Source organism: Dapis purpurea BLCC-M126 (genome assembly GCF_050015975.1).
GTDB lineage: Bacteria > Cyanobacteriota > Cyanobacteriia > Cyanobacteriales > Microcoleaceae > Trichodesmium.
The window spans coordinates 1-55,615 of sequence record NZ_JBNHER010000276.1; the positions used below are offsets into that span (position 1 = coordinate 1).

General features: G+C 33.4%; 27 protein-coding genes and 1 pseudogene. 13 read left to right on the forward strand and 15 right to left on the reverse strand.

Going from position 1 to position 55,615, the window contains the following annotated elements; translation table 11 throughout:
• Nucleotides 1–500 precede the first annotated feature (500 nt).
• The 3 genes and pseudogenes from ACP6PL_RS25450 to ACP6PL_RS25460 all read left to right on the forward strand — a co-directional run.
• Complete coding sequence (locus ACP6PL_RS25450; protein ID WP_426548128.1) at nucleotides 501–1,112, forward strand: cysteine dioxygenase family protein; 612 nt, start codon at nucleotides 501–503, stop codon at nucleotides 1,110–1,112.
• A 260-nt stretch (nucleotides 1,113–1,372) separates the two neighbouring features.
• Nucleotides 1,373–2,773, forward strand: coding sequence for a protein adenylyltransferase SelO (locus ACP6PL_RS25455; RefSeq protein WP_426548129.1), 1,401 nt, complete (start codon nucleotides 1,373–1,375; stop codon nucleotides 2,771–2,773).
• A 541-nt stretch (nucleotides 2,774–3,314) separates the two neighbouring features.
• Nucleotides 3,315–3,491: pseudogene (locus tag ACP6PL_RS25460) on the forward strand (IS1 family transposase); the annotation flags it as partial.
• A gap of 52 nt (nucleotides 3,492–3,543) precedes the next feature.
• Here the strand turns inward: ACP6PL_RS25460 and ACP6PL_RS25465 are convergent.
• The 11 genes from ACP6PL_RS25465 to ACP6PL_RS25515 form a co-directional block, all read right to left on the reverse strand.
• Nucleotides 3,544–4,806, reverse strand: a complete 1,263-nt coding sequence (locus tag ACP6PL_RS25465) for a hypothetical protein (protein ID WP_426548130.1) — start codon at nucleotides 4,804–4,806, stop codon at nucleotides 3,544–3,546.
• 1,034 nt (nucleotides 4,807–5,840) lie between these two features.
• A complete protein-coding gene (locus ACP6PL_RS25470) occupies nucleotides 5,841–7,487 on the reverse strand; it encodes a response regulator (protein WP_426548131.1) in 1,647 nt (548 codons plus the stop codon).
• Between the two features lie 53 nt (nucleotides 7,488–7,540).
• Nucleotides 7,541–8,968, reverse strand: a complete 1,428-nt coding sequence (locus ACP6PL_RS25475; protein ID WP_426548132.1) for a diguanylate cyclase domain-containing protein — start codon at nucleotides 8,966–8,968, stop codon at nucleotides 7,541–7,543.
• Between the two features lie 33 nt (nucleotides 8,969–9,001).
• Nucleotides 9,002–11,374: an ATP-binding protein gene (locus ACP6PL_RS25480; RefSeq protein WP_426548133.1), complete on the reverse strand. Its 2,373-nt coding sequence runs from the start codon at nucleotides 11,372–11,374 to the stop codon at nucleotides 9,002–9,004.
• A gap of 192 nt (nucleotides 11,375–11,566) precedes the next feature.
• A complete protein-coding gene (locus ACP6PL_RS25485) occupies nucleotides 11,567–14,332 on the reverse strand; it encodes an ATP-binding protein (protein ID WP_426548134.1) in 2,766 nt (921 codons plus the stop codon).
• Nucleotides 14,333–15,070: 738 nt separating this feature from the next.
• On the reverse strand, nucleotides 15,071–19,864 hold the full coding sequence (locus ACP6PL_RS25490) for a glycosyltransferase (protein WP_426548135.1): 4,794 nt from the start codon (nucleotides 19,862–19,864) through the stop codon (nucleotides 15,071–15,073).
• A gap of 117 nt (nucleotides 19,865–19,981) precedes the next feature.
• Nucleotides 19,982–21,826 carry a sulfotransferase family 2 domain-containing protein gene (locus tag ACP6PL_RS25495; protein ID WP_426548136.1) on the reverse strand — a complete coding sequence of 615 codons (1,845 nt, stop codon included), beginning with the start codon at nucleotides 21,824–21,826 and terminating at the stop codon, nucleotides 19,982–19,984.
• A gap of 349 nt (nucleotides 21,827–22,175) precedes the next feature.
• The gene (locus ACP6PL_RS25500; RefSeq protein ID WP_426548137.1) at nucleotides 22,176–24,203 is read right to left on the reverse strand and encodes a glycosyltransferase family 92 protein; all 2,028 of its coding nucleotides are present in this window, start codon (nucleotides 24,201–24,203) and stop codon (nucleotides 22,176–22,178) included.
• A 489-nt stretch (nucleotides 24,204–24,692) separates the two neighbouring features.
• Nucleotides 24,693–24,827 (reverse strand): hypothetical protein, encoded by a 135-nt coding sequence (locus ACP6PL_RS25505; protein WP_426548138.1) that lies wholly within the window; start codon nucleotides 24,825–24,827, stop codon nucleotides 24,693–24,695.
• A gap of 30 nt (nucleotides 24,828–24,857) precedes the next feature.
• On the reverse strand, nucleotides 24,858–25,073 hold the full coding sequence (locus tag ACP6PL_RS25510) for a hypothetical protein (protein ID WP_426548139.1): 216 nt from the start codon (nucleotides 25,071–25,073) through the stop codon (nucleotides 24,858–24,860).
• A gap of 124 nt (nucleotides 25,074–25,197) precedes the next feature.
• Nucleotides 25,198–27,291, reverse strand: a complete 2,094-nt coding sequence (locus ACP6PL_RS25515) for a hypothetical protein (protein WP_426548140.1) — start codon at nucleotides 27,289–27,291, stop codon at nucleotides 25,198–25,200.
• A 724-nt stretch (nucleotides 27,292–28,015) separates the two neighbouring features.
• Here ACP6PL_RS25515 and ACP6PL_RS25520 point away from each other — a divergent pair.
• The 5 genes from ACP6PL_RS25520 to ACP6PL_RS25540 all read left to right on the forward strand — a co-directional run bounded on the left by ACP6PL_RS25520 (nucleotide 28,016) and on the right by ACP6PL_RS25540 (nucleotide 39,555).
• Entirely contained in the window at nucleotides 28,016–31,249 is a 3,234-nt protein-coding gene (locus tag ACP6PL_RS25520) for a tetratricopeptide repeat protein (protein WP_426548141.1), read from the forward strand.
• Between the two features lie 89 nt (nucleotides 31,250–31,338).
• Nucleotides 31,339–32,355, forward strand: coding sequence for an STELLO glycosyltransferase family protein (locus ACP6PL_RS25525; protein WP_426548142.1), 1,017 nt, complete (start codon nucleotides 31,339–31,341; stop codon nucleotides 32,353–32,355).
• Between the two features lie 61 nt (nucleotides 32,356–32,416).
• On the forward strand, nucleotides 32,417–37,891 hold the full coding sequence (locus ACP6PL_RS25530) for a tetratricopeptide repeat protein (RefSeq protein WP_426548143.1): 5,475 nt from the start codon (nucleotides 32,417–32,419) through the stop codon (nucleotides 37,889–37,891).
• A gap of 383 nt (nucleotides 37,892–38,274) precedes the next feature.
• The gene (locus ACP6PL_RS25535) at nucleotides 38,275–38,844 is read left to right on the forward strand and encodes a Uma2 family endonuclease (protein WP_426548144.1); all 570 of its coding nucleotides are present in this window, start codon (nucleotides 38,275–38,277) and stop codon (nucleotides 38,842–38,844) included.
• A gap of 36 nt (nucleotides 38,845–38,880) precedes the next feature.
• The gene (locus ACP6PL_RS25540) at nucleotides 38,881–39,555 is read left to right on the forward strand and encodes a class I SAM-dependent methyltransferase (RefSeq protein WP_426548145.1); all 675 of its coding nucleotides are present in this window, start codon (nucleotides 38,881–38,883) and stop codon (nucleotides 39,553–39,555) included.
• 22 nt (nucleotides 39,556–39,577) lie between these two features.
• On the opposite strand, the gene ACP6PL_RS25545 is transcribed toward ACP6PL_RS25540, so the two are convergent.
• Complete coding sequence (locus ACP6PL_RS25545; RefSeq protein WP_426548146.1) at nucleotides 39,578–40,507, reverse strand: class I SAM-dependent methyltransferase; 930 nt, start codon at nucleotides 40,505–40,507, stop codon at nucleotides 39,578–39,580.
• Nucleotides 40,508–40,768: 261 nt separating this feature from the next.
• Here ACP6PL_RS25545 and ACP6PL_RS25550 point away from each other — a divergent pair, with 261 nt between their 5' ends.
• Genes ACP6PL_RS25550 through ACP6PL_RS25565 form a run of 4 tightly spaced genes read left to right on the forward strand, consistent with a single transcriptional unit; the run spans nucleotide 40,769 to nucleotide 47,229 of the window.
• Entirely contained in the window at nucleotides 40,769–42,046 is a 1,278-nt protein-coding gene (locus ACP6PL_RS25550) for a class I SAM-dependent methyltransferase (protein ID WP_426548147.1), read from the forward strand.
• A gap of 16 nt (nucleotides 42,047–42,062) precedes the next feature.
• A complete protein-coding gene (locus ACP6PL_RS25555) occupies nucleotides 42,063–44,441 on the forward strand; it encodes a tetratricopeptide repeat protein (RefSeq protein WP_426548148.1) in 2,379 nt (792 codons plus the stop codon).
• A 4-nt stretch (nucleotides 44,442–44,445) separates the two neighbouring features.
• On the forward strand, nucleotides 44,446–45,462 hold the full coding sequence (locus tag ACP6PL_RS25560; protein ID WP_426548149.1) for an STELLO glycosyltransferase family protein: 1,017 nt from the start codon (nucleotides 44,446–44,448) through the stop codon (nucleotides 45,460–45,462).
• A 36-nt stretch (nucleotides 45,463–45,498) separates the two neighbouring features.
• On the forward strand, nucleotides 45,499–47,229 hold the full coding sequence (locus ACP6PL_RS25565; RefSeq protein WP_426548150.1) for a glycosyltransferase 61 family protein: 1,731 nt from the start codon (nucleotides 45,499–45,501) through the stop codon (nucleotides 47,227–47,229).
• 56 nt (nucleotides 47,230–47,285) lie between these two features.
• Here the strand turns inward: ACP6PL_RS25565 and ACP6PL_RS25570 are convergent, their stop codons facing one another.
• Both ACP6PL_RS25570 and ACP6PL_RS25575 read right to left on the reverse strand, forming a co-directional pair.
• Nucleotides 47,286–48,575, reverse strand: coding sequence for a class I SAM-dependent methyltransferase (locus tag ACP6PL_RS25570; RefSeq protein ID WP_426548151.1), 1,290 nt, complete (start codon nucleotides 48,573–48,575; stop codon nucleotides 47,286–47,288).
• Nucleotides 48,576–48,697: 122 nt separating this feature from the next.
• On the reverse strand, nucleotides 48,698–51,178 hold the full coding sequence (locus ACP6PL_RS25575; protein ID WP_426548152.1) for a sulfotransferase: 2,481 nt from the start codon (nucleotides 51,176–51,178) through the stop codon (nucleotides 48,698–48,700).
• Nucleotides 51,179–52,281: 1,103 nt separating this feature from the next.
• Here ACP6PL_RS25575 and ACP6PL_RS25580 point away from each other — a divergent pair.
• Entirely contained in the window at nucleotides 52,282–53,742 is a 1,461-nt protein-coding gene (locus ACP6PL_RS25580; RefSeq protein WP_426548153.1) for a tetratricopeptide repeat protein, read from the forward strand.
• 535 nt (nucleotides 53,743–54,277) lie between these two features.
• On the opposite strand, the gene ACP6PL_RS25585 is transcribed toward ACP6PL_RS25580, so the two are convergent.
• Nucleotides 54,278–55,030, reverse strand: coding sequence for a hypothetical protein (locus tag ACP6PL_RS25585; protein ID WP_426548154.1), 753 nt, complete (start codon nucleotides 55,028–55,030; stop codon nucleotides 54,278–54,280).
• Nucleotides 55,031–55,615 lie beyond the last annotated feature (585 nt).

Consider the following 55,615-nt stretch of genomic DNA (forward strand, 5'->3'; position numbering starts at 1 on the left):
AATCCAATATCAAGATAAAAGCTGTTTCATTTTTCTACAGTTTTTTTCGTACGGTTCGCGAATATCTAGAAGAAGACAAACAAGAAATCGGTGAGTTAAAATTCTTACATGATGGTAAGGAAGATAAAAAGAAGAAAAAGAAGAAGAAAAAGAAAAAATAGTAGTTTTTTACTTAGATTATATGATGTTTATGACACAGAATACTATATAAAAATATGGTAGGAATAATTAAATTGAGTAGATATTCCCCAACGATTTACACAAACAAATAAATTACATGGACATCATATTCAATAATTTATGCAGAATATTTGTCAAGTAGAACACATAAAAATATGTATTATATTTGTATGAACTTATAATTTAATACACCTGAAAAATTTTATATTTTTATTATTTTTCAAGTAGCAACTTTGACTATATAATGTATAAATATTTGGAGTCAATTGTTACAAGTTGTCATTAACCAAAGCATAATTACTACCAGGGGAGAAATAAACATGAAGCATCAAGATTGGTTTTTGACTGGAGACGGTCAATGTCAACCTTGTGAAACTGTTAATGAATGGAAATTATTAAGAGAAAATTATCGGTTTTATCGATTTTTAACAGAACTTGAAGATACGTTAAAAGATACTATAGATGAAGCTAGTTGTTTGCCAAAAATTAGATTTTTAGTCAGACAATTTATGACTAATTCATACTGGCTGCAAACTCAAGAACCAGAACCTTGTGAAAAAACAGGAATATCTGTTACTTTATTGTATGATGAGTTAGGATTTCCCCTGACAGTACAAACAGTAAAATTTATGCCAGGAGCAATTTCAACAATTCATAATCATGGTACTTGGGGAATAGTAGCAGTATTAAAAGGTCAGGAAAAAAATACTTTCTGGAAACCTAGTCCTGACCCAGAAAATAAATATAAAATTGAAGTAGCTGGAGAGCAAATATTACAGCCTGGAGATTTAATTAGTTTCACTTCTGATGCTATTCATAATATAGAAGTAGTTGGAGATGAACCTACATTAACTTTTAATATTTATGGTGAAACAAAATCTTCTGAAAGGTTTGAATTTGACCCAGTTGCTCAAACTGCGAAAAAATTCTGAAGAAGGAAGAAGGATTCAATAATTAATAATTAACAATTAATAATTATCTCTTTTGATAAGGAAGAGGATTGGCTAAAAGGAATTTTTTTATTTTTTCTCCATGAATTGAGAGGCTTTGTATCTTAAATTTTAAGGAGGAAGAAGAAAGACAACTGCAACTCAGTAATATCATGTCCGGATAATTAGTGATAGTTTTCATTATCCATTATCCATTATCCATTATCCATTATCCATTATCCATTATCCATTATCCATTAATAATGTCTAATCCTTTACTTTCTCTCAACTATGAACCTGCCATTGAAGCTTTAGGCGGTGACTATTATGATGAGGTACTTGCTGCTGAATTTCCCCAACATATTTTGCGATTTCGTAACGATAAATTACTCCCGAAAATAGGACTAAATTCTCAAGATGTTAAGAATGAGCATTTTATTGAAGCTTTTGGTAAATTTCATTGTGTCGGACCTTTTTTAGCCCTACGTTATCACGGTTATCAATTTGGTGAATATAACCCTTACTTAGGAGATGGTAGGGGTTTTCTTTATGGTCAAGTGCGTGGCATAAATGGTGAATTATATGATTTTGGCACTAAGGGTTCGGGTAGAACGCCTTATTCTCGCAGTGCTGATGGTAGACTTACTCTCAAAGGCGGGGTGCGCGAGGTCTTGGCTGCTGAAATGTTGCACCGTCATGGGGTTCGTACTTCCCGATGTCTGAGTTTGATTGAAACTGGGGAAGGATTATGGCGTGGGGATGAACCTTCTCCTACTCGCTCGTCGGTGATGGTGCGTTTTAGTCGTTCTCATATTCGGTTTGGTACTTTTGAAAGATTGCATTTTTTTAAGCGCCCGGATTTAACGAAAAAGTTATTAGACCATGTAATTGATTGTTATTATTCTCATCTGAAGGAAGAGAGCGACTGCTACCTTTTATTCTACTCGGAGTTAGTAGAAAGAGTTGCTAAATTAGTTGCTCAATGGATGGCTGCAGGATTTTGTCATGGTGTATTAAATACAGATAATATGTCAATTACTGGGGAAAGTTTTGATTATGGTCCATACTCTTTTATTCCCACTTATGATCCTAAATTTACAGCAGCTTATTTTGATTATTCTGGTCTTTACCGTTACAGTCATCAACCATTAGTTTGTAAGTCAAATTTACACCTACTTCAAGAAGCATTAGCTGCGGTTATTGAGCGAAAGAATATGAGGTCAGCTTTAGACGAATTTGATGATTGTTATCTGCATAAATATAGGGAATTAATGATGAGAAGATTAGGGTTTGAACAGTTACCTGAAGCAGATGCAGAAAAGTTACTTCAGCTAACTATAAAAATGCTGACAGATTCTCAGGTTGGATACCACGATTTCTTTTGTGAATTGAGACAAAAATTTTCTCCCCAATGGCGTGATGATATTAGTCAGATTTTTGCTGATTTTGAACAGCCAGAGTTAATAGAGCAGTGGCGACAATATTATTATCATCTTTTGCAGATTTATTCTGATAATGAATTAAAGGAAATGACGGAAAGGTTACAACAATATAATCCGCAACAAAGTTTAATTAGACCTGTAATTGAGTCAGTATGGGAACTAATTACATTAGAGGATAATTGGCAGCCATTTTATGATTTATTACAGCAAATATATGATTGAAGAAGAAATAATATCATGTTCAGATAATCAGCGATAAAACTACGTTTCGCTTTGCGTTTCATGTCGCGAAAGCGAAACAAAAAGTTTTTGTTTGTAGTAGGGCTTAAGCCCTAAGTATATATCGGGCTGAAGCCCTACTACGAACTTTAATTATAACTATTCAACCGGACATGATATAAGGAAGAAACTAAAGAGTAAGAAGTGAAAATTAAATGGGGATACTTTTACCGAAGAATTAAGGTATAAAGCATCTCCTTTAAAGGAGAAACAAGCGGTCGTTTCGGCTCAGAGCCGACATGAATGCGGAGCATTCCGAAGGATGGGATGGCGAGGTTTCCCGCTCTTACAGAGCCGCGAACGCTTTTCATGTCGTGCAGCGAAACGCCATATCCAATCGACCAAGAGAGAAAAAATTTTCCCTACCGCGTCAATCCTCTTCCTTTTAGGGAGAGGTAATTATCAATTATTCATTATCAATTATCAATTATTGAACAAGCTATAAACCCCAACCAATTGTAAACACCGTGTATACGCTATATATTTCTGGTCAACTTACGATCATATTTTTCCCAATTTTAGGCATAAATCAGTGGGAAAAGAAACTGGTTTAACCGCCTATATAAAAAGGTTAAATAATACTTTACCTCAAAGAATTTCTCGGTTGGGCAGGAAGACTTTATCTTTTTCTACAAAAACTAGAAAATTCTTGGGTGCTATAAGGCAGAGCCTAGTGGCAGCTATATTGCATCTTCATAATTTTATAACTACATCTACACGGCTACCATTAATTCATATAATTCATCATAGGTCAAGAGATTATTTTCATTACCAAAAATGAATTCTTCAAAGTTAGTTGTAGTCATGGTAATACCATCTCGTTCAAACATAACCTTATTGTTATTAGCACCGAAACTGATATTGTCAAATTCCTCTATGTTATAAGAGCCAAGGCTGAATATATCATCACCATCACCACCATTTATTTTAGCGTCACCGAAACCTTCAACAAAGTCTTTCCCATTGCCCATTCTTATATTGACGCCACCTCCAAAACTGGAGGCTTCTACTGTATCAGCTCCATCACCCATATAAATGTCGCCGCCAAAAATACCGTAAGAATCGCTTCCACTTGCCTCACCAGTTAGAATATCCTTTCCAGCTCCGGTACGAATCTCACCGTTGGTGTTGTCAATAGCGATCGCCTTGTCCTTAACCTTGGCAAAAGCATCGGCAACAGACTGAGCCAAAGCTTGATTTCCCGGAGTACCACTCAACAAAGCCAAAGCTGCAGATTGTGACAAGCCCTCAGCACTGGAAGTAGCCGTAGCATGGATAGTATCCCTACCTTTAACTGTAGTAATTTTGCCATTTTTATTATTAATACCTCTGGCAATGATGGTTGCCTTAGCTAAACTTTGAGCAAATGCTCCAGCGAAAGCCGTGAGACCATCTGAAACAGGGGCTTTGGCAACAGCCTCGACGATAGCGGAGGCATCTGCTGTAGCTGTTGCGACTGCTGCCACAGAACCTTCCGTATCGCCATAAATACCATCCTGACCCTGACCGTTGTTAATTTCGCCACCGGAGTTATCAATACCATCGGCAGTAGACCTAACTTTTATGGAGGCAAAAGCATTAGTAATCACACCAGTATCAGCAGTATCAGCAATAGCTATAGCTTGAGATACGGTTTGTGCTACAGCAGAGATGTTGGCTGTTGCAGTACCTTCTACTAGATCGCGTCCTCTTCCTGTCTTGAGAATCCCTTTGTTCTTAATACCATTGGCAGCAACATTATTCCCACTAAATTCCGCAGAGGCAATAACAGAGTTGATGTTTTGGGCGTTTTGGGCTGCTGCTCCAACAAGCACTCCCATACCAAAGTCACCATTTACAGAGTCAGTACCAATTAGCTTATCACCTCCTCTACGTGTTTTGATAATGGAGGACTTGGGGTTGAAGAGTGCAATCCCCAGATCGATTACATTAGAGGTTGAATCAAACTTTACTTGACTCAAGTCCAAACCTGTCATAAACAATACCTCTTAAAACGATAAATTAAAAACTACAAGCAGTCCATACCGGACATCTTATTGGTACTTAAAAATTTTCTGGTTGAAAAAATGCCTGTTTGCATAGCATGACCTAGGAAAAGTGAGTCTAGACAAGAAAATAGCCTCGATGCCTTCAACAAGGATATTTTGGCAGCACTCGGCAGGAAAAACATCGCCAGAAAAGGATTTATACCTTTTTGACGTAAAAACCTATACCTATCTATATTTGACTCTATTTATCTAAGTCCTAGGATGCTTTGAACAAGTTAACTTTAACTTTGTTTTGTTTTAATCCTTTAACATAATTTAATCTTATCCAGAATAATTCGGAAGTAGTTGCCAATTTGGCAGATTTATTCGGGAAGTCGGCATTGCTGAGTGGTGGGATGAATATTAAGTAGGACAGGCATCTTGCCTGTTCCTGCCTGTCCGAAAATATAAGGAACGGGCAAGATGCCCCCAAACACAAAACTATTACAGTGCTTTTCAGTTGAGTAGACCACAAAAATGTTGTAGGAGTAAGGAGTAAGGAGTAATGAGTCAGTAGTATGATTGTGGTTTATTCATATGAAAACCGCTGTAAAATCCCAAGCGCATTTATGCGATGCCGGGAAGTGATATCGAATCCGGTAGCATCGGTATAATACCATTTTGATAAATGTTTGTTACAAATAGTAGAAGTAAGGAAGAAGGAAGAAGGAAGAAGAGGTAAATATAAAAAAAAAGGGGAAAATGATAGAGATAGCTATCTAAAATTAATTGGGGCAGCTATTTTTCAACATATCCGATAAAGATTGACCTTTTTGTAGCATTCTTTTTTCAAAGTGGTATAATTAGATAAACAGGGTGGGGAGGATGGGAAGTGTAGGGAGATGTGGATATCTAGAAAGATTTAGCAATAGCTGAAGATGGAACATTTTTTTATACCGAATTAAGAGGATTTGATATCAAGTAGGGGAGCTGTCAGATTGGCGATGTACAGGAGTCAGGAGAGTACAACGTATTTTCGTTATTCAAGCCGCAAAGTCATTTAGAGTAAAATAAAAAGTTGTTCCTTCTCCTACTTGAGAATCACAGCAAATTAAGCCTTGATGACGATTAATAATTCTTTTGACAATTGACAAACCAATACCAATTCCTTGAAACTCATTATCTGAATGGAAGCGCTTAAAAGGAGTAAATAATTCTTCAAAATTTTCTATATTAAAACCTGCTCCATGATCTTTAATAAAATAAATTCGATCTAATTTTTGTTCACATAAGTTTTTGTTTTGATAACATAAATAGCATTGATTAATAATTGAATCTAAATTTTGTTTTTCTGAATATAAAACTCCAAATTCAATATAAGTAACATCTTTTTTAGATGAATACTTCCAAGCATTACTAATTAAATTTTCTAAAGCAATTGTTAAAAAGTTTTGATCTGCTTTAGCTATAACATTGGGATGAATTACTAATTCTAATTTTCTTTGTGGTTCCTTTCTTTGGAATTTTATCAGTATTGATTCAACTATATTACTTAAATCCATTAATTCAAGGTTTATGGCACTTTTTTTAACCTTTGACAACAGCAGTAAATCTTTAATAATTTGCTGCATCCGAGCAGTTGATTCAGAAATAACATGAAAAAATTCTTGAGAGTTTTGAGTGGGATGATTATGATTTTTATATTCTTCTTGGAGAAAATCAATTAATGATTCAATATTCCCTAATGGATTCCGTAAATCATGAGCTACACTATAACTAAAAGCTTCTAATTCTTTGTTAGTTTCTTCCAGGGTTAATTCTAAGTTTTTCCTTTCTGTAATATCTCGGACTGTAATCGCAACACCATCTCCTAATTTAACAGCGATGAAATGATACCATTTTCCTTCTACTTGGTCATTATAATAAACATCTTTCTCTAAATATTTTGCAGTTTCTACTACATTAACAAAATTATCAAATAAGTCATAATCAATTCTATCTAAAAATTTTTTCAGCACTAATTTACCAATTAAATCTTGTGGTTCTCGATTAAAAGCTCTAGCTATAACTGGATTAACAACTAAACAAGAAAAATCAATAATATTTCCCGTTCTCCTATCCCTTAATGCTGACATAGCTGCAATCCCATCAAGAGAAGAATTTAAAATACTAGAAATTAAAGCCCTAGATTGATATAAAATAGCTTCTGCTTCTTGGCGTTGTCTAATTTCTTCTTTAAGATTATTTTGTTCTATTTTTAATAATTGTCTTTCTTCTTCTAATAGTCGTTTTTGTTTTTGAATTGTTAACTGACTTTTGATTCTTGCTAAAACTTCTTCTTCTTGAAAAGGCTTAGTTATATAGTCTATTCCTCCTACTTCAAAAGCTTTTACTTTATCAAAAACTTCATTTAAAGCACTAATAAAAATTATAGGAATTTCCTGGGTTTTAGAATTCGCTTTTAAGGATTCACAAACTTGATAGCCATCAAGTTCAGGCATTTTAATATCTAATAAAATTAAATCAGGAATATCAGTTTCTATAGAAACCAAGGCGCTTTCGCCATCAATGGCTTTTTTTACTTGATAATTATGATTTTTTAAAAGAGTAGCTAAAACTTTTAAATTTTGCAGGTTATCATCAACTATTAAAATAATTCCTTCACAATTTTTCTGTGATATAGTATTCATCGTTTTATAGTTTATCCTAACTCATAGCTTTAATTTTTCTTCCTCTTCATTTTTTATGGAGTATAAGCGATCGCTCGATCGCGCCCTTCTTGTTTCGCTATATACAGAGCTTTATCCGCCATTTTAATCAAAGCATCCGGTGAACTTTCTGAACTAGGAATGATACTGGCAATACCCAGACTAGCAGAGAGAATTGAACTTACCTTTGATTCTTTGTGAGGAACTGCTATTTTACGAACAGCTTGTTGGATAAGTTCAGTGATCGAACTCGCCCCTTGCAGATTTGTATTAGGCAAAATAATCACAAATTCTTCACCTCCATAACGAGCAATCAGATCGTAAGGACGATTTAAGACATTCTTTACAGCTTGGGCAACTTGCTTTAAACAATTATCTCCAGCTTGATGTCCGTAAAAATCATTATATAATTTAAAATAATCCAGATCGAATAATATCAGAGATAAAGGTTGCTTTTCTCTTTGACAACGTTGCCATTCTTTCAATATAGTTTTCTCAAAAATACGACGATTACCAATTCCTGTTAATTCGTCTGTGGTTGCGAGATAATTTAGTTCTAATTCTAGCTTTTTCCTGGCCGTAATATCTCTTACAGTAATGGCAAAACCATCAGCTAATTTAACGGCAATAAAATGATACCATTTTTGCTCTTGTTTATATTCATAAGTAAAGTCTTTTTCTAAAGGTATTCCTGTTTCTACGACTTCAACAAAGGCGGGAAATAAATCAGGATCAATTTTATGAATAAATTTTTTAAACACCAATTTACCGATTAAATGTTCTGTTTCTTGATTAAAAACTTCTGCAATAAGAGGATTAACTACTAAACAGCGAAACTCCTCAATATTTCCAGTTTTTGGATTTCTGACTGCTTCTAAAGCGGCAATCCCATCAAGGGAACTATTGACAATACTAGAAATCATTGCCCTAGATTGATATAAAATTTCTTCTATTTCTTTCCTGTATTTAATTTCTTGCTTAAGTTTTTCTTGTTCTTTTTCTAATGATTCTTGTTTTATCTTTAATAATTTTTGTTCTTCTTCTAAGAGTTTTGACTGTCTTCTAATAATTAACTGACTACTGATTCTTGCTAAAACTTCTTCTTCCTGAAAAGGTTTAGTAATATAGTCTATTCCTCCCAATTGAAATGCTTTAACTTTATCCAATACTTCGCTCAAAGCACTAATAAAAATTACTGGAATATCTTGAGTTTGAGGATTAGATTTTAATTTTTGACAAACTTCATAACCATCCATTATGGGCATTTTTATATCTAATAAAATTAAATCCGGCATATCAGTTTCTACAGCAATCAGAGCATTTTCTCCATTAATAGCTTTTTTGACTTTATAATTGTTGTTTTTTAATAAATTTGCTAAAACTTTTAAATTTGAAATTTGATCGTCAACAATGAGAATTGTAGCTTCTAAATTTTGTTTTTGTAAATGATTAGGTTGAATCATAATTATATTTTGAATCTTTTCAATAATAATTAGTCATAAAATAGATTCAAGAAGTTGTCGAATTCTCTGAAATTGGAAATCATCAACTAAAGTCTTTAACTGCTGCCCTAATAAAGATTGAGCTACAGGAATCTCATCAATTAATTCTTCCATCATATCATCATCTAGAGCTTTACTAGCAAAATAGACTTTTTCCAACCATTCAGTGGGCATTGTCTGTAAATCTTCTACTGTTAAACTCGATAATTCAGTAATTGTTTGAAATTGAGTATTTTCTTCGTAAATATATTCAACTCCTAAATGCTTTTGCATCGTTTCAAAAATTATTGATTCTCGGAAAGGTTTTCTGACAAAATCATCACATCCTGCTGATAAAATAATTGCTTTTTGTTCTTCTAATACACTCGCTGTTAAGGCTATAACTGCTGTTGCATTTCCTTTAGTTGTGCCTTTAATCTGTTGAGTGGCTTCATAACCATCCATTACTGGCATTCTCATATCCATCCAAATTAAATGAGGTTGCCATTTTTCCCAGATTTCAATTCCTTCTTTTCCATTTGTGGCTTCTTTTAATTCAAATCCTAATGGTTGTAATAGCTTAATCAATAATAAACGATTAGTCGGGCGGTCATCTACAATTAAGATTTTATAACGGATTTGATTGGGTTGTAAGCCAATTACATGACGTGGTTTTTCTTGAGTTTCTATATCTGTTTTGTTGACAACTTCTACTTCAATATCAAATCTAAAAGTTGTACCTATTCCTACTTGACTTTTAACAGTAATATCTCCTCCCATTAATTGCACAAATTTACGACTAATGGGTAATCCTAATCCTGTGCCTTCTTGACTATTTTTACCTGTTTCAGTTTGAGCAAATGGTTCAAATAATTTACTCATTTCATCTTCAGCTATTCCTGTTCCTGTATCTCTGACTTCAAAAATAATAGTTGCTTTTTCATTATTACCTTTCCCCCTTTCAAAGGCTTTTCCAAAATTTTTATCCCTTTGAAAGGGAAGATTAAGGCGGGATTGTTTTTGACTAATAACTGTGACACTCACACCCCCTTCTGAGGTAAATTTAATTCCATTATTGATTAAGTTAATTAAGACTTGCCGGAGTTTAGTTTCATCGGTATAGATATATTGAGGTACACAATCTTGATAATCAAATATTAATGTTAATCCTTTATTTTCTGCTGTAATATGTAATAAGTCTTCCAGTTCGTTCAACAAGGAATAAAAATCAAATTTATTGGCATTCAGATTCATTTTCCCGGCTTCAATTTTAGATAAGTCTAAAATATTATTAATCAAGGTTAATAAATAGCTACCACTATTATTAATAATAGTTGTATTTTCCTTGTCTTCTTTTGATAAACTCCCAGAACGGAGCATAATTTGCGAAAAGCCTAAAATAGCATTTAAAGGAGTGCGTAATTCATGACTCATATTGGCGATAAAAGTGCTTTTTGCTTGGTTTGCTACCTCTGCTTTTTCTTTCGAGGTTTGAAGTTGTAATTCTAATACCTTGCGTCGTTCAATTTCCTGCTCTAGTGTTTGATTCCAAAAGAAGATAACTATCGTTCCACCAATTCCTCCAATTAATAAAATAATCAGCCACTTAGGTATGGTTTCTTTTACATATTCTTTACCACCATACCAATGGTTATAGGCTTCGTAATAGATGGATTGTCGATCTTGCTTCCATTGTTTGAGATATGTATCAATGGTTTGACGGATATCATCATGTTTACCTTCTGGGGTAGCAAATGTTGATTGAGTTGGGTGAAAAACAATTGAGCTTCTTTCAACTTGATAGTTTTCTTCTTGGAGATATCCAAAAGTACTGTTGACAACACCAGCATCAACTTTTCCACTTTCAACTAATTCAAAGACTTTCGACTCTGTTAAAACTTTAATAACTTGTGGCTGAATGTCAAAATCACGAGTAACTGCCATAAAATTAGATGTGTGGATACTACCCTTAAGTACAGCAACTTTTTTTTGATCTAAATCCGGTAAAATTTTAATTTTGCTGTTGGGTTTTAGGTAAACAGTTCCCCACTTGATGGCTACAGGTTCATCCACAAAATCAGCAAATCTATCTCGCTCTTCTGAATAGGATATAGAAGTAAGTAAATCAATTTCACTGTCTTTCAGTTTTTGAAGGTTAGCATTCCAGTCGTCATATACATATTCAAGTGTCCATTGTTTGCGTTTAGCAATCTCCTCTAACAAATCAATAAATAATCCTTGAGGAATACCCTTATCATCAACAAAAACACCTGGTGGATTATTTTGAACACCAACTTTGATTGATTTTTCAGCTTTAGCTACACAATCAGAAAATATGCTCAACAACCCGATTACGAATACTAAAAAGATACGAATTTGGAGCTGCATAGACTTTGTAATGGAAATGGTATTTTACTTAAGTATTTTACCAAAAAGATAACTAAATATTATATAAATATTCTTTGATTGATAGGCATTGTCTGAAAATTATCTACTTGAAAAGAAAATTAGATATCAGCAGTAAAAAAAGGAGAATTTTATGGTTTTTATGCTTAATAATTTTAATTGAATATTCAAGGATTATTCTAATAATTGTCTAATAGTCTGAAATTGAAATTCATTCACTAAAGTAGTTAACTTTTCCGCTAATAAAGATTGGTCAACAGGAATTTGTACAATTAGTTCTTCCATCATATCATCATCTAAAGCTTTGGCAGCATAATACACTTTTTCTAACCATTCAGTGGGCATTCTTTGTAAATCTTCTACTGTTAAACTTGATAATTCAGTGCCAGTTTGAGATTGACTTTCCTCTTCGTAAATATATTCCACTCCTAAATGCTTTTTCATCGTTTCAAAAATTATTGATTCTCGGAAAGGTTTTCTGACAAAATCGTCACATCCTGCTGATAAAATAATTGCTTTCTGTTCTTCTAACACACTTGCTGTTAAGGCGATAATTGCCGTGGCATTTCCTTTGATTGTACCTTTAATCTGTTGAGTTGCTTCGTAACCATCCATTACTGGCATTCTCATATCCATCCAAATTAAATGAGGTTGCCATTTTTCCCAGATTTCAATTCCTTCTTTTCCATTTGTGGCTTCTTTTAATTCAAATCCTAATGGTTGTAATAGCTTAATCAATAATAAACGATTAGTCGGGCGGTCATCTACAATTAAGATTTTATAACGGATTTGATTGGGTTGTAAGCCAATTACATGACGTGGTTTTTCTTGAGTTTCTATATCTGTTTTGTTGACAACTTCTACTTCAATATCAAATCTAAAAGTTGTACCTATTCCTACTTGACTTTTAACAGTAATATCTCCTCCCATTAATTGCACAAATTTACGACTAATGGGTAATCCTAATCCTGTGCCTTCTTGACTATTTTTACCTGTTTCAGTTTGAGCAAATGGTTCAAATAATTTGGGCATTTCATCTTGAGTTATTCCAGCTCCTGTATCTCTAACTTCAAAAATAATAGTTGCTTTTTCATGACTTTCCCTTCTTTGAAAACTTTCCCTGCTTTCAAAGGGGGGATTAAGGGAGGATTCCTTTTGAGTACCAACTGTTACACTTACACCACCTTCAGATGTAAATTTAATCCCATTATTGATTAAATTAATTAAGACTTGGCGGAGTTTAGTTTCATCGGTATAGATATATTGAGGTACATGATCTTCATGGTCAAAGATTAATGTTAAACCTTGATTTTCTGCTGTCAGATGCAATAGGTCTTCAATTTCGTTCAAGAAGGAATAAAAATCAAATTTATTGGCATTCAGAGTCATTTTGCCGGCTTCAATTTTAGATAAGTCTAAAATATTATTAATCAAGGTTAATAAATAGCTACCACTGTTATTAATAATTGTTGTATTTTCTTGATGTTCTTGTGATAAACTCCGAGAACGAGTCATAATTTGCGAAAAGCCTAAAATGGCATTTAAAGGAGTGCGTAATTCATGGCTCATATTAGCAATGAAAGTGCTTTTTGCTTGGTTTGCTACTTCCGCTTTTTGTTTAGCAATCGATAATTGTTGATTCGACTCCGTGAGTTCAACAGTTCGCTCTGCTACTCGTTGTTCGAGAGTTTCAAATGACACTTGTAATTCCCTTGCCATAAGGTTGAAAGACTGAGCTAATTCCCCAATTTCATCACTACGATCGCTCTCCACTATTGTCTTTTGATGCCATTCTCCTTGAGTCATACTTTTTGCCCCTTGGTTTAATTTCAAAATTGGTCGCGTAATCCAACCTGCGGTAAAAATACCTAAGATGATAGCGATAACCAAGGCCAAAATACAAAGGGCGATCGTGATTCTGGTATTGGCATGAATCTGTGCCATAAATTCTGACTGCGGGACAATAATGGCGATCGTCCAATCAGGATGAGATATTTCTATGTCTAAAGGGGTAAGTTGTAACCAATATTGCTCTTGCTCCCAACGAAATTGCGATCGCGTCACTGTATTTCTGTCTCTTGCTAAAGTTTGCCAATGAACTGCTGCTGCTGCAATGGCATGATCTTTGCTCTCGCTTGGTTTCAATCGTTGAAAAGACCCATGATAGTTACCAACATTATCAGTTTTCTCCCTAATTTCCGGTGTAATAAATGGACTTTCATCAATAGAAGTTGCCAGCATCCAACCATCCTCATCGACGATCGCGATACGACAACCATGACAAATATCTAGGGATTTCAAAAAATCTTGTATCAATGTCAAACCCACATTGACTGCAAAAATTCCTTGCAACTGAGCTTGGGAATCAAAAAACGGCGCATAAGTGTTAACCGCGAGAATAGGAAGTTTACCGACTTGAAAGGATTTTGTCCAACCAGGAGCGCCATCTCTGACTGCACCTTGATACCAAAGGGTATCTTGGATAATGAATGGATCAAGAGAAAAAAGCTCTTGGGTACGATTTCCTCTTTCATCCAAAAGATACATAGTCAAACGCTCTGGGCGTTCAGAATCAGAAATCATCCCTTCAATGCGTTCTTTATTTCTGCGATGAGTCACTCGAAACGTTCCGTCAGGGAAACCCAAGAAAATACCAGTGACGGTTTCAAATTGTTTGATGCGCACCCATAAGAGTTGCTCGACTTCAGCTAAATTGTTTAAATTGACTGTTTGACTTCGGACTGCTTCAATATTCATTTTGTTAATTTGCATTGCCGTCTGGAGATTCTGCTGAATATACAAATTAACTCGCTCTACCACTTCTGTCATCAAGCGTTCTGAGAGATTTTGTACTGCCTCCTGACCACTTCGATAAGACAAATAACCTACCAGTCCAACGCTTATCAGCAGTTGCATCACAAAAGGGACTATCAATACCATCCGCAGAGAAAGTTTATGGAACAATGAACTCAAGTACCTGTTTGGCATTTTTTAGTTACCATCCTTCCCATTTATAGCGCGTAGCGCAAGTCAAAAGTCAAAACTAATCTCTGACTGAGTTCTCGCGCGTCTCAAATTTATTATCTGCTACAAGTTTAACTTCTGAATTCTCAATTCTGACTTCGCGATCGCTACACAATCATAGAATAATACCAATTTTATAAATGTTTGCTACAAATGGTAGAAATAAGGAAGAAGGAAGAAGCAAGAAGCAAGAAGGGATAAACATTCAAAAAAAAAGGGAAAACGATAGATATAACTATCTAAAATGAATTGGAGTAGCTATTTTTCAGCACATCCGATCAAGAGCTACCTTTTCGTAGCATTCTTTTTTCAAACTGGTATAATTATTATGTTGAATATCAAAATTAGGATTTTCATTACAGCGGTTTTCATTTCAGTAGACTACAGTAGGGGCGAATGGCCATTCGCCCCTACAGAGTTTTGGTTATGACTATGTGGTTTATCCATCTGAAAAGCACTGTAATGGATAATGAACAATGAATAATGGAGAGTGGCTCATAAAAACTCTCTTCTTATATCAATTATCAATTATCCATTGAAACGGAGAGGCAATAAAGCCGAATTGATTAATTATCAATTATCCATTATCCATTATCAATTATCCATTATCAATTATCCATTATCAATTATCCATTATCCATTATCCATTATCCATTATCCATTATCCATTATCCATTGGTAATATGGATCGCCCAGATCCATATCAATTTGCCATTGATCTAACAGCAACATATAATCAACCACATCATAATTTTGTTGTCTATGTTTTTCTGATTCATGGTTAATTAAAACACTGCGAGGAGTAAACAAAATTCGTTTACCTTTCTTTCTCAATTTCAAACACAAATCAACATCCTGATAATCATAGAAAAAATGTTCATTAAAACCACCTACCGACTCAAAATTTTCCCGACTCACCATCAAACAATCTCTACTCACAGCAGACACCTCTCTTGCACAAACCAAAGAACCTGCATAACCATCATGATTAGTAGGATAACCTCGCATTACATAATTAACTTTTCCCAACTTTTCTAACACAATACCTGCGTGTTCAACAGTTCCATTAGGGAAAAGCAAAAATCCTCCTACAGCACCAACATCAGATTGTTCAGCATAATATAAAAGATGTCTTTGCCAATCATTAACCGCAAGTTCTAAATTAGTATTCACAAAAACAAAATATTCACCTTGGGCAGTTTTAGCACCCAAGTTATAAGCACGAGAATAATTAAAATTACCCGATAAACTTAAAACCTTAACAGCAGGATTTTGAATTAAATTATCTGTTCCATTTTCACCAATTAAAATTACTTCATTTTTAGGATAAGTAGAAACAGACAATAAATTTTCCACCCATTGAATGAGACTTTCCGAAATATTAGGAGTAGCAATAATTAAACTAATCAAAGGATAATTATTTCTCGGCAAAGGATTAATATTTACCCGATGTCTACCCAAACCAGGTTCAGCTTTTGCTGCCAAACCAATTCTTTCTAAATGAGCATTAACAGCAGCTTGTTGTACTACTTCAATACCAGCTTTAGCATCAGCATCTCCCGAAATACTTCCCTGAACTTGTCGCCAATGATAAAGATGTTGAGAAATATGAGCAATTTTATTAGTTTGCTCGGAAACTCGTAACATAAACTCATAATCTTGTACCCCATCAAATTCACTCTTAAAACCACCAGCAGCTAAAGCTATTTCTCGACGAACACATAATAAATGACCGACATACATTACGCCACGAAAATATTCAGGAGACCAGTCAGGTTTAAAGAATGGATGAATATAATTTAAGCCAGAAAAATCAATTTTATCTTCATCAGAATAAACCACATCAAATCCTTCTGCCAGTTTATGCAAACTATTTTCTAAAGCTGTCGGTGCGAGAGTATCATCATGGTCTAATAAACAAATAAATTCTCCTTTAGCCATTTTTAGTGCTTTATTTGTCGCAGCACTAATACCCCCATTATCTTCTGAAAATAGAACTTTAATTCTCAATTCTTTTTCTGCCAAATCTGCAAGAACATTTCTAATTTCTGGCTGTTTTGACCCATCATCAACAATACACCATTCCCAATCAGGAATAGATTGGTTAAGAACACTCAAAACTGTTTCCACAAACCAATCTAAAGAAGAATTCCAAGTAGGAGTTAGGATACTAATAGAAGGTTGAGAAAAATCTCTTTTTCCTGCCATTAAAATTACTGGGTTAATAATTTCCCAGAACTTTTCAACCGTTACTCCTGATAAACCTAATAATTCCTGTTTTTTTTCTGTAGAGGTTTGGTCTCCCAATCCAGAAAAATTATTAACTTCTTCTACTGATTTAGTAGGAGTTTGTTCTCCCAAACCAGGCAAATGAGTATCTACTTCTATCTGGTTAGTTATAATTTTTTTTTTAGTAGGAGTTTCTTCCCCCAACTCAGACAAATTTTTATCTGGTTCGACAGGAAATAAACTTTTAGCTGGAGTATTTATCTTTTTAGATTTGAACTTTTCTAAATCAGCTTTAATTTCTTGAATCTCTGTTTGCGATTTTTCCAAATCTGCCATTATTTCTGTCAGTAAAGGAGAAATAGAAGAGGTAGCTGTATAAATTATTTCCGCAATTTCTTCTTGCTTTTCAATATCAACTTCCAACTTCTGATTTCTGACTTCTGAGTTCCTGTATTCTTCTTGCTTCTCAATATCAATTTCGTACTTCGTGCTTCGGACTTCCTTCCTTCTTTCTTCTTCCTTCTTTCTTCTTCCTTCTTCCTTCCCAAGAATCAACATATCTGGATAACTTTTACAACCCACTCTGCCACACCAAGAACCGTAGAATTTTTCTAACACATCAAAACCAGAATTATTCACCCACTCCAACAATAAAGACTCTAGAAAACCCATACCTTTTTCTGGAGCATTAGGGTCTTTAGTAAAACCTTCTTGAAGTCGATGAATAAGAGGTTGAGAACTTTTACCTTCAGAAATTAATTGTTCTGACTCATGGTTAACCAAGAAACAATTAAATAATAGACGACCGCCTGGTTTTAAAACTCGATAAACTTCATCTAAATAATTACGAATCTCACTTCCACCGACTTGAGTAAATCTAGAACTAATAAAGACAAAATCAAAACTTTTTTCATCGTAGGGAAGTTGAAAATCTGAGTCTATCTGACGAAAGCTGAAATGAGGTTTTTGAGTTGTAATATTTTCCTGTGCCCAAGATATTAATTCCTCAGAAAAGTCAAATCCTTCATAACGCCCTGGAGATTGTAAATAATAGGAAAGACCATAAGCAATATTCCCAATTCCACAACCAATTTCTAAAACTTCAGCAGTGGGTTTAAGACCTACCCTTTGGATAAAGTCACCTAAAAATTTGAAACTTCTGGGAATAAAATTACTTACCCCCCCATCTATATATTTATCATCAGGAATAGGCAGGGAAGGTTTAAATAATTGAAACAGAATATTTCCCTCTTGCCCTTGAAATATTGGAGTTAGAGCAATCAGAGAATTTTGACAGTTTTGAAGTTCTGTTTGAGAGAGGAAAATTTCCAGGCGAAACCTAGAATTTTCAGCATTATTAAGTTTAGGGCGAACTTTTGCTATATCTGGACTAGGTAGACCTAATTCTTGTGCAAAAGAAGTAAATTGTTTACCTCCAATAACAACTTTAAAACCCTCTACAGAACCAAAATTTTCCGAACCTACCCAACCATATATGACTAATTTTTGATCGGAAATTCCTACCTTATCTAAATAACCAAAAGAATCAACCACTATCGAACTAATAGATTTATCAATCCCAGAATATTGTTGATTTTCAACTTTTAAATCTTGAGTTTTACTAAGTGTTATACTGGTTGTTGTAATTGGTTCAATTGCTGGAATAAATTTGGGTTGTTCTGAAACTATGGGTGCTTCAGGAAAAGTAATTTTTTGAGGATTACCTAATACTTTGGATAAAACCCTACCTTCACCATCTTTAAAGATGGGAGTTAAAACAATCTGAGCATTTTGGAATTGTGAGATTTGTTCTGGGTTAAGAGGTACTTTAAGGCGGAATCTTGCTTTACCAGAAGTATTAAGATTACGGTGCAATTTTTCCACATCTGGACTTGGTAAATTCAAAGCAGCTTCAAACTTCTCTATTCTCGTATCTGCAATAGTTAATTTGAAACCTTTTACTTCCCCCGAATTAGGAGAAACCACCCAACCTGTAAGTAGTAATTCTTGATTATCAAATTCTGCCTTGTCTAGAGAACCTAATATTGGTAATAATTCTGTTTTCTCTGTCACCGGATATTGCTGTAAATTAACTACATTTTTTTCTGGTAAATTAATATCACTGCTAACTTCTTCTCCACTTCTGAATTCTGAATTCTGAATTCTAAATTTTTGACTTCTTCCTTCTGCTAATTTTAAAGCTGCTGCATAAAGTTCCATATCTTCACTATTAGCAGCAGCTAAATCAGCCATTAATTTTTTATCTGATAAGACTTCCTTTTGAAATTCAACATATTCTGGATAAGGATTTCTATTTTGATAAATCACCTCATAATCAGACCAACCTAAAGTATTTTTCAGTTCCAGTAAATCTTCAGCAAAATATTCTGTAATTCCCACAAAATCAAAATAATCTAGAGACTTACCATTGACACAATAAGTCATTAGATTACTATTACTTTGAGCAAACTTTAACAAACCTTCTTTATTGAGATAGTCTTTTGTAGGATTAGATATGTGACGAAAACAATAATCAGAAATCAACCGCCGAATCGGTTCTCTTAACCATGTAATTCTCTGAGCATTAGGAAATAATTTATCATACTTACCAGCCCGAAAATGACCCTCAATAACTTTAGTCTGCCAATGAATAGTAGCTGGCATATTATCTTCAAACATATTAGTTTTATCCGTCAGAACTCCTTGAGTTCCATAAACCTGTAATAAAACCTGTCTAAAAGCAGTTCCAGCAGCTTTTGGCACATGAACAGAAATCAATTCTACCTGCGGAGTTTGGATTGGTAAATTATTTGCTTCCGGTGTTTTTACTAAAGAAGATAAAGCAGGAGTAACCGCATTTAACAGAGGTTCTCCTTCACAATTTTCTACTAAAGGAATTAAAATAATCAGAGCATCTTTAAATTCTTGTTGCTGCTGTTTATTCATCGGCAACCTAATAATAAACCGAGCATTATTAGCAGCCGAAATATTTGGATGTGCCCTGCTTACTCCAGGACTAGGAAGATTTTGAGTTAAGGCAAATCCTGTTAATTGCTGACTGCCAAATAAAACTTTAAAATTAGTCACCTCTTCAGACTCAAATGACAGAACCCATCCACTTAAACAAACAGTTTCATTTTCTATTGCTACTTGGTCTAAAAATCCAGTAGTTGCGGCTAGTTGTTTAGATTGTTTATTTGTTTTTTCAACTTTTTCCATATTAGTAATATTTTGCTAAATTACTTGCTAGTAAATTATGATAATAAACTAGGTATTGCCACGATTTATAAGTTAATTTATATATTTTAACTCTGTGCGGGCATGGTTACTAAGCCCTTAAAGATTTTTTTCCAAAACTAACAAATCTTCTTTAATAGATGAAGTCCGACCACACCAAGAACCATAAGATTTTTCTAGAATCTTAAAACCTCGTTCTTCTATCCATTTTAATAATATATTCTCACTAAATCCAATCCCTTTCTCTGGCAAATTAATATCTATAGTAAAACCATCTTCTATTTCATAAATAAGCTGTTGGGAACTTTTACCTTTACCTATCAACTCTTCTGATTCCGAATTGACTAAAAAGCAAATTAATAAACATCTCCCTCCAGATTGTAAAACTCTATATATTTCATCCAAATAATGACAAATTTCATAACCTTGTAAATGAGTGAATAAGTGAGAAATACAAACACAATTAAAGCTAGCATCAGGATAAGGGAAAATAAAATTATTTGCAGATATTTTTCCTGTAGGATTATAAAGAGGGTGATGAATATTATGCCAGTTAAAATTAAAGTTAGGTTTGCGATTTGTAATTTCTTTTTTTGTCCAGATAATAAAGTTTTCTACTACATCAAAACCTTCATAACGACCAGAAGGTTGTAGGTAATGAACTAAGCCATAAGCAACTGTACCAATATTACAACCAACATCAAGAATATGGTCTGTTGGTTGTAAACCTAATCTCTGAATTAAATCTCCTAATAATTTGAAGGAAGTACGAAAAAATTGACCACTTCCATCAGAATTAGTTGTTTTTATATACTTCTCTTCAGGTGGTGGTAAAAGAGGTGCTAATACTTTCAATATTACTATACCTTCACCGTCTTGAAATTGAGGAATCAAAGCAATTAATGAATGTTGTAATTGATTAATTTGTTGTTGATTTAAAAGCACTTTGATACGGAATCTAGCATTACCAGAACCGGATAAACTAGGGTGAACTTTTTCTACATCTGGACTAGGTATATTCAGAGTTTTGTCAAAGAAACTAAACTGTTGATTCCCAATAGAAACTTTAAATCCTTCTAATATACCAGCATCAAGTGAAGCAACCCAACCAGATAAGCGTAAAACTTGATTTTTAATTATTATTCGATCAATAGAACCCCAAGTAAGTAAAGGATTAATTTTTCGTTTTTTCTGGATACTTTTTTGTTTCCTAGAATAATCTTGAGTATAGTATTGTATCTGGGATATTTTTCTCCGCTTCTCCCGTATACTTAAGGCTTCTTGATAAAGTTCTATATCTTTATAATTTATCGCCGATACTTGATTAAGTATTTGTTGATTAGATAATACTTCTTCTAGTAATAACTGATATTCTGGATAGGGATTAGTATTTTGAGTTTCTAATTCATATTCTGGCCAATTTAGCATTACTTTGAGTTCATGTAAATCCTGACTAAAAAATTCTTGAATACCTACAAAATAAAAATCTGTTAATTTCTGTCCTTGCACAAATTTTGATTTGATTAGATTTTGCATCTCCGGCTTTTCAGCAAATTCTCTAAATGTCAAATTTGATTCTTTTACAGGTGCTAAATTTTCTGCATCACTTTCTACTAATATTTGCCAAGTTTTCCAAAAAAAGTAAAGAGAAATTAACCGTTTTATCGGGTCTCTTAGCCAAATAATTTTTCTATACTCTGGAAATTTATTATCATATTTATCCCCAGGAAAATGACCATGAATTACTTTGACTCCAGGCTTGGGATTAGTTAACATTTTATGGCGTAAATCACCTCGATGTGGATAATCAAAGAAAATCTCTTCTGGATGATATATTTGTCTCAAAACTTTTTTAAATGTTGTACCAGCAGTTTTTGGTACATGAATTGAAATAACTTTTGCGTTTACTTCTTCTGTTCCGTAAGGTTGATTTATCTGGCTCATTTTTTGATTAAATTTTTACAATAATATTGTGCTTAATTCGTAAGTATTCAGCTATTAACAGTCAGCTCATCCTGCGGAATGCTACGCAAATAGCTTTTTAATGAACTATGTGGTTGGATAAACTATTAAGGTTGACTAATAGACATCTCCAATAATAAAAAATCAAATCAATTATCACACATAAATCATCAATTATTTTACCCTACTACCTACTACCTAATCCCTCTTTTTTGGAGATGTATAATGGAATTTTACAAATACTTTTAATTCTTTGAAATCTCTCAATTACTTTTTCCTCCCTTAATAGTAATAAAGCTAATAGCTGATAGCTAATAGCTGACCGCTTACATTAATTCTGGTTTTTTTGAGATTTTGAAGCATCAATTTTAACCTGAATTTTTTCTAGTTTAGACTTGTATCTTTCTAAAATTATCTGGTAGTTAGATAACTTTGAGTTAAGTTCAGTTTTTTTTTCTACAATTAGTAAATCTTGATAAGTAAAAGATTTGCGACCACACCATGAACCATAATATTTACCTACAATAGTTAAGCCACTTTCTTTTATCCAATCAATTATTAGGGATTCTTGAAAACCCACAGTCTTTTCTGGCAGTTCTGGATCTAAACAGAAACCACCTTCTATTTCATAAACTAAAGGCTGAGAACTTTTATCATCAGCAATTAATTTTTCAGTTTCATAGTTAATTAAAAAACAGGCAAATAAACACTTTCCTCCTATTTTTAAAACTCGCTGAATTTGATGGAGATAATGACGCAGATCAATACTAGACAAATGATAAAAAAGATTACTAATACAAATCACATCAAAACTTGCTTCTGGATAGGGCAATATAAATTCTGTCATAGGCATAGTTCCCTTGGTATTACAAAGAGGATGATAAATATTGTGCCATTGAAAGTTAAAGTTTGGCTTTCTAGAAGTAATTTCTTGTTTTGCCCAATCAATTACTTTTTCTGAAAATTCAATACCTTCATAACGCGCTCTAGGTGTTAAGTAATAAGTCAAACCATAGGCAATTTCTCCTATTCCACAGCCTATATCAAGAATACTATTTGTAGGTTTGATACCTGTTCTTTGAATTAAATATCCTAACCACTTGAAAGCATTAGAGTGAAAGTTAAAAGCACTATTTCTATTAACTCGCTCTATGTATTCTTTGGTAGGAAGCATAAAAGAAGGATTAAAGACATTAACCAAAATACAACCCTCAAAGTTTTCCGCAATAGGGGTTAAAACAATTAGGAGGTTTTGATAGTTTTCTCTGTGTGTTTTATTCAAAGGTATTTCTAGATAAAATCTCGCTTTTCCTGATCCTTTGAATCTAGGGTGAGCTTTTTTTATTCTCGGACTTTTTATTCCTACAGTTTGTTTAAAGTCTCTATATTCTTCACCTCCAATCCAAAGTTTAAACTCACTAATAGGAAGCATATTTAAAGAAACTATCCAACCTGTTAATTTTAGGTATTGATCCTCAATTACTACTTTACCTATATTGCCAATAGTTAGTAATAAGTTAGACTTTTCTAAATAGGAAGAGACATTACTATTATCTTTGGTAATTATGCCTAATGATTTCTTGAGTTGAGGAATATATCTGTGAATAGTTAAATCTTCTACTTCATTAAATATCACATCTTTCGATTCAAAATGCGACCAAGGTCTTTGTTCATTTTTAGTTGCCCTACCTCGCATCATTTTTTTCATACTTTCTTCTTTTGAGCGAGTAGTATAATGATTTATTCTTAGTTTTTTAATGGAATGTGTTGATGAAAAAGGTCCGTTAATTCTTTGTTTATTTTCTGTTACTGCCCGACCTTCAGAAAATACAAATTGATGAGGATTCAGTGGGCGAACTGTTTTTTCTGGTTGTACAATACATTTGATATGTTTATTAGGACCAAAACTTGTCTTAGCACGTTTAATAAAGTTTTCTATTTGTAATCCTTCGGGCTTTTTTTCATGTCCTGATGTACCAAAATTTAGCCAGTTAACTCCTAATGCTGAAACGTCATAAAATTCATCTATTATGTCTGTTATTTTATCTGCTACCGTGGGAAATAAAAATTCATCTAAATCGATAAATGCTATCCATTCTGAGTCATATCTGTGATTCTTTACACAATGGGTATAAGCCGAGATTTGTCCTGGTTTGTCAGACCAATAATAATATATTACTTCTCCATTTTGAATATATAATTGCAAAATTTCCTGAGTATTATCTGTACTGTTGTTGTCATATAAATAGAATTTTTCTACACCAACTAATTTATGAAATTCTAACCATTCTTCTAAATAAGGACTTTCATCTTTCATTATGGCGCATATACTGAGTTTTGTTTTAGTATTTGTATTCATTGCATTTTGTACCTCACCTGTATTGAAATTTCTATACTAATCATTTCTACTACCTAAAATTTACTTGTAATCTCAATAAAAGAATAATTTCAAAAATAAGCTGCAGTAACCAAAGAACTTTATTTTCAAGTCTCTTTGACTAAAAATAAAGAGTGGTGGTCAATTATAATTATTTTGGTTAAGGAAAAGTAGAAGCATCTTGCTCCCTTGCTAGGTATTATTTGAGCAAAACTAGCAATTCTATTAATGGGAACTTTTTCAATAACTTTTCCTTCATTTATTACTTCTACTGTGACTGCGGTCGAACTTTTACCCACAACTAAACCTAAAAATTGAATCTCATTGTTTAATATATTTATTAATTTTGTTTGTTCGATCTAGAAATCATATCCACAAATGTTGAGAATTAATTTTCGATAACCTAACATCTATTAAACTTAAAATTTTCTATCATCTCATTGTCATTTTAATTATTTTTAAACTGTTGATTTATTTTTTCATTATAGCTAATGGTTTTTGCCACCAATATGTATTTCGAGCTTTACTAAAAGTTTCTGTAACTTGCCAATTTTTTAATAAATTATGACTAGGCTTATATTTTTGTCTTTGTGCATCATCCAACATTAAAATTCCTCCTGGTTTTAAAACTCTAATTTACGCTTCTAGACATTTCATTCGATCGCGACCATTAACAATAATTAAATCGAAAAATTCTGGAGCAAACTCTTTACATAATCCATGATATGGTCTAGACAAAAGTCTTAAATCTACAGAATTACAATTTGCATTTTGATCGAGGTAATTTTTCACCCTTTCATACCACTTAATATCATGTTCAATAGAAATAAGTTTTTTAGTTAGTTTAGACATCCATATCGTAGAATAACCACTGTCAAATTATAATACATTAGCATCTGGTTTTTGTTTGAGGAAGTTCTCTAAAAAATCAGTAGCTTCTGGAGTTAATAAGGGAGTATTTCTGATACTTAGTGGTTTATTTTTTTTTTGATTTTTTTTTTGATTTGACGTTATTTTTGGTATCTTCTGTTTGAGGATTATCTAACTGATTATGACTAGAGCTTGGCAATGAGGTATTAGTTACTTCAGTAGATTGCTTTAGTGTTTTTTTTCCCAGATGTTTAAATTCTTCGGGATTGATAAATCGCAAACCTTTTGCTGAATTGATTTTATCAGCTACTAATGGTAAATTTTTGTGCCTTCCATGTAATACTTTGACAGTTCCAGAAACTACTCCGAAAAAAGGAAATCTACAATTATATTCTGGAGCTAGGGTAACAATTCTCAGTTGACTGCTATACAAAACTTCTCTAAAAGTAGGTTGATCGGCATTAGGTGATTTGTATAATTCTAACCATTTAGCAAAAAACTTTTCTACTTGAGGAGATTTTTTATATAAGATTACTCCTGTATTTAACTGTTGAAAACTTTCTGGTACACGATTAACAAAACCTCTAATATTATTAGGAGCATGGGCTACTCCCATGTCAAATTTATCTAAGAGTGTAAATATTTCTGAAAAGTCAGCAGATATATAGGTGTCTGTATCAATAAATAATGTGTAATCATAAGGAGATTCATACATATATTTGATTTTATCTACATGATTGTAATCTGGTTTTTCTATTACTATCACTTCGTCAAAATTAGAATTTTTGATATCTTCGCTAGTAAAAATCGTTACTGGTATATTTGGCATTTTAGCTTTTAAACTAGCTACCGATTGACAAGCTTCACCAATAAATTTTTCTCCAGTAGCAATATAAATTACTCCTACTGATTTGTAAGATTTATAGTTTAATTTTAAGGAGCCAAGAGGTACACGACTTTGATCTTTGAGTATGGCTTGTAATGTTAATTCAGATTCTTTTGGTAAACTAATTAATTGTATTTCTGTGGAAAAACCACTTTTTTTTGCGCTAGTAACTTGAGGATAAGCTCTTGCTACACCAGGACGTTGTTTGTTGATAGGTACTTTGTTAATTACTTGACCATTACTAATAATTTCTACTGCTACAGCAGGAGAATTTTTACCAACTACCCACCCGACTAATTTAATTGTATTTCGTTGAAAAATTTCTCCTGTTTTTGGTCTATCTAAATAACATCCATGTAATAGATTTGAAACTGGCTTTAATAATTTAACACTATCAATTTCTACTTGAATATTTTCTGACTGATGTTGTGTTTGATTTGTATTTTGTTGAGATTCTTGATGTAATAAATTTCCTGTACCAGTAATTTTATAATGTCTCAATCTCCGAATTTCAGTAACTAAGTTTTCTTGATGGAAAAAATAGCTACTATAAATATTTTCTACTTGGCGATCGCAATCATGTACAAAAACATCTGTACTTCCAGTTTCAAAAGCTAGTTTGGCAGCTATATATATACTCTTCATTCTGCCTGGCAATTCTTCTGAGTATCCAGCGGGTGCATCAATAAAAATCAAATCCCATTTTGTTTGTACAATCTCCTCTGGAAGCACCATTGACAAACATTCTTTACCCTGACTATATTCAGTTAGTAAATTTAACCAATCTTTGCTTTTTGTACCATAATCAACTAAATAAGCTACAATATCTGGATAAGTTTCTTTTGCCCAGTTAAACCATTCTTGATTATCTTCTATAAATATAGTTCTACCTTCTTTATTAATCTCCATCCAAATACTACTGTCTCTACCAACACCAAATATCAAGAAGTTACTGGGCTTTTTCGGACTAATTGTATTGATGATATATGAATATTCATCAATATAACAACCAGATAATTTAGCTAATTTATTTTTATATTTTTCGCTTGGTAAAGTGTTAGTTTTACCATCACTAGTTAATTTATGAACAGGAGCAGTATTTGTGATTGAATCATCACTAGATTTAATTGATTTAGGTTGACTAGCAGTTGATTTGAGCTTTTCTGAAGTAGTTTCATGCTGTAGAGTTTGGTATTTGTCCAAGCCAGTTTTAGCCAAGCTCAATTTAGATTTGTATTCTGATAGTAGTTTCATTCTTTCGCCAAGTCGCTCTAGTGATTTTTGTGATTGTTTCTGTGTTTCTATATCGGACATAATTGAAAACTCCGTGGTTGTTAAACAATAGAATTTAGCTCAGTGTTTGTTGAGATTTATCTCTAACTACAAGCCAATAAAATATTACTATTTTTTATTAATTAGAATAGATATTTACTAGACTTCAATCAAGTTAAAATTGTTGCTAATTATCTCAAACTTTGGTGCATTTAAACAAGAAGTAATTGTAATTTGTGGTCATTGGGTTGGACAGTCTTGTTGGGTGCATCTCAATTAGGCGATGGGCAAAAATACTTAGAGAAATTAAGCGGTAAGAGCCCCATGGAGATAAGCACAACAATATCTGAGAAGATTAGGGGTATTACTTGGTAACTATTGCGCTCCCGGCAACTACTGCCTGTCATGCCTGATGGTTTTGATTGAGTATTTCTACTCATCGCATATCTGAGATGCACCCGTCTTGTTTACTATAAATTTATACCTAAATATCATAATGAGAAAATACAACAACTTAGACTTTTCCTAGGTTGTCATCTGCCATCAAGATATAGTTTTCAAACTAAGGACAAATCCATAAGTAACTTATCTTTCTTAAATTCCACAACTACTTTGATTCCAATACTATTAAAATTAATCGTAATTTCTCAGGATTCTACAATAGTTTAGGAACAGCTTTGGTTGAGAAAGAATTCTATATTAATCCCAGACAGATCTTTAGCTCATTTATGAGTGACAAAAACTGAATTATACCAAAAATAAGAATATGCACTCCCAGTTAAATCTAGAAACAACAGTAGTTGAAAATCTGCAACAAGCAGAAACTTATTTGGCCAAAGGAAAATTAGATAAAGCGCAGGCAGCTTGTCAAAAAGTCTTAGCAGCACTACCAGAGTTTGCCCCTGGGTACAAGATACAAGGAAACATTAGCCTGGCTATAGGCCAAGTAGAAGAAGCTATGGGTTGGTACAAAAAAGCCCTTACTGCTCAACCCGATTGGGCAGAAGTCCATGCTAATATGGGTAGTCTATATGCTATGCAAAAGCAGTGGGAGCTGGCTATAGCCTCTTATCAAAAAGCGATCGCCCTCAAACCAAATATTGCTGGATTTTACCGCAACTTGTCCAAAATTTGGCATTTGCTAGGTAAACCAAAGTTAGCTGCTGAGTATTCTTATCAAGAATTAACTTTAGAGCCAGAGTCCGCAACAGCATTAGAATGTTTAAGTCTAGGTAAAACTCTTTTTGACCATCAGAAGTTGACTGAAGCGATCGCTTGTTATGGCCGAGCAATTGAGTTAAATCCTAATTTATTTAAAGCTTATCATTTATTAGGAGATGCTTTGATAATTCAAGGTAGTTTGGATGAAGCAATAAACTCTTATCAAAAGGCGATAATACTTCAACCGAATACATGGATAGCTTACCAAAAACTAGGAAAAGCTTTAATAGAAAAAGGTGAATTTGATGAAGCAGTCACTACTTTTGAGAAAGCCATAGAAATTAACCCTAATGCTATTTGGTCTTACCAAAAATTAGGGGCAGTTTTGATGAATTTAAATAATTGGGATGCAGCAATTGATGCTTTCCGTAAGGCTATAGAACTTAATTCTCAAAATGCTTCTTTTTACAACAATTTGGGATTGGCTTTAGCTAAAAAAAAGCAATACTCAGAAGCAGTTGAATATTACAAAATAGCCATTGATTTGAAGCCAAATAGTCAGGGATTTTATCGTAATTTAGCTAAGGCTTTATCAAAGAAAGGAAAAACTGAGGAAGCACTCGTCTGCTACTCAAAAGTAATTGAATTAAATCCAACTAAGGGCGATGCTTACTATTTATGGGGACAAATATTACGAGAAACAGGGAGGTTTGCTGAAGCTTTAGAAATTTACCAAAAAGGGCTAGAAAATTTACCGAAAGAATCTCAATTTTTTCCCAAACTTGAGTCTCTACTGACACAGCAGAAGCAAAGTCTAATAGAAGATTATCGTAGTTGTGCAAAAGACCACAAACAAACTGGAAATTTAACAGAAGCAATTCAGGCTTATCAGAAAGTTACTGAACTTCAGCCTCAAAGTTCAGACTATTATGAACTAGGGATATTGTGGATGGAAAAACAAGATTGGGAGGCAACACTTTTATGCTATGAAAAAATTTTATTTTTAGAGAAAAAGTCTGGCAAAGACAGTCAAATCTCCAAATACCTCTTGTTAGGAGTGTCTTTGGTAAAAAATGGAAAAATCAAACAGGTTATTGATTGTTATCATCGAGTTTTCCAGAAAGATTTGCAGAATTTATGGTGGTATTATTGGTTAAGTATTAGTTTGTCAGAAGTAGGGTTAATTCCAGAAGCAGTTAGTTTGTTTAAGGAATGGCCTAAGCCACAGTCTTACTCATTACCAGGGCAAAAAATCAATAATAATTCTCCCAAATCAATCTACGATAAAATATGGAATTGGTTTAATCAAAAAAATACCAAAGAATTTGATTTAGATATAGAGAATATAAATTCTGATCATTGGGAAACAGAAGCAAATCAAATTAAAAATTATTTTGCGAAAAATAAAATTGTAATATTTAATATCAAAAAACTCACAGAATCGGAGCAAGAGCATCTTCAAACATTAGGAATATATTTAGAATATCTACAAATCATTGCTCTGGAAAATAATGAACTAGAAAATATTTATATCAATTATTTTCATCAAGAATTACCAACTAATCCTCTCAAAAGAACACAACATTATCCCCATAGAAAACTATCTACTCCCGATCGCCGTCTCAATAGTGGAGTAGAATTTAGCCAGACCATAGCAGAATTCCAATATATGTATGCTTTAGATCCAATCACTGGTAATCTGATCGGGTCAAATGAATCTTTTTATCACCAAGACCTGACAATTATTTATCGTTTTGTGGGTGCTGAAGTATTTTATATATTAGCAGGGGATTTTGGTGGCTGGAAACTATCTTTATATATTCCTAAATTTGAGATAGCTATAATATTATCAAATAAAGCTCCCCACACTATTAAACATACTCAGGGTGATTATAATTCCTTAAAGGCTTATTTTGTTACTTATTTTAGAGAAGTTAAACAATATATTCATTCCCAGCAGCCAAGATTGTTAACATCAATTGTTGGCTTTCGACGCAATCTGGGACACTTTTTTTGGCAAGAACTTAATGGAATATATTATTTATACAAAAATCTTTTGTTAGACCAGATAGATTGTTTGGCAGTAGGAAACTCTCAACACCTAGAAGTTACAGAAATTTTCCCAGAACTCAAAAATAAAAAACAGTTAATTCTGGAAGATTTACCAGAAATTCAAAAGTTCAAGTTATTGTTGAAAAATAACTGTTTATGTTTGAGGGTGGCTGAACATTTTATTACTCAAGAATATGTTTCTAAAATATATGATGTTGCTTGGCATAAATGCAGTGAAAATTTCAGAGAAGTATTACCAAATAGAGAAAATAATCAAGAGTGTTTCCCTCTACTATGGGTAAATATTCGGGCGCACAATAAAAGTTGGGTATCACAGGAGCAAGGATATGCAAATATTATTAACAAATTAAGTGAAGATTTTCCCAATATCGGGATAGTGTTTGATGGCTGGATTGATTGTAATGAAATAGTAGAAAATATTTTTAAAATGCTAAAGCAAGATATAAAAATATATAATACATTGGGTTGTCCTTTAGATGAAAGTATAGTTTGGGCACACAAAATTGATGCTTATATTTGTGTACTTGGTTCGGGATTAGTGATTACATCATGGTTAAGTGATAAACCTGGTGTAGCTTATGCTAATCAAGGTCATCTGAAACAACAAAACTTTTGGTCTCGTGTGAAAGAAAATGCTATAGCTCCCTCCTTTTTGAGATATCAAGATATTAAAGAACTAGGGAAAGGAGCTTATGGAAATTATCAAATTAATTGGCAAACTATATATCAAAGAATATTTAAGATTCTCAAAAAAATTGAAAAGTAAAAGCTAATGGCTGAAGATAAAAAATAAAAATAAGTACAAGAGATGATGGTCATTGTTCACGAACTTTGAAGAAATAAAAATATAGATAAATGGAATCTAAAACGATATTAGTTGTTACAACAATTTCAGCACCCAATAAAGTTTTACGAGAATTAGCAGTAGGCTGTCAGTTATCCCAGTGGGATTTCATAATTATTGGTGATACAAAAACACCAAGTGAATTTTTTTTAGCAGGTTCTGAATACTATGATATTAATGCTCAAATAGCCACAGGATTAGAATATGCTAAACTATGCCCCACTAAACATTACGCTAGAAAAAATATAGGTTATTTACTAGCAATACAAAAAGGAGCAGAACAAATAGTAGAGACTGATGATGATAATCTGCCTTTAGATAGTTTTTGGCAAGAAAAATCTTTAGAGATTCAATGTAAAATTATCGACAATGGAGGCTGGGTAAATGTTTATAAATACTTTTCAGAAGCACCAATATGGCCGAGAGGATTACCATTAGACAAAATTAACGACCCTATAATTCCTTATCAAGAATTATCTGAATCTTTATCAGAATGTGTAATTCAACAAGGACTAGCTAATCAAAATCCAGATGTTGATGCAATTTACAGATTGATTTTACCTTTACCTCAAGACTTTAGAAATAATGTGAATTTAGCATTGGGTAAACATAGTTGGTGTCCCTTCAATAGTCAAAATACATATTGGTTTCCGGATGCTTATCCAGTTATGTATTTGCCTGCATACTGTTCATTTAGAATGACAGATATATGGCGAAGTTTTATCGCTCAAAGAATTTGCTGGGAAAATGATTGGCGGATTTTATTTCACAGTCCAACTGTTTATCAAGAGCGTAATATTCATAATTTAATGCAAGATTTTGAGCAAGAGATTCCCGGTTATCTCCACAATGAACAAATAGCAAAATTATTATCTGAGGTTAAACTAAAAACGGGAAAAAATGAAATATTAGATAACCTCATAAAATGCTACGATACTCTAATTAAAAATGAAATATTTCCACCACAAGAGGGCGATCTACTAGAAGCTTGGCTCAAAGATATAAATTTATTGATGAACAGAAAATAGTCTGTAAATTAAACAGTTCTTAGTCTTAAATCACAAATATAATCTCGATCTTACTAGACAAATGAAACCCTTCCCCTCAGAAACTCCAGAAACTCCAACCCAATATTTCCAACAAGGCCAACAAGCTCTTGCAGCAGGCCAACTAGAAAAAGCTGTTATTCTATATCAAAAAGCCATCGAACTCAACCCTAACTTGGCCTTGTATTACCAAAGTCTAGGGGATGTTCTAGTTCAAATAGGTCAATGGGGAGAAGCAGCTACAGTCTATCAAAAAGCGATAGAACTAAAACCTACTTCTGCATTGTCTCATCATAATTTGGGGAAAGTCCTGGAAAAACAAGGTCGGTTAAATGAGGCGATCGCCTCTTATTCCCAAGCCATTAAGATTAATCCTAATTTCTCAGAATTCTATATTAGTTTAGGAGCAGCTTTAGTCCAGAAAGGGTTACTTTATGAAGCGATCGCTCATTTCCAAAAGGCTATATCTCTAGAACCTGACTCTAGTATTGCTCATCAAAATTTAGGAGTAGCTTTAGAAAAACAAGGTCAGATTGAGGAAGGGATAATCTGTTATCGAAAAGCAATTGAAATTGACCCTGGTTTCTGGGAAGGATACCAAAAGTTAGGAACGGCTTTAACAAAATTGGGAGACTTCCATCAAGCTGCCAAAATTTATTTAAAGGCTTGCCAAATAATTCCTCATTTTGCTACAGTTTATCATTATTATGGGGAAACCTTGGCAAAATTGCATCGGTGGGATGAAGCTACTGCTGCATATCAGAAAGCAATTGATTTGTTGGGCGGGCAAAAAAACACTACCCCTACAGCAGTAGTCTATCACCAGTTTGGCTATCTTCTAACCCAGCAACAAAAATGGGATGAAGGTATTTCAGCTTATAGAAAAGCAATCGAACTTCAGCCTAACTCCCCAGAAGTTCATCACCATTTAGGATATGCTCTGGCTCAACAGCAAAAGTGGGAAGAAGCAGCAGCAGCTTACCAGAAAGTTACGGAACTCCAGCCTGACTCCCCAGAGGTTTATCATTATTTAGGATATGCTCTCTCTCAACTCCAACAATGGGAGGAAGCTGTAGTTTATTACCGCAAAGCTTCTGAACTTCAACCTAACTCTCCAGATGTTTATCATCAATTAGGTCATGCTTTGATTAAATTAAAGCAGAATGACTGGGCAGTGGCAGTTTTGCGCCAGGCTATAGAACTTAATCCTAACTTAGCTGAAGCTTATGGAGATTTGGGCAAAGCTTTGAGTAATATTAAACACTGGGATGAGGCGATCGCTTCTTTGGAACGTGCCATTAAACTTAATCCCAATTTAGCTGAGGTTTATGGTTATTTAGGGGAAGCTTATGCCACACAAAAACAGTCGGATAAGGCTATTGTAAATTATCGTCGCGCTCTGGAGCTTAACCCCAAGTTGCCAGAAGTTTACCATAGTCTAGCTTTAGCTTTGGTGCAGCAACAAAAATTTGATGATGCTATTGTCAGTTATCGGCAAGCTATTGAACTAGGTATTAATACAGCAGAAATTCACCACCAGTTAGGTCATACCCTCAGTAGACTAAAACGGTGGGAAGAAGCTGTAGTTAGTTATAGTCGGGCAACAGAAATTAATCCTAATTCGGCAGCAGTTTATCATGTTCTGGGAGAAAGTCTTGCTCAACTAGAAAGATGGGATGAGGCGCTAGAAGCTTATATGAAAGCTAGGCAACTTAATCCTAAATCTGCCGACGTTATATACCATATTGGAGAACTAATGTCAAGATTAGGGAGATGGGATGAGGCGGTAGCTGCTTATGCTAAAGCTGTGGAGTTAAGACCTAATTCGGCAAAGTTTCATTTTCAGTTAGGCGAGGCAAAGACGAAAAAAAATCCATTAAGTGAAGCAATAAGTTGTTATCGTCGTGCTTTAGAAATAGACCCTCATTTTTCTAAAGCTAAGAAAAAATCAGAGGAAGTTTCATCATTTCAAAATGTTCTGAGAACAGGGGAATTTGGCAGTCTTAGTTTATTAGGAGAAACAGAATTTGAAGGTTGTCTTGATTATGCAACTATCGACTATGTTTCTGGTTGGGCAAGACATAAAAAAGATCCTGACAAAGTTGTATTTCTTGATATTTTTGTCGGCAATAATCTAGTTGGAACTTTAGTAGCGAATAAATATCGTCAAGATTTAGCTGAAGCTTTTGGTACTGATGGATATCATGCCTTTGCTCATAAAATTCCCCCATCTTTACATAGCAACGGTTTAGTTGAAGTTAGTGTCAAGATAACAGAAACAGGCCAACAATTAAAAAATTCTCCTAAACCATTAGTAGTCGGACCGAAAGGGAAAAAACATGAAATTAATCTCAGTTTTAATCGGGGAGAAATTAATAAACTTATCTATCGAGTTCAAGGAGTCAGGAGTCAGGAGTCAGGAGTCAGGAGTGAAGAGTTAGAAGAAGGAAGAAGGAAGAAGGAAGAAGGAAGTTTTTTTGAAGGAGGAAGGAATATAGAAGAGGGAAGTAAGATATCTTTAGCAAAAATTCAGACAGAAAAGCCAGCAGTAGCAGTAATTATTTTGAGTTTGAATGGAGCAAAACTATTAAGCGAATTATTTGCTTCCTTTGAGATTTATAACAGCTACGAAAAAATAGAATTAATAGTAGTAGATCACGGATCTACAGATAATAGTATTGATGTTTGTAACCAGTGGTCAGAAAAATTACCAATTACAATTATTGCCAGGGGAGAGAATTATTCTTTTTCCAATTCCAACAATGTAGGAGTAGAGGAAACAAAAGCACCATTACTGTTATTTATGAATAACGATATTACCCTCTGCCAAGATATTATTCCCCAGATGGTTGATTTAATTCAACAAGATGAAAATTTAGGAATGGTAGGAGTAAAATTATTAGATATAGTTAGCGATCGCTCTTTAGCTTTTCCTCCTACTCAACATTTAGGAGTACAGTTATATTTCCACAGTCAAAATGAACCTTTTTATCCCTACGAAGTCCGATATGCTTCGCAATTATTAAAAGTACAATCTGCTCCTTGGAAAGTACCTGTTGTTACTGGAGCATTAATGATGTGTCGGCGGGAAGATTTTCAGAAAGTGGGAGGTTTTAATGAAGACTACTTTTACGGTTATGAGGATGTAGACTTATGTTTGACTATCCGACAAAAGTTAGGCAAAGAAATTATCAGTGCTAATAATTTAACTGCTTTTCATAATCGTGGCTTTTCTCGATTTAATAAGGGGAAAGAATTTATCCAGAAAATTTTGAAAAATCGTCCGATAATTGAGCAAAGATATGCCTATTATTTACGAAGGAAACATCTACAAGATTTTTTTGAAAAAGGAATGTATTGGACTGGTCATCCTTTAACTATTGGGTTTGCTGTAACTGAAGCAGATATGGCAGCTTCCGCAGGAGATTATTTTACAGCAGTGGAATTAGGAGAACAATTAGTTAAAGAATTTGGATGGGATGTTTATTATATTTCTGAAGGAGAAGATTGGTATGATATGACGCGATTAGATGTAATTGTAGTGATGCGTCACGATTATGATTTAGAAAGAATAGAAAATGCAAAACCAAGTTTAGTAAAAGTTGCTTGGGCAAGAAATTGGTTTGAAGTTTGGGCATCTCAAAAATCAGCAGGAGATTATAATTGTTTCTGGTGTTCTTCTCAAAAATCGGCAGATTATATTCAGGATAAATTATTTAAACCTGCAACAGTAGTTAGAATAGCAACTAACTTTAAAGAATTGAGAATTGAGAATTTAGAATTGAGAATTCAGAAGTCAAAAGTCAAAAGTCAGAATTCAGAATTTAGAAGTGAGAAAGAATTGAGAATTGAGAATTTAGAAGTCAAAAGTCGGAATTTAGAAGTTAAAATTGGAGAAGAAGTCAACTTAGAAGTCATAAGTGAAGAAGAAGTTAATTCTGAAGTAGGAATTTCAGAATATTCAGAAAAAGATTCTTCCGAACAAAGTAATAAAATTCCCGAAGTCAACCAAAGTGAAGTAGGGAAAAATTTGGAAGTAGCAATTTTAGAAGAACAAGAAAACATCAATTCTGAACTAGACAACAAATATAAATCTGACTATTGCTTTACAGGAAGTTTCTGGAAATATCCGCGAGATATTATGAGTTTGTTAGAACCAGATAATTTGCCGTTTGAATTTGCTTTGTATGGCTATAACTGGGAAAAATTTGAGAAGTTTAAAAAGTATAATCGCGGACCTTTACCTTATACAGATATGCCGAAAGTTTATGCTTCGACAAAAATAGTAATTGATGATGCAAATTCAGTCACAAAACAATGGGGTTCCACAAATTCGCGGGTGTTTGATGCCATAATGTCTGGTGCATTAGTTGTTACCAATGGAGAGTTAGGAAACCAAGAATCTTTCGGCGGACTATTGCCTACTTATAATTCTCGCGAATCTCTGGAAAATTTATTACGGGAGTATCTAACAAATGAGAAATTAAGATTAGCTAAAGTGGCAGAGTTACAGAAAATAGTCAAAGAAAAACACACTTACAAACATCGCGCCCATACAGTATTTTCTGACCTACGCGAAAAAATGACCAACACTTTCCGCATCGGCATAAAAATTGGAGTTCCTGACTGGAAACAGGCGCAAGAATGGGGAGACTATCATTTTGCCTTAGCCATTAAACGGCAATTTGAAATATTAGGTCATTCCGTCAGAATTGATATTTTGCCAGAGTGGGAAAATCCTCAAATATTTGGAGATGATGTGGCAATTACGATTCGCGGTTTGAGTCGTTATCAACCAAAGTCTTATCATATTAATTTGATGTGGAATATTAGTCATCCAGATAAAATTTCCCTAGAGGAATATGAGGAATATGACCAAGTATTTGTGGCATCCCATTCTTATGCTGAGGAATTGCAGAAAAAGGTAAATGTTCCGGTAAAAACTTTGCTCCAATGTACCGATCCAAATTTGTTTTATCCTGACAAAGAAGGTTATGAAGAAGTAGGAGAAATATTGTTTGTCGGAAATTCTCGCAAAGTTTATCGCCAGATAGTAAAAGATGCAGTCGAGAGTGGTTTAAAAATAGATGTTTATGGTACAAACTGGGATAATTTATTGCCCGATGGTTATTTAAAAGGACAATATATTCCTAATGAAATTTTACGTAAGTATTATAGTAAGTGTGGCGTATTATTAAATGACCATTGGGATACAATGCTAGAAAAAGGATTTATTTCCAATCGTTTATTTGATGCTGCTGCTTGTGGAGCAACAATTATTTCTGACAAAATTTCAGGTTTAGAAAAAGTGTTTGGAAATAAAATTTCCACTTATAATTCTCAGGAAGATTTGCCAAAAGTAGCAGAAGATTGTTTGCACAAAAAAAGTCAGAATGGAGGAGAAAAATTAGAGTTAGCAAAATATATTCGAGATAATCATAGTTTTGAGAAAAGAGTTAGGGAAATATTAGAAGCGATCGCCACTTTACATCAGAAAAAAATGCAAAGTCCTAATTAAGTGCGAGTTTAAAGTAATGGTTGGGTTGATAAAAATAAATTGCCTACTTATAAAAGGTTTTAATTTTACCCAGCCCGACAATTTTTTTAACGTTTAAGTATACCTACTTACTTACTATAAATAAATTCCCAGAAAAAAACATTTATAGTGCGAAAAACATGACAGCTATAACCATCAACTTTAACAATATCCTCAAACTTAACGACGACCAATTCTATCAAACTTACTATAAATAAATTCCCAGAAAAAAAATATTCATAGTGCGAAAACCATGACAGCTATAACCATCAACTTTAACAATATACTCAAACTTAACGACAACCAATTCTATCAACCTTACTATAAATAAATTCCCAGAAAAAAACATTCATAGTGCGAAAAACATGACAGCTATAACCATCAACTTTAACAATATCCTCAAACTTAACGACGACCAATTCTATCAACTATGTCGAGATAATCCTGAAATTAAATTTGAACGTAAGATCACAGGAGAAATAACAATTATGCCACCCACTGGAGGAGAAACAGGAGAATATAATGCCTCTCTTATTGCTGATTTTGTAATATGGAACCGTCAAACAAAACTAGGAAAAGTCTTCGATTCCTCGACCTGTTTCCAACTTCCCAATAATTCCAATCGTTCTCCTGATGTATCATGGATTCAATTAGAAAGATGGAATAAACTAACTCCCGAACAAAGAGAAAAATTTCCTCCTATCGCTCCAGATTTTGTATTGGAATTAATGTCACCTTCTGACACTTTAAAAGATATACAAAAAAAGATGCAAGAATATATGGATGGGGGAGTAAAATTAGGTTGGCTAATTGATAAGAAAAATCGCCGTGTGGAAATTTATCGCCAAGGAAAAGAAGTAGAAATATTAGACTCTCCCCCAAGTTTGTCAGGGGAAGATGTATTACCTAGTTTTCTTTTAGATATAGAGTTATAATTATTAGCTTTTCCAATATATATCAAGAAAAAATTTATGAATATATCAACCAAAAATCATACCTCTCGTAATAGCCCAAATCATCCCGATGGCATTAAAAAAGTTCAAGTGGGTTGTGGACCCCATAATATCATGGCTGATTGGTGGAATGTGGATATTCGTCCCTTTCCTGGTATTGACCAAGTGATGGATGTGACTAAACCTTGGCCTTTTAATAGCTTGGAATATGTCTACGGGGAACATTTTCTTGAACATTTGAGTCTCGAAGGAGCGATCGCTTTCCTCAATAATGTTTGGAAAAGTCTTAAACCTGGTGGAGTAATTCGACTTTCTACTCCTTCCCTAGAGTGGGTACTTTCTACTCATTTTAATTTGTCAGAAACTAATCCACAAAAACGTATTGATTCTACATTTTCTATCAATCGTGCTTTTCATGGATGGGGTCATCAGTTTCTTTATTCAAAAGATTTTTTGCAATCTTTACTTGATAATTTAGGATGGCAAAAAGTAATATTTTGTGAATATGGAAAGAGCGAACACTCAAGTTTAAAAGGTATTGAACGTCATGGTAATTATCGAGTTGATAATGGATATCCTAATGTTTGGATTGTAGAAGGTATGCGGGGCAATGGTCGTTCAGAGTCTAGTGTTTTATCTTATCAAAAACTGCTTGATAAGTCTTATGTGAGTTATGTTAGGTCTGGCCATTAGTTAATTCAAATTAGAAATTTTTCTATTTAATTGCTAAAGCTGTAGCATAATGATTTTCACCCAATTCCGAGCATAAATCATCTATAAGCATTAGAAAATCTAGAAGATATTTATCTTTTGATTCATCAAAATTATGAAGAATATCAGACAAGGCTAAATGGTAAACTACCCCACCAGTGAAGGTAATCTCAGCTTGGGGAAAATATTTTTTTATAGAGTCAATAATTCTTTCCGAGTCTGCCGCTTCTGAAGGGTCAATTTGAATCATCCTTTCAACACTATTTCGAGTCAGAGTTTTTGGTAGTAACTGACTAGGGTTTTTGGGATTAGCTAAATATTTTTCCGGTAGAATACTTCTGACTTTAGAAGCAACTTCTAACATTTTATCTGACCACTGCATCCGGTTTGGACCTACATAATCATCCATATAAAACATTCCCCCTTTTTGGAGAACTTCATAACTCCATTTAATTGCTGCTTCTACATTTAACATATGGTGGAGAGAATTATTCCAGTGAACAAAATCAAAACATTCTTTTTCTGTAATAATTTCTAAGGCATCGCCTTCAATAAAAGTTACTTTGTTTTCCACACCAAACCTAGCTGCTAATCTCCTTCCTTGATCAATTCTAACTTTGGAAACTTCGTAAAGTTGAAATGAAGAAACCAAACCTTGAGTAACTAAAGTAATTTCTTTTTGTCCGTTGCCACACCCTACAGATATACCACGAGAAAAAGGATAGCGATCGCCTGCAATTTCTTGAGCTCTCTGGGTAATACCTTGAGAAAACCCATCCAGTGGGAGACCTGTAATTTTTTTGTTTATGTGTTTAATTATATTTGGACTTTGCCACCATCTTAAACGTAAATTTTGGGCTTGCTGACTTTTTTTTGTCACGTCAGACCAATGAGATGCTACTTTTTTTTGTTCTTCATTTTTGTGATTTTCCATCGTTAGTTTTATCCTTAATTAATATTCAATTCAGATTACAAATTTTTTTAATAGACTGGATAGGTTTTTTAATAAACTTTATCCTTGACGTAAGGGTGATATAGTATTATAATTTATATTATAACTATTTTTTTGACAAAGTTCCTGGATAATTATTATGTTAGTTATCTTATTTATTTATAGTTATTAATTAATACTTTTATCGAATTTTATTCAATTGAATTATTCTCATTATATTATTAACTTTTAACTCAATTAAATATGTCACAACAAAAAAAATCTGCAGATAATTTAAAAAAAATGAGACTAGAATTAGATCGAATGCAATTTAGAGTAGCTCAGATTAAAACTGAATTACATGAATTTCAGTCTCAGTCTCATTTAGTACAAAAGCAAAGTCTACAAAATAAGTCTAAAATAGCTCCTAACAATTCAAATTATGAAGTCATACAAAATAAACCTTTAGCAACTAATGGATTTTTGGAAAAAGTAGTTGTTAGAAATCAAGTATTGTACCTAGAAGGATGGGTGGTTTCATTTGATGAAGGTTTAGCTGATGGCTTCAAGGTGTCTATCTCAGGTCAAGAAAAACATAATTTTGAATTAGAGTTAGAATTACCTAGTCCTCATCATATTAAACAAGCATTTCCTCAGTTAAAGAATATTGAGAAGGCAGGATTTTGTATCAAATTACCATTCAGCCATAAACATCAGAATTGGCAAGATACTCTGATTATTTTGACACCTTTATTTAGCGGGCGTGAAGGACTTATTTTAGTAAATTTACCTCAATCTTCTATACCTATCCCAAGTACAGATTATCTCAAGTGGACTGGTGGTGGTGGAGAACATGGGGCATTTTTGAGAAACTCTTTTGCTTTTCTAAGTTATTTTATCCAATTAGCAGAATTAAAACAAACAGACCGCGTTCTAGAAGTTGGATGTGGTTTAGGACGAATGGCTTATGGTTTAGCTCATTATTTAAAGTCTCCAGGTAGTTATGAAGGTTTCGAGATTATGGCTAGATTTATTAAATGGCCTCAACAAGAAATATCAACACGTCGTCCTCATTTCAATTTCCGCTTGGTGAATATTTATAATCATCACTACAACCCTGGTGGAAATGTTCAAGCAAAAGATTTTGTTTTTCCTTATGAAGATGAAAACTTTAATTTCGTCTTTTTGACCTCTGTATTTACTCATATGCAAACTGAAGAAGTGCGTCATTATTTAGAGGAAATATATAGAGTGTTGAAGTTTGGAGGAAAGTGCTTGTGTAGCTGTTTTTTACTTAATAGAAACTCAGAACAATTAATAGCTGAAGGAAAAAGTGGGTTTCAATTTGTTTATGAGTTGAATGAATGTTTTACAACTAATCCTAATAACCCAGAAGCTGCTATTGCTTTCAAAGAATTTCTGTTGTTAAAATGGATATCAGAATCTGGTCTTAACGTTATCAGCAAATACTATGGCTCATGGTGTGGTCGAGATAAGTATACCAGTGGTCAAGATATCTTGATTATGCAAAAACAAGGATAGATAATAGTATTTGAAAATGGAACGAGAAACAGCAAAGACTTATTTAAGAGAAGGTAATAAACTGAAGCGTCTGGGAAAATTAAAAGAGGCGATCGCTTCCTACCGTCAAGCTATAAAAATTAATCCCTACTTCTGTTGGTCTTATCATTATTTAGGGGAAGCTTTAGCCAAAAATGGTATTCTGGATGAAGCAATTGTTTCCTTCCTTAGGGCTATAGAAATTAACCCCAATTTGGCATGGTCTCACTACGAACTAGGGGAAGTCTTTGCTAGTAAAGGAGAATTTGATACTGCCATAGTAAATTACCATCGCGCCTGTGAAATGGAACCTGATTTTCAGAGATTTTACAAGGGATTAGAAAGAGCAATCTCCCAATATCGGGTTGATACAATAAATCAGAAACGTTTGGGAAATCTGGATAAAGCAATAGCAGGATATCGAAAGGTTATAGAAATTAAACCTCTAATAGATGACTACTGTCAACTTGGTGTATTGTTGGTGGAAACAAAACAGCAATGGAATGAAGCTTTATTATGCTACGAAAAACTGCTAGAAGTTCAGCCTTGGAATGGTCATCAAGTTAAACCATTTCTGTCTTTGGGAGTGGCTTTAGTGAAAGCAGGTAAACTGCAAAAGGTTATCGATTCTTATCATAATGTTTTCCAAAAAAATATAGAAAATTTATTTTATTATTGGCAAATAGGCGCTCACTTAGCTAATTTGGGATTCTTAACAGAAGCTGTAAGATTTTTTGAAGAATTTCCCAAACCTCAGTTACCAAAGCAAGAAAAAAAAGAGCTGTTAAAAGCATCAGGAGATATTTCCAAATACGACCTGATTTGGGATTGGTTTAATTCTAATAATTCCCAAGACCAAGAGTTTGATTTGGATATAGATATAGATGGTCTCAAACTTGAAGGCAATCAAGTTAATGAGCATTTCCAAAATAAAAAAATATCAGTTTTTTTCTTACCTCATTTAACAGAAAAAGAGAAAATATTATTGCGAGAATTGGGCGTATCGGTCGAATACATGAATGTAATGAGGAAGGAAGAAAAAGGTGTAGAAAATGTTTATTTAAACCTATTCAAAAATGAAAATTCATCGAATAACTCTGGATATATTCAAAGAAATGTTCTCTATCCCCTGAGACGTTTTCGTTGTTGGCATCGTATTAATAATCCTGTAGAATTTCCCCATACGATCGCTGAGTTTAAATATCTGTACTGTTTAGATCCTACCAGTGGCAAAATAGTTAGAAGTAACGAATCTTTTTTCTGGGGAAGTTCTATTGTTTATCGTTTTCAAGGAAGAGAAATATTTTATATAATTGTTGGTGGTTGGAGTGGAGATAAAATATCATTGTATATTCCTAGATTTAACGTGGCGATATATTATACTGACTGGGATGTACCGACAACTAATGTTCAAATTTTTCAAGATTTCCAATGTTTAATTGTCACTTATTTTAAAGATGTACTAAAGTATCTTAATTCTAGTAATTCCCGAAAATTAACATCATGTATAGGATTTATTAATAATCTTGGTCATTATTTCTGGCAAGATTTGAACGGCATATATTACTCTTATAAAAATCATCTTTTAGAGAATATAGACAACTTTGCTGTAGGTGATTACGAAAAAATGGAATTGATATCTGTTATGCCAGAGATTCCTGACAGTAAAATTCTTAAAGTGTTGAAGATGTCAGAGTCAGAAAAATTCCAATTTTTCTTGAAAAATAATTGTTTCTGCTTCAGAATAACTGAGCATTTTATCAGTAGCGAATGTATGAATAGAGTCCAAAAGGTAGCTTGGGATAAATGTTCAGCAGATTTAAGAACTATACTGACAGGTATTAAAGAAAATCAAGAATCTTTTCCCTTACTTTGGATTAACGTTCGCTCCCATAATAAAAGCTGGATATCTCAAGAGAAAGGATATGCTAAAATTATCAACAAATTAAGCGATAGTTTTCCAAATTTAGGGATAGTTTTTGATGGATGGGTTGACTGTAATGAAGTAGTTGAAAATATTCAAAAACAACTTAAAGCTAATATTAAAATTTACAATACATTGGGTTGTCCTTTGCATGAAAGTATTAGTTGGGGTTATTATATTGATGCTTATATTGCTGTAGTCGGTTCAGGATTAACTGTTACATCATGGGTGAATGATAAACCAGGTGTTACTTATGCAAACAAAGGTCATCTTGTACAGAAGAGATTTTGGTCGCAGGTTAAAGAAAAAGCGATTGCTCCCCATTTTCTAGAGCCTGAAGATATTGTCGATATAGGAACAAGTGGCTGGAGTAATTATGAATTAGATTGGCAAGTTATATACAAAAAAACTTTACCAATTCTCCAGCAAATAAAACAGAAAAATAACAATTAATAAAATGGCAAACAATATCAAACTTGTAGTAACAACTATATCTTCACCCAATAAAGTACTAACAGAATTAGCAAAAGGTTGTCAGTTTCACAATTGGGATTTCATTATTATCGGCGATACCAAAAGCCCCAAAGATTTCGCCCTAGAAGGTAGTGAATATTACGATATTGATGCCCAATTGACGACAAATTTAGAATATGCTCAACTTTGCCCCACACGCCACTATGCTAGAAAAAATATTGGCTATTTATTAGCAATTAAAGCAGGGGCAGAATTAATTGTGGAGACTGATGATGATAACTTACCTTTAGATAGTTTTTGGCATCCAACTTATACTCAAATTGAAGCTAAGATAATAGATAATGCGGGTTGGGTTAATGTTTACAAATACTTCTCTAATTCCATGATTTGGCCACGAGGATTCCCTTTAGACCAGATTAATCAGCTAGTGCCAGCTTATGAGGATTTAATCATATCCACCTCAGAATGTCCAATTCAGCAAGGACTAGCTGATGATAACCCCGATGTGGATGCAATTTATCGTTTAATTTTGCCTTTACCGATTCAATTTGCAGATAATATAAAGTTGGCATTAGGCACAGAAACTTGGTGTCCGTTTAATAGTCAAAATACTGTTTGGTTTCCGCCAGTTTATCCTTTGTTATATCTACCTGCTTACTGTTCCTTTAGAATGACTGATATTTGGCGCAGTTTTGTAGCTCAAAGAATTTGTTGGGAAAATGGATGGCGTATTTTATTCCATAGTCCGACGGTTTATCAGGAAAGGAATAAGCATAATTTAATGCGCGATTTTGAGGATGAAGTGTCAGGATATTTGAATAATAGTCAAATTGCCAAATCATTATCTGAGCTCAAACTTTTATCTGGTGAACAGCAGATTCCTGATAATTTGAGAAAATGTTATGATACCTTAATTCAATTAAACTTAGTTAAACAGGAAGAGGCTAAATTATTAGATACTTGGCTGAAAGATTTGAGAAAGGTAATTGGATATGCTTAAATTTGACAAGAGTTTAATTGTCTAATTCAAAAATTTATGCCTTCATCTCAAGAATTGAAAAACGCTAATAAATTAATGCGTTTAGGTAAACTAGATAGAGCCATCGCTGGCTATAATCGTGCGATTAAATTTAACCCCTACTTAGCTTGGTCTTACTATTACTTAGGAGAAGTGTTAGTTAAAAAAGGTCAACTACAAGAGGCTGTTAATATCTACTATTATGCTTTAAGTTTCAATTCTAATCTAGCATGGTGTTGTCATAGTTTAGGAGTAACTTTATGCAAAATTGAGCAGTTAGAACAAGGGATTGAATATTTGAGAAAAGCAATTAGTATTGACCCTACTTTTTATGAATTCCACTACAGTTTAGGTTGGGCTTTAATACAACAAAATACTTTCGATAAAGCTATTAGTTGCTTGAAAAAATCAATAGAATTAAACCCTAAGTTTGCTTACTCATACAAAAGTTTAGGTGATGTTTTATTAAAGACGAAAAAATGGGGTGAAGCTACAATTTTTTTTGAGAAAGCTTTTGAGCTGAAACCACAATTGTTAGATAAAGATTTATCAAGTTTTGTTCTAGCTTTGCAAAAACAAGGTTTATTTGATAAACTCATAGCTTTATATCACCAAGTTATAGAGATTAACCCTGAGCGTGCAACGGAACTACCGATAATTTTTCTCAAAAATCTGGGTGAATTAACAGATAATATTACTTACTCTGAATCAAGAAATCATAAAATTAGTTATATAGATATACCTCTTCAAAATCAAAGTCAAGTTAAGCAAACAACTACAATACATCAAACTATTCATCCTCAATTTATTACTCCTCAAGCTAATGCTAAAAATTTTGTTGTCATAGTTCCCCAAGGAATAGTTTGGCATAATGATTCTTGGGGAGTTGTTGTGACTAACTCAGAAAATGAAATTTTAATAAAAAGGATGTTTAGAAAACCAAATATTACCGATCTAGCATCAACAAAAAATTTACCACCTATTTTGAATTTAGATGGAATAGTGGTATTTTTATCATCTCGGTGGGGGTATAATTATTATCATTGGATGTTTGATGTAATTTCTCGCTTAGAATTACTCCTTAACAGTGGTCTAGATCTAAATTATGTAGATAAATTCATAGTTAATTCTTACCAAAAACAATTTCAAAAAGAAATATTAAATATCTTAGGTATTCCTCAAACAAAAATTATAGAAAGCGATCGATACCATCATATTAAATCTGATAGATTAATAGTGCCATCTTTACCTTTGGCAGTTCCTTTAAAATGGAATTGTGAGTTTCTTAAAAGAAAGTTAATGCCATTGAAAGATATAGTAAAATCAGGAGAACATCCAGAGCGTATTTATATTAGTAGGCAAGATAGTGAGGTACGTCGTTTAGTTAATGAAGATGAAGTAATTGCATTTTTAAGCATACTTGGTTTTAAAACTGTAAGTTTTTCTTCCCTTTCCGTGGCAGAGCAGGTTTCTTTATTAGCCAATGTAAAAGTTGTAATTACAGTTCATGGTGCAGGACTTACTAATATAGTATTCTGTCAACCAGGTACTAAAATCATTGAGTTGTTTGGACCTGATATTGTGAGAAACTGTTACTATATAATCGCCAATCACTGTAATTTAGAACACTATTATATGATAGGTGAATCTTCCAGTACCAGACACGATTTACCAAAAAATAGGGGTTTAGATGTAGTAATTAATCTAGACTTACTATCCCAACTAATGAAGTTAGCAGGAATTAATTAAGACAATTACTATATACTAAATTCAAGATTTTTAATATCAACTTTCCTATCTAAGCATTAAATTTTTGGTAACAGATAACCTTCTCTACAAATTGGAAGATAGAGTTTACGACTCTGAATAATTTCAGCACCCTTGTGAAAAGCACTATCAACTTCAGGACTCCACAATAGATCGTCAACAGCTATAACACCTTGACAATGATCGACCGTTTTTATATCGGATAAACAAGCATCGTAAGTATGTAAACCATCTACAAATGCAAAACATAATTCTCTATTTTTAATCAAACTAATAGCTTTTTGATCCAAAGAAGATAATCTAACAATATCTACATTAGCTTTATACGGTTCAATATTTTTCAAGAAAGCTTCATACTCTCCCCCTCGACAATTTTGAGTTCCTAGTTCCCAAGGATCTACTGCCATTAACCTTCTGTTATATTTCTGTGCAACCTCAGCCAATAGTTTTGTTGTTTCTCCTATAAAACAACCTATTTCAATCAAATCACCAGGCCATATTTGCACACAATATTCTGCTACTCTGGCAATTCTCTGGTGCTGATGTAAACTGCCTTGATTAAAATTTTGAGGTAAATCTATTTTTTCTTCTTTAGTTGTTTCCTGAAGAACATTTACTAAATCTTTGATAATAGATTCAGCTTGATAATCACCCTTTAATTTTCTTAGTTCCATTCTAGTTTGTTGTAACTTAAGTTTTGTTTCTTCCCTATCCTTTTTCACTTCTTCCAAATCTTTCTGGTTATGCTTCAGTTGAGACTGAGACTCCTCCAATACTTCCATCGTCTCTTCCAACTGAGACTGATACTGCTCCAACAACTCCTCACTCTCCCGCAACTGAGACTTAGTTTCCTCCAACTCTTTCTGCAATTCCGCATCTGAACCCGACTGTTTCTGTGCTAACTCTGCTTTCACCTGCTCCAACTCCTCCTGCTTCTGCTGCAATTTCCCTTGCGACTCTTCCAACACCTCCATCGTCTGTTCCATCTGAGACTGATATCCTTCTAAAACCCCCATCGTTTCACCTAACTGTGACTGCGACTGCTCTAACAACTGCTCAGTCTCTTGCAATTTAGCCTTGGTTTCCTCCAATTCTTGCTCAACTTCCCCATTCGACTCTGACTGCTGCTGTCCCCCTTTTTCCTTAAGCTGATGTAACTCAAAGTGTGTTTGCTCCAACTCTCCGAGTACCTCATCTAACTGAGATTGCGATCGCTCCAACTCTTCTCTCACATCATGCAACTCAGACTTAGTTTGATCCAACTCCTGTTGAGTTTTTTGCCATTTACCCTTAACTTCTTCTAGTTCTTTTTCTATTGTTGCTGCCATTAATTTACTTCCTTATTAATACAAACTTAATTACAAATTAGTCGATAAAATCACATTTTCCTAGCTAGACTTTATCCTAAACCCATTTGTTCCAAATCATCCACTTTTTTTCAAACGCCTATTTATTTCTCACTACCCACCAAAACTTTTTGTTGAATTCTCATTGCGCGTTTCATCAACTTTTGCCATTCTTCAGAATTTGTTAGTTTCTCACTATCAAACTCTATACCTTTTGTCTGAGAGAAATTAGCAAAACTATCTAACCAGTCCATTACTATTTCTGTCCGAGAACTTTCTGTATATTTCAAAGACTTTTGAAGGATCTCTTGCATTTCAGCTAAATTATCGTTTTGATAAGCATACCATGCTTGCCAAATTAACAATTGATATTCTGTTTTACCCTCTCCCTCTGATTTTGAATTTCTCAAAATAGCTTGCTGATATTGTAATTTTTCTAACTCTGACTTAGTTTCTGTTAGTTGAGACTTAGTTTCTACTAATTCTTTCTGGGCATTTTGCTGTTGAGATTGGGATTGTTGTAATAAGACTTCTGTTTTTCGCCATTGAGTCTGAACTTCTTGCAATACTGCCTGAGTTTCTTGTAGTTGCATTTGCATATTTTCTCGTTCTTCATCAGTTTGATGTAACTGATTTTTAAACTCTATTAATAAAGCTTTTGTTTGTTGTAATTGAGAGTGGGATTCTTGCATTAATGTTTCTGTCTGCTGAAATTGTGAATTAGACTCTACTAATTCTGTTTGAAGTTCTTGGATTTGTAGTTGCGATCGCTTCAATTCTTGTTTAGTTTTATGTAACTCAGATTTTGATATTTCCCACTCTTTTTTACTTTTTTCAATTTCTTTAAGTTGTGTTTCCGAATTTTGCAATTTTGTTTCCTTATCTTTTAACTCTGCTTCAGTTTGATTTAATTGAGATTGAATTTCTTGTAATTCTTGGCTAGTTTTTTGAACCTCAGATTCAGACTTTTCTAATTGAGAATTAGATTCTATTAATTCTGCCTGAGTAGCTTGCAACATTACCTCAATTTCTGTTGACTGATGCTGAGATGTTTCCCACTCTTCTTGAGTTTGATGTAGCTTATACTGACAAATTTTTAATGCTGCTTGAGTCTCGGACAAATTATGTTTTGTTTGTCCTAATTCTACTGTACTTTGTTTATATTGCAAATTTGATTTCTCTAATAGTTCTTCTGTTTTCTCTAGCTGAGATTGAGATTTTTGCCATATTGATTCTGTTTCCTGAAGTCTATATATAGATTCTTCTAATTCTTCTTGGATTTGATGGAGTTGCGACTGATATTGTACTAATTCTCCTTGAGTTTGATGTAGCTGAGATTTTGTTTGTAGAAATTCTTTTTGTGTCTCTTGAGATTTTTTGAATTCACTTTCGGTCTGCTCTAGTTTTGACTGGCATTCTCTTAATTCAGTTTGAGTTCTATTTAACTGAGATTTAGTAGTAGCTAGCTCATTTTCAGTTTCGTCGAATTTAGTTTGAATATGTTGAACTTTTTCAAGTTTACTCTGTGTTTCTTCTAATACTTTTTCTCTGTTTTGGAGTTGTTTTTGAAATTCTAATAATTTTGTCTCTGTACCATCAACTTGAGTAACATATTTTTCTAACTCATCTCGTGTTTGTGTCAACTGAGATTTTGCTTGAGTTAGTTCTAATTGACTTTGTTCGTATTGATTTTTAGATTTTTCTAGTTCTGCTAGTAAAGTTTTATTTTGGTTTTCTAAACTAGATAAATTCATCCAATCTTGAAACGCCCAAATTCTATAAAGAGATGATTTAATTGTTTCTTGCCAGGCAAAGTTTGGTATTTCATCTTCTGCTTTCCATGCTCTTGCTTCTAATTCCTGATACATTTCTGTAGCTTCAGGAAAGTAATAATCTATGATAGTAGGTCTATTACTTTCTGTTGATACTCGATTATTAAATAATGATGGATCATCAGCATTTACAGCCGAATAATTCAAGTTTGTCTGAAATTTTTGATTGATTTTCTCAATAAACGCTTCTTTGTTATTAATTATTGTCTGAATATTTATCAACAGGCAACGATTAATAGCATGATTATAAAAATCAATAATTTTTTGGTTGTAGTGTAACCATAATTTAACTGCTAGTTCTGGTTGGGTTTGAAATATCTTATCTTCCCCAGCATAAAGAGAATCAACTACTTCCCAAGGAGAACGATAAATTAATATAAATTTTGCATTTGGTAAAAGTTCTGCCCAGAAATCTAGGAACAAAGTTGTGCGGGGTTCTTTCCATCCCCAACTGCCACTTATTGAGTTTTTGGCAATAATTTCTTTGGCTTTTTCTTGAAAGTATTCTTCTATATCTATTTTTTCTTGTAAAGTCCACCCATCCTCATCTATACCTTGGGATTGTAATACTTGTTTATGAAATTCATAGAAGTCTAAATTTTCAAAATATCCTTTATTATTGTCTTCTGTTCCGTCCGTTAATTTTCGACCTATATACAAACCTGCACTTTGAAGGATAGAAGCTGTTAAGGAACTTCCAGAACGGTGCATACTGCTAATAATTAGAGTTGATTTTTCTGTTTTATGAGTCATATGAATTTTGATTATTTATTGCTGATATTAAGCTCTAATTTTTCCCCGTAGTTCAAATAATTAATTTTGAGTATAACTTGCTTAGAAATTAATTTTCTAGCTAATAACTAACTTCTTATGCAAGATAAGTTCAATTAAGTCATTCTAATATTTGATCGAGTTTCTGAGATAATAATTACTCTTTTTTTCCAGTTTACAGTTTAGCTACAGCTAAGTAGGTAGGTGTAATCAAATGTAAAATATCACTGGGAATTAAGCAAAGTGGAATGTTTGCGGAGCATTCCCTAGGCAAGGAAAGCAATCCCAAAAGTTTGCTTTGTGTCCATCTAAAATTCAGGAATTCTATAATTTTTTTATTTTATTACCATTATTCATGCACATTTGTCAATCACTTTTAACTTCTATATTAATTTTTTGGTAATGACCATTTATCTATATTCTGTCTAAATTAGAGTTAGTTAGCCAAGACTACAATTATTGTAGTCGTATTTTAATCTTTTTGATTATATAATCTCGCTGCTTGACTAATGAATTATGATTAGGTAAAGACTAATTAACGCTGTAATATAAATATTAGTATGATCGATCATTTTAAATTAATTTTTCTCAATTAAAATGGGTATGATTAGGGAGTATCTATAAAATCAAAAATTAAGCTTCAATGTAGAGTGACTTAAGCGGTAATAATTCCAGATTAATAACACGATATTTTATTATTCACTATAACCCAATGAATATTAGATATTTGATTCTATTTGTAGATATATTCTAATAATATCAAACCATCAACTCATAATAAAAATTTTAATTTGGTCCAGTCAATTTAGCAATATTCGATTAAGTGCCTGACACAGGATAATATTTCCTATATAATGCTAACTACGTCATATAAATTTCATTTTGTCTCAAGTTATTGGCAGAATTCGTCTGCTCAAGTAGTGGGTATTGTTAAAGAAGTAATGATTTTTGTACCTTAGCTCCTGACAATTGAATGAATTTATTAATCAATATCCTTACAGATTTACGACTACCAAATACTGTAGGATGTCAACAGGTAATATTGCTCAAATCCTAATTATAAAATCAAGGAATTTTATACACAAATGTCAACTACAACAACAGAAACCAGCGTTAACTATCTTAAAACTGGGAATAAATTATTAAGGGAAGGTAACTTCCATGAAGCTGCTAATGCTTACCGTCAAGTAATTAAACTTAATCCTAAATCAGCAGTGGCTTATCAAAACCTAGGAGAAACTCTCAGTTTACAGGGAAATTTAGATGAGGCAGCAAATATTTATCACCAAGCAATTAAACTACAGACAAATTATCCCTGGTCTTACTATAACTTAGGGGAAATTATGATTAAACTTGAGAGGTTTGATGAGGCAGTTATTTATCTACGTCAAGCTATTGAACTTAATCCAGATTTTCCCAATTTTTATCAGAGTTTAGGGTTAGCTTTGTCAAAACAAGGATTATTTGATGAAGCGATAGTTACTTATCGTCGCGCTCTTGAGATAGACCCCAATGCAATTTTAACTTATCAATATTTAGGTGAAGCATTAGCAACTCAAAAACACTGGGATGAAGCAATAGAAAGTTTTAATCAAGCTATTGGAATTAATCCCTATTTATCAGAATATCATTTAGGTTTAGCTAAGGTTCTAGAAAATGCTGGTCAAATAGAAAAAGCAATTATTTCTTACCATCATGCTGTTGAATTAAATCCAAATTTAGCAGAAGCTTACTATTATATTGGATTAGCTTTAACTAAGTTACAAAAATGGGAAGAAGCTATTGATGCCTGTATGCAAGCTATCTCGCTAAATGTCAAAAATGCAGAAGTTTATCATCATTTAGGAGCAGCGTTAGCCCAACTGCAACGTTGGGAAGAAGCGATTGCTGCTTATAAAAATGCAATTGAATTGAATCCTAATTCAGTAATAATTCATCATCAATTAGCTTATGCTTTAGCTCAACTAAAACAGTGGGAAGAAGCTGCGGTTGAATATCGTGAAGTTCTCAAAATTAATCCCAATTCTGCAATAGTTTATTACCAGTTAGGAGAAGCATTAACAGAAATGCAAAAGTGGGAAGAGGCTGTAGATTGTTATCAGAAAGCTGTAGAAATTAAGCCAGATAATCAAAAATTTAATCAGCATTTACAGGAGGCATTGACGAGAAGACAGGAACAGAATAAAACTGTAATTGAGTCTCATCTAAAATTAGCAGAAATGATGGAAAAACAAGGATTTATTGATGAGGCTATTTCTGCTTATCGTCGGGTGGTAAGTCTGAATCCTACGGCTGCTGATTTGCATCATAAATTAGGGTATACTTTAGCAACTTCAGAAAGATGGGATGAGGCTGTTTCTGCTTATCGTCAGGCTATTGAACTTCATCCAAATTCTGGGGTGGTACATTATCATTTGGGGGAATCTTTGGCAAATTTAGGGTTAGATGAAGACGCAATATCTTCCCTAGAAAAAGCAATTCAACTTAAACCTGATTTATCTAGCGCTCATCAAGCTTTAGAAAAATTACAAGCAAAACAAAAGTAACTTAACTGATATTTTTTCTACTCATAATCTAGTCAATATAAACTTTGATTGCTACGCTTGTTTCCCAGGGCGACATGACCTAGGAAAGTCAGAAATATGAAGTCATCTCTCAGAAGTTTTTCAGAAAATTTGACTTTTTATTTCCTCTATAAATTTTATTTGAGCTGATTAAAATTAGTAGGAGATTGAAACTCCTACTAATTTTTATTTCTGACTGCTGATTTCATAAAATGTTGCTTGAGTTTGTTCCTGGGTACGTAGCTTTTAGGATCAGAGCATATATTTACCAAATTCATTGGTATAAGACAATTAAAATTGTCTCGAAAAATAGAATATTTCTGCTGTTTAAAGTTGATCGGCAGGGAACTATCAAAGTAGGAATTTTCAACTTTTACCAGAGGCTACTCTTGATTTGTCAAATAGGATTGCCATACTATAGAACTACAAACAAGTTTAAGTAAATTGATAAAATTGAAATCCTTGACAGCCAATGATTTTGACTTGAGCTAATAGCTGATAGCTTAAAGCTATAGAATTAAAAAGTATTATCTGATGAGTAAGGAGATGTTTGGCGACAATTGTGTCTCCATTTATTCAGAACCTGTTCTCTGTAAAGCGTTTGATTTCCTCGTCTCCGAATAAATTCATTATCATTAATAAAATAGCCCCTACGAGGATTAACAAAACCATTATAGGCAACTTCCACAGGAAAATTTCTCCAACCAGAATTATCTCTATTCCTACGTTCAAACCACACTAATTTATTACTATTTTGATATCGACAAATGTGGATAATTCGATTCTCTGTTCGGAAAAATGCTTCTTGGGAGAAATTACGATTTATACCTTCACAACTCCGGTTATTATTGTTATTGTTAAAAGAAGACTGATTATAATTATCATAAGTTTGAGGTTGTGATGGGTTAGAAGTGCCATAACGGTTTTCATATTGACCATGTTTGAGATAATGATCGTAACCAGACTTAAATTCACCACGGCGTACAGCATCTGCTACATCAGGGTTTTGTCGCAAATATTCTTGTTCATTGAATGTTTTAAAAGCACCAGAGCGATTTTCATATTGTCCATATCTAACATAATGTTCGTAACCAGAGCGATATTTCCCTTGACTTACTAACTCTGCCACATCAGGATTTTGACGTAGATATCCTTGTTCGTCAAATTCTCTAGTGTAGTTTTCCGCAAGTGCTAGGGGACTGCTACAAATAGTTATAGCTACTGTAGCGATCGCTACTATATTTGTTTTAATCTTATTAATATTCAGCATTTTTAACACCTCAAAAATAATTGTTCTTAATTATCAAGATATCCTCTCAGAGTTAGAGACTGTGGAGGATTTTAGGCAGTTAAAAATTTTTTTTTGCTCAAATCAGAAAAAATTACTCAAATCCTGATTTGATTAGACTTGTAAGGATTCTTTGTTCATTCCATAGCTTCTGCCTAACTTCCTTAAGCTCCTGAAAGAGTTGCTATCTTCGTGACATGAATAATACCAATTACAATTTAATTTCGGTTTGAGTCATACTACAACAGACAACTAATATCAAGTCCGGTAGCATTAGTGTAATTAGATAAAGAGTTTGGGGAGTGTGGGGATATAGAACCCCTAAGAGATCTATATAATTATGCAAGTTAAGTCTATTCGTGCATCAAGAATGAGGAAAAATTATCTCAAGGAGTGTTGAATTTTTTTTATTATTTCTCCCCACATCTTCCCTCTTTCCTCTTTCCCAATTATTAATTATTAATAATTAATAATTAAATAATTCTGGTTTAAAGCCGGACCTTGGATAGGGAAAAAAGCGGTCGTTTGCGGAGCATTCCGTTAGGATGGGATGCCGAGGTCTCCGTT

Bases quoted from the DNA above. Each gene is read 5' to 3' on its own strand.
- ACP6PL_RS25495 (WP_426548136.1), bottom strand. From the start codon at position 21,826: ATGAGCCAGATAAATCAACCTTACGGAACAGAAGAAGTAAACGCAAAA.
- ACP6PL_RS25560 (WP_426548149.1), top strand. From the start codon at position 44,446: ATGGCAAACAATATCAAACTTGTAGTAACAACTATATCTTCACCCAAT.
- ACP6PL_RS25570 (WP_426548151.1), bottom strand. From the start codon at position 48,575: ATGGCAGCAACAATAGAAAAAGAACTAGAAGAAGTTAAGGGTAAATGG.
- ACP6PL_RS25455 (WP_426548129.1), top strand. From the start codon at position 1,373: ATGTCTAATCCTTTACTTTCTCTCAACTATGAACCTGCCATTGAAGCT.
- ACP6PL_RS25450 (WP_426548128.1), top strand. From the start codon at position 501: ATGAAGCATCAAGATTGGTTTTTGACTGGAGACGGTCAATGTCAACCT.
- ACP6PL_RS25580 (WP_426548153.1), top strand. From the start codon at position 52,282: ATGTCAACTACAACAACAGAAACCAGCGTTAACTATCTTAAAACTGGG.
- ACP6PL_RS25470 (WP_426548131.1), bottom strand. From the start codon at position 7,487: ATGAATACTATATCACAGAAAAATTGTGAAGGAATTATTTTAATAGTT.
- ACP6PL_RS25525 (WP_426548142.1), top strand. From the start codon at position 31,339: ATGGAATCTAAAACGATATTAGTTGTTACAACAATTTCAGCACCCAAT.
- ACP6PL_RS25575 (WP_426548152.1), bottom strand. From the start codon at position 51,178: ATGACTCATAAAACAGAAAAATCAACTCTAATTATTAGCAGTATGCAC.
- ACP6PL_RS25545 (WP_426548146.1), bottom strand. From the start codon at position 40,507: ATGGAAAATCACAAAAATGAAGAACAAAAAAAAGTAGCATCTCATTGG.
- ACP6PL_RS25510 (WP_426548139.1), bottom strand. From the start codon at position 25,073: ATGTCTAAACTAACTAAAAAACTTATTTCTATTGAACATGATATTAAG.
- ACP6PL_RS25550 (WP_426548147.1), top strand. From the start codon at position 40,769: ATGTCACAACAAAAAAAATCTGCAGATAATTTAAAAAAAATGAGACTA.
- ACP6PL_RS25475 (WP_426548132.1), bottom strand. From the start codon at position 8,968: ATGATTCAACCTAATCATTTACAAAAACAAAATTTAGAAGCTACAATT.
- ACP6PL_RS25515 (WP_426548140.1), bottom strand. From the start codon at position 27,291: ATGTCCGATATAGAAACACAGAAACAATCACAAAAATCACTAGAGCGA.
- ACP6PL_RS25480 (WP_426548133.1), bottom strand. From the start codon at position 11,374: ATGCAGCTCCAAATTCGTATCTTTTTAGTATTCGTAATCGGGTTGTTG.
- ACP6PL_RS25505 (WP_426548138.1), bottom strand. From the start codon at position 24,827: ATGTTGGATGATGCACAAAGACAAAAATATAAGCCTAGTCATAATTTA.
- ACP6PL_RS25500 (WP_426548137.1), bottom strand. From the start codon at position 24,203: ATGAATACAAATACTAAAACAAAACTCAGTATATGCGCCATAATGAAA.
- ACP6PL_RS25520 (WP_426548141.1), top strand. From the start codon at position 28,016: ATGCACTCCCAGTTAAATCTAGAAACAACAGTAGTTGAAAATCTGCAA.
- ACP6PL_RS25565 (WP_426548150.1), top strand. From the start codon at position 45,499: ATGCCTTCATCTCAAGAATTGAAAAACGCTAATAAATTAATGCGTTTA.
- ACP6PL_RS25485 (WP_426548134.1), bottom strand. From the start codon at position 14,332: ATGGTATTGATAGTCCCTTTTGTGATGCAACTGCTGATAAGCGTTGGA.
- ACP6PL_RS25555 (WP_426548148.1), top strand. From the start codon at position 42,063: ATGGAACGAGAAACAGCAAAGACTTATTTAAGAGAAGGTAATAAACTG.
- ACP6PL_RS25490 (WP_426548135.1), bottom strand. From the start codon at position 19,864: ATGGAAAAAGTTGAAAAAACAAATAAACAATCTAAACAACTAGCCGCA.
- ACP6PL_RS25530 (WP_426548143.1), top strand. From the start codon at position 32,417: ATGAAACCCTTCCCCTCAGAAACTCCAGAAACTCCAACCCAATATTTC.
- ACP6PL_RS25585 (WP_426548154.1), bottom strand. From the start codon at position 55,030: ATGCTGAATATTAATAAGATTAAAACAAATATAGTAGCGATCGCTACA.
- ACP6PL_RS25540 (WP_426548145.1), top strand. From the start codon at position 38,881: ATGAATATATCAACCAAAAATCATACCTCTCGTAATAGCCCAAATCAT.
- ACP6PL_RS25535 (WP_426548144.1), top strand. From the start codon at position 38,275: ATGACAGCTATAACCATCAACTTTAACAATATCCTCAAACTTAACGAC.
- ACP6PL_RS25465 (WP_426548130.1), bottom strand. From the start codon at position 4,806: ATGACAGGTTTGGACTTGAGTCAAGTAAAGTTTGATTCAACCTCTAAT.